This is a genomic window from Candidatus Binatia bacterium (assembly GCA_023150935.1).
Classification (GTDB): Bacteria; Desulfobacterota; Binatia; order HRBIN30; family HRBIN30; genus JAKLJW01.
Window position 1 is genome coordinate 1 of the sequence record JAKLJW010000017.1, and the last position, 57671, is coordinate 57671.

General features: G+C 66.3%; 48 protein-coding genes and 1 pseudogene (1 of these 49 running past the window's edge). 30 read left to right on the plus strand and 19 right to left on the minus strand.

Annotation, left to right across the window (positions count from 1 at the left end; all coding sequences use genetic code 11):
* Window positions 1-820: 820 nt before the first annotated feature.
* From L6Q96_11600 to L6Q96_11630, 7 genes and pseudogenes are all read left to right on the plus strand, one after another.
* Complete coding sequence (locus tag L6Q96_11600; GenBank protein ID MCK6555204.1) at window positions 821-1237, plus strand: peptide chain release factor-like protein; 417 nt, start codon at window positions 821-823, stop codon at window positions 1235-1237.
* A gap of 81 nt (window positions 1238-1318) precedes the next feature.
* The gene (locus tag L6Q96_11605) at window positions 1319-1981 is read left to right on the plus strand and encodes a DUF2760 domain-containing protein (protein ID MCK6555205.1); all 663 of its coding nucleotides are present in this window, start codon (window positions 1319-1321) and stop codon (window positions 1979-1981) included.
* Window positions 1978-3810, plus strand: a complete 1833-nt coding sequence (locus L6Q96_11610) for an Hsp70 family protein (GenBank protein MCK6555206.1) — start codon at window positions 1978-1980, stop codon at window positions 3808-3810. Before L6Q96_11605 ends, L6Q96_11610 begins: the two co-directional genes overlap by 4 nt.
* Before the next feature lie 7 nt (window positions 3811-3817).
* The gene (locus L6Q96_11615) at window positions 3818-6637 is read left to right on the plus strand and encodes a hsp70 family protein (GenBank protein ID MCK6555207.1); all 2820 of its coding nucleotides are present in this window, start codon (window positions 3818-3820) and stop codon (window positions 6635-6637) included.
* A 121-nt stretch (window positions 6638-6758) separates the two neighbouring features.
* A pseudogene (rsmD, locus tag L6Q96_11620) lies at window positions 6759-7244 on the plus strand (16S rRNA (guanine(966)-N(2))-methyltransferase RsmD).
* A gap of 72 nt (window positions 7245-7316) precedes the next feature.
* Window positions 7317-7838 carry a pantetheine-phosphate adenylyltransferase gene (gene coaD / locus L6Q96_11625; GenBank protein MCK6555208.1) on the plus strand — a complete coding sequence of 174 codons (522 nt, stop codon included), beginning with the start codon at window positions 7317-7319 and terminating at the stop codon, window positions 7836-7838.
* 74 nt (window positions 7839-7912) lie between these two features.
* Complete coding sequence (locus L6Q96_11630; GenBank protein MCK6555209.1) at window positions 7913-9106, plus strand: pyridoxal phosphate-dependent aminotransferase; 1194 nt, start codon at window positions 7913-7915, stop codon at window positions 9104-9106.
* Window positions 9107-9134: 28 nt separating this feature from the next.
* Here L6Q96_11630 and amrA read toward each other — a convergent pair whose 3' ends face one another.
* The gene (gene amrA, locus L6Q96_11635) at window positions 9135-9737 is read right to left on the minus strand and encodes an AmmeMemoRadiSam system protein A (GenBank protein ID MCK6555210.1); all 603 of its coding nucleotides are present in this window, start codon (window positions 9735-9737) and stop codon (window positions 9135-9137) included.
* Window positions 9738-10085: 348 nt separating this feature from the next.
* Here amrA and L6Q96_11640 point away from each other — a divergent pair, with 348 nt between their 5' ends.
* A complete protein-coding gene (locus L6Q96_11640) occupies window positions 10086-12521 on the plus strand; it encodes a sodium-translocating pyrophosphatase (GenBank protein MCK6555211.1) in 2436 nt (811 codons plus the stop codon).
* Between the two features lie 273 nt (window positions 12522-12794).
* Window positions 12795-14585, plus strand: a complete 1791-nt coding sequence (locus L6Q96_11645) for a hypothetical protein (protein MCK6555212.1) — start codon at window positions 12795-12797, stop codon at window positions 14583-14585.
* A 72-nt stretch (window positions 14586-14657) separates the two neighbouring features.
* Here the strand turns inward: L6Q96_11645 and L6Q96_11650 are convergent, their stop codons facing one another.
* Window positions 14658-15311 (minus strand): Uma2 family endonuclease, encoded by a 654-nt coding sequence (locus L6Q96_11650; protein ID MCK6555213.1) that lies wholly within the window; start codon window positions 15309-15311, stop codon window positions 14658-14660.
* 278 nt (window positions 15312-15589) lie between these two features.
* On the opposite strand from L6Q96_11650, the gene L6Q96_11655 reads away from it, so the two are divergent.
* From L6Q96_11655 to L6Q96_11690, 8 genes are all read left to right on the plus strand, one after another.
* Window positions 15590-16579 carry a MoxR family ATPase gene (locus L6Q96_11655; GenBank protein ID MCK6555214.1) on the plus strand — a complete coding sequence of 330 codons (990 nt, stop codon included), beginning with the start codon at window positions 15590-15592 and terminating at the stop codon, window positions 16577-16579.
* A gap of 141 nt (window positions 16580-16720) precedes the next feature.
* Entirely contained in the window at window positions 16721-17596 is an 876-nt protein-coding gene (locus L6Q96_11660) for a DUF58 domain-containing protein (GenBank protein ID MCK6555215.1), read from the plus strand.
* Window positions 17597-17614: 18 nt separating this feature from the next.
* On the plus strand, window positions 17615-18715 hold the full coding sequence (locus L6Q96_11665; GenBank protein ID MCK6555216.1) for a hypothetical protein: 1101 nt from the start codon (window positions 17615-17617) through the stop codon (window positions 18713-18715).
* The gene (locus tag L6Q96_11670) at window positions 18702-19697 is read left to right on the plus strand and encodes a VWA domain-containing protein (protein ID MCK6555217.1); all 996 of its coding nucleotides are present in this window, start codon (window positions 18702-18704) and stop codon (window positions 19695-19697) included. The genes L6Q96_11665 and L6Q96_11670 overlap by 14 nt, the downstream gene beginning before the upstream one ends.
* Window positions 19697-20752 (plus strand): VWA domain-containing protein, encoded by a 1056-nt coding sequence (locus tag L6Q96_11675; protein MCK6555218.1) that lies wholly within the window; start codon window positions 19697-19699, stop codon window positions 20750-20752. Before L6Q96_11670 ends, L6Q96_11675 begins: the two co-directional genes overlap by 1 nt.
* Complete coding sequence (locus L6Q96_11680; GenBank protein ID MCK6555219.1) at window positions 20749-21732, plus strand: tetratricopeptide repeat protein; 984 nt, start codon at window positions 20749-20751, stop codon at window positions 21730-21732. Before L6Q96_11675 ends, L6Q96_11680 begins: the two co-directional genes overlap by 4 nt.
* Window positions 21733-21737: 5 nt before the next feature.
* A complete protein-coding gene (locus L6Q96_11685; GenBank protein MCK6555220.1) occupies window positions 21738-24305 on the plus strand; it encodes a BatD family protein in 2568 nt (855 codons plus the stop codon).
* Window positions 24306-24486: 181 nt separating this feature from the next.
* The gene (locus L6Q96_11690; GenBank protein ID MCK6555221.1) at window positions 24487-25071 is read left to right on the plus strand and encodes a riboflavin synthase; all 585 of its coding nucleotides are present in this window, start codon (window positions 24487-24489) and stop codon (window positions 25069-25071) included.
* Window positions 25072-25657: 586 nt separating this feature from the next.
* On the opposite strand, the gene L6Q96_11695 is transcribed toward L6Q96_11690, so the two are convergent.
* Window positions 25658-26863 (minus strand): hypothetical protein, encoded by a 1206-nt coding sequence (locus tag L6Q96_11695; protein MCK6555222.1) that lies wholly within the window; start codon window positions 26861-26863, stop codon window positions 25658-25660.
* 226 nt (window positions 26864-27089) lie between these two features.
* On the opposite strand from L6Q96_11695, the gene L6Q96_11700 reads away from it, so the two are divergent.
* A complete protein-coding gene (locus tag L6Q96_11700; GenBank protein ID MCK6555223.1) occupies window positions 27090-28490 on the plus strand; it encodes an MATE family efflux transporter in 1401 nt (466 codons plus the stop codon).
* 26 nt (window positions 28491-28516) lie between these two features.
* Here L6Q96_11700 and mltG read toward each other — a convergent pair whose 3' ends face one another.
* Window positions 28517-29518, minus strand: a complete 1002-nt coding sequence (mltG, locus tag L6Q96_11705; GenBank protein MCK6555224.1) for an endolytic transglycosylase MltG — start codon at window positions 29516-29518, stop codon at window positions 28517-28519.
* 203 nt (window positions 29519-29721) lie between these two features.
* On the opposite strand from mltG, the gene L6Q96_11710 reads away from it, so the two are divergent.
* Window positions 29722-30528 carry a glycerophosphodiester phosphodiesterase gene (locus tag L6Q96_11710; protein ID MCK6555225.1) on the plus strand — a complete coding sequence of 269 codons (807 nt, stop codon included), beginning with the start codon at window positions 29722-29724 and terminating at the stop codon, window positions 30526-30528.
* A 189-nt stretch (window positions 30529-30717) separates the two neighbouring features.
* On the opposite strand, the gene L6Q96_11715 is transcribed toward L6Q96_11710, so the two are convergent.
* Entirely contained in the window at window positions 30718-31518 is an 801-nt protein-coding gene (locus L6Q96_11715) for a DUF4143 domain-containing protein (GenBank protein MCK6555226.1), read from the minus strand.
* Window positions 31519-32486: 968 nt separating this feature from the next.
* Complete coding sequence (locus L6Q96_11720) at window positions 32487-32852, minus strand: four helix bundle protein (GenBank protein MCK6555227.1); 366 nt, start codon at window positions 32850-32852, stop codon at window positions 32487-32489.
* 740 nt (window positions 32853-33592) lie between these two features.
* On the opposite strand from L6Q96_11720, the gene L6Q96_11725 reads away from it, so the two are divergent.
* Together L6Q96_11725 and L6Q96_11730 are read left to right on the plus strand one after the other, a co-directional pair.
* The gene (locus L6Q96_11725) at window positions 33593-33793 is read left to right on the plus strand and encodes a type II toxin-antitoxin system prevent-host-death family antitoxin (GenBank protein MCK6555228.1); all 201 of its coding nucleotides are present in this window, start codon (window positions 33593-33595) and stop codon (window positions 33791-33793) included.
* Window positions 33790-33969 carry a hypothetical protein gene (locus L6Q96_11730; protein MCK6555229.1) on the plus strand — a complete coding sequence of 60 codons (180 nt, stop codon included), beginning with the start codon at window positions 33790-33792 and terminating at the stop codon, window positions 33967-33969. Before L6Q96_11725 ends, L6Q96_11730 begins: the two co-directional genes overlap by 4 nt.
* Before the next feature lie 85 nt (window positions 33970-34054).
* Here L6Q96_11730 and L6Q96_11735 read toward each other — a convergent pair whose 3' ends face one another.
* Together L6Q96_11735 and L6Q96_11740 are read right to left on the minus strand one after the other, a co-directional pair.
* Window positions 34055-34402 (minus strand): acetyl-CoA carboxylase biotin carboxyl carrier protein subunit, encoded by a 348-nt coding sequence (locus L6Q96_11735; GenBank protein ID MCK6555230.1) that lies wholly within the window; start codon window positions 34400-34402, stop codon window positions 34055-34057.
* A 376-nt stretch (window positions 34403-34778) separates the two neighbouring features.
* Window positions 34779-35696 (minus strand): SMP-30/gluconolactonase/LRE family protein, encoded by a 918-nt coding sequence (locus L6Q96_11740; GenBank protein MCK6555231.1) that lies wholly within the window; start codon window positions 35694-35696, stop codon window positions 34779-34781.
* A gap of 572 nt (window positions 35697-36268) precedes the next feature.
* Here L6Q96_11740 and L6Q96_11745 point away from each other — a divergent pair.
* Window positions 36269-36838 (plus strand): Uma2 family endonuclease, encoded by a 570-nt coding sequence (locus L6Q96_11745; protein ID MCK6555232.1) that lies wholly within the window; start codon window positions 36269-36271, stop codon window positions 36836-36838.
* A gap of 1075 nt (window positions 36839-37913) precedes the next feature.
* On the opposite strand, the gene L6Q96_11750 is transcribed toward L6Q96_11745, so the two are convergent.
* From L6Q96_11750 to L6Q96_11765, 4 genes are read right to left on the minus strand one after another with little or no spacing between them, the layout of a single operon-like run.
* A complete protein-coding gene (locus tag L6Q96_11750; GenBank protein MCK6555233.1) occupies window positions 37914-38426 on the minus strand; it encodes a zinc ribbon domain-containing protein in 513 nt (170 codons plus the stop codon).
* Window positions 38401-38844, minus strand: coding sequence for a cytochrome c-type biogenesis protein CcmH (locus tag L6Q96_11755; protein MCK6555234.1), 444 nt, complete (start codon window positions 38842-38844; stop codon window positions 38401-38403). The genes L6Q96_11750 and L6Q96_11755 overlap by 26 nt, the downstream gene beginning before the upstream one ends.
* Window positions 38845-38891: 47 nt before the next feature.
* Complete coding sequence (locus L6Q96_11760; GenBank protein MCK6555235.1) at window positions 38892-40886, minus strand: heme lyase CcmF/NrfE family subunit; 1995 nt, start codon at window positions 40884-40886, stop codon at window positions 38892-38894.
* Between the two features lie 11 nt (window positions 40887-40897).
* Window positions 40898-41326 carry a cytochrome c maturation protein CcmE gene (locus L6Q96_11765; protein MCK6555236.1) on the minus strand — a complete coding sequence of 143 codons (429 nt, stop codon included), beginning with the start codon at window positions 41324-41326 and terminating at the stop codon, window positions 40898-40900.
* A 193-nt stretch (window positions 41327-41519) separates the two neighbouring features.
* On the opposite strand from L6Q96_11765, the gene L6Q96_11770 reads away from it, so the two are divergent.
* Window positions 41520-42278 carry an NlpC/P60 family protein gene (locus L6Q96_11770; GenBank protein MCK6555237.1) on the plus strand — a complete coding sequence of 253 codons (759 nt, stop codon included), beginning with the start codon at window positions 41520-41522 and terminating at the stop codon, window positions 42276-42278.
* Between the two features lie 53 nt (window positions 42279-42331).
* Here L6Q96_11770 and lpxA read toward each other — a convergent pair whose 3' ends face one another.
* From lpxA to ccmA, 5 genes are read right to left on the minus strand one after another with little or no spacing between them, the layout of a single operon-like run.
* A complete protein-coding gene (lpxA, locus tag L6Q96_11775) occupies window positions 42332-43126 on the minus strand; it encodes an acyl-ACP--UDP-N-acetylglucosamine O-acyltransferase (protein MCK6555238.1) in 795 nt (264 codons plus the stop codon).
* Window positions 43126-43275, minus strand: a complete 150-nt coding sequence (locus tag L6Q96_11780; GenBank protein ID MCK6555239.1) for a CcmD family protein — start codon at window positions 43273-43275, stop codon at window positions 43126-43128. The genes lpxA and L6Q96_11780 overlap by 1 nt, the downstream gene beginning before the upstream one ends.
* A gap of 16 nt (window positions 43276-43291) precedes the next feature.
* Window positions 43292-44005, minus strand: a complete 714-nt coding sequence (locus L6Q96_11785) for a cytochrome c biogenesis protein (protein MCK6555240.1) — start codon at window positions 44003-44005, stop codon at window positions 43292-43294.
* 4 nt (window positions 44006-44009) lie between these two features.
* Complete coding sequence (locus L6Q96_11790; GenBank protein ID MCK6555241.1) at window positions 44010-44669, minus strand: heme exporter protein CcmB; 660 nt, start codon at window positions 44667-44669, stop codon at window positions 44010-44012.
* A 4-nt stretch (window positions 44670-44673) separates the two neighbouring features.
* Window positions 44674-45399: a heme ABC exporter ATP-binding protein CcmA gene (ccmA, locus tag L6Q96_11795; GenBank protein ID MCK6555242.1), complete on the minus strand. Its 726-nt coding sequence runs from the start codon at window positions 45397-45399 to the stop codon at window positions 44674-44676.
* Window positions 45400-45526: 127 nt separating this feature from the next.
* Between ccmA and gloB the strand changes: the two genes are divergently transcribed.
* From gloB to L6Q96_11815, 4 genes are all read left to right on the plus strand, one after another.
* On the plus strand, window positions 45527-46300 hold the full coding sequence (gloB, locus tag L6Q96_11800; protein MCK6555243.1) for a hydroxyacylglutathione hydrolase: 774 nt from the start codon (window positions 45527-45529) through the stop codon (window positions 46298-46300).
* 39 nt (window positions 46301-46339) lie between these two features.
* A complete protein-coding gene (locus L6Q96_11805; GenBank protein ID MCK6555244.1) occupies window positions 46340-47260 on the plus strand; it encodes a serine O-acetyltransferase in 921 nt (306 codons plus the stop codon).
* A 72-nt stretch (window positions 47261-47332) separates the two neighbouring features.
* Entirely contained in the window at window positions 47333-50341 is a 3009-nt protein-coding gene (locus L6Q96_11810) for a dockerin type I domain-containing protein (protein ID MCK6555245.1), read from the plus strand.
* Between the two features lie 149 nt (window positions 50342-50490).
* Window positions 50491-50859, plus strand: coding sequence for a metallopeptidase family protein (locus L6Q96_11815; protein ID MCK6555246.1), 369 nt, complete (start codon window positions 50491-50493; stop codon window positions 50857-50859).
* Window positions 50860-50910: 51 nt separating this feature from the next.
* On the opposite strand, the gene L6Q96_11820 is transcribed toward L6Q96_11815, so the two are convergent.
* Complete coding sequence (locus L6Q96_11820) at window positions 50911-52272, minus strand: sigma-54 dependent transcriptional regulator (GenBank protein ID MCK6555247.1); 1362 nt, start codon at window positions 52270-52272, stop codon at window positions 50911-50913.
* Between the two features lie 32 nt (window positions 52273-52304).
* Complete coding sequence (locus tag L6Q96_11825; protein MCK6555248.1) at window positions 52305-53891, minus strand: ATP-binding protein; 1587 nt, start codon at window positions 53889-53891, stop codon at window positions 52305-52307.
* 533 nt (window positions 53892-54424) lie between these two features.
* On the opposite strand from L6Q96_11825, the gene uvrB reads away from it, so the two are divergent.
* The 3 genes in view from uvrB to argH are tightly spaced (at most 39 nt apart) and all read left to right on the plus strand, a layout consistent with a single transcriptional unit that may run on beyond the window.
* A complete protein-coding gene (gene uvrB / locus L6Q96_11830; GenBank protein MCK6555249.1) occupies window positions 54425-56491 on the plus strand; it encodes an excinuclease ABC subunit UvrB in 2067 nt (688 codons plus the stop codon).
* Window positions 56492-56530: 39 nt separating this feature from the next.
* Window positions 56531-56992 (plus strand): hypothetical protein, encoded by a 462-nt coding sequence (locus tag L6Q96_11835; GenBank protein MCK6555250.1) that lies wholly within the window; start codon window positions 56531-56533, stop codon window positions 56990-56992.
* A 29-nt stretch (window positions 56993-57021) separates the two neighbouring features.
* On the plus strand, window positions 57022-57671 hold the start of the coding sequence (gene argH / locus L6Q96_11840; protein MCK6555251.1) for an argininosuccinate lyase. Its footprint extends 691 nt past the window's final position; the window shows 650 of its 1341 coding nt (coding positions 1-650); the start codon lies at window positions 57022-57024; its stop codon lies beyond the right edge, outside the window.

Below are 57671 nucleotides of genomic sequence, written 5' to 3' on the forward strand. Positions count from 1 at the left end.
GACATAACGGCGCCACGGGGCCAGGCGAGCAGCGTTCCGGTCCGGCACCGGCTGGTTAGCTTCGGCGTTCGGCTTCCCCTCCGTACACATACTCAGCGAAGCGGTACACGTACTCGTACTCGTACACGGACCGATGGCACGCAGCGATGAAGTCGGACCACGAGCGGTTGGACGTCTACGAGGAAGCGGCCGTGTACGAGTACGTGAACGAGTACGAGTACGGACATAACGGCGCCACGGGGCCAGGCGAGCAGCGTTCCGGTCCGGCACCGGCTGGTCAGCTTCGGCGTTCGGCTTCCCCTCCGTACACATACTCAGCGAAGCGGTACACGTACTCGTACACGGACCGATGGCACGCAGCGATGAAGTTGGACCGCGAGCGGTTGGACGTCTACGGGGAAGCGGCCGTGCGTCGGCGACTTTTTCAACGGACTGTTCGCGCGCTCAGGGAGCCGACGATAAGTTTCTGCCGAAGGGGTGCTGGACTCCGCCCGGGTAAGGGATCACCCAAGCCCCTGCCCCTGCCCTTGCCCCCGCCCCTGCCCACACGTCAGGCCAAACCGGGCTGGGGGTCGGCATCGGAATCGAAGACGACGTGCGCTTCGCTCACGAGCGACTTGAGTTCTACCGAGCACCGTACGAGTACGTGTAACGAGTACGTGAACGAGTACGAGTACGTGAACGAGTACGAGTACGGAGGAGAGGCCGACCCGGCAGGAGCCTCGCCCTTTAAAGGCATGGCTGGTCAGGCCATGGGTTGCCGGCGGCAGCGACGGTCCCGACTTGCCACCGCGCCGTCCCCGCGCTCTATTCGCCCGCGATGTTCCCCGTCTCGCCCGCCAAGGCCCAAGAACTGGCCGATCGTTTCGCGCTCCTCGGGATTCGCGAAGCCGATCTCGACGAGTCGTTCGTGCGCTCCGGCGGGCGCGGCGGGCAGAACGTAAACAAGGTCGCCACCTGCGTCGTGCTCGTGCACCGACCGACCGGCATCACCGTCAAGTGTCAGCGCGAGCGCTCCCAGGCCATGAACCGCTTCCTGGCCCGCCGCCTGCTCGCCGACAAGCTCGAACGCCGCATCCGCGGGGAACGCAGCGCCGCCGCCGAGCGCGTGGCCAGAATCCAACGGCAGAAGCGGCGCCGGTCGAAGCGGGCCCAGGAGAAGATGCTGGCCGAGAAACACGAGCGCAGCGCCACCAAAGCCCTGCGCCGCAAGGTCGAACCGGACCGTGACGCCTGAGCGCCTCGACTGGAGACGGCAACCGCGCTCGGCTATACGAGTCGGTTCTGTGACCGGCCCTGTGGGGCCACGGAGGGTGCCATGCAGCAACGCACTAGCGGGACTACGCTGATCGTCATCATCCTGCTGTCGGGACTCGTCTTCGCCGGCTCTAACTTGCTCGTGCTCCTGCAGACCACGGCCGATCCCATGGGAATACCGGTTCTCGAGCAGTTCTACCGTGTCTGCCCGCCGTGCGTGGCCTACTTTGTCGCCGCCCCGTTCCTCGTGTCCATCCTCGTGGCCCTGATGGTACGCCGGCTGACCCGCGTCCCGGTAACGCCGGCAGCCGCGGAAGAGACGCCGGCGGCGACGCCGCCGCTTTCGCCCGAACTGGCGGTGCGCTTGCTCGGATTTCTGCAACAGGAAGGCCGGCTCGTCGACTTCCTCAAGGAAGACATCGGCGCGTACAACGATGCCCAGGTCGGCGCCGCCGTGCGCGCCATCCATGCCGGCTGCCGTAAGACACTGGACGAGCGCGTCGAGCTGGAGCGCATCCTCGACGCCGAGGAGGGCACAACCGTCACCGTCGAAACCGGCTTCGATCCGAGCGCGATCCGCCTGTCCGGCAACGTCACCGGCGCACCACCCTTCCGCGGCGTCCTGCAACACGCCGGCTGGCGGGCCACGCGAGTAACTCTGCCCCCGGCGCCCGAGGGCTCCAACCCCAACGTCGTCGCCCCGGCGGAGGTGGAGATCCCGTGAGTGCGTCGCCGTCGACCCGGTACGTCGTGGGCATCGACCTCGGCACCACCAACAGCGTGGTCGCCTACGCCGACACACAGGCGGGCGATCCCCCGCCCCTGGCGGTATTTCAGATCCCGCAACTGGTCGATGCCGGCGTGGTCGAGCCGCGTTCGATGCTACCGTCCTTTCTTTACCTCGCCGCGGAAGGGGAGCTTCCCGCCGGCGCACTGCATGTTCCGTGGAGCGACGACCACGACTTTGCCATCGGCGCCTACGCCCAACGTCGCGGCGCCGAAGTCCCTACCCGCCTGATCGCCTCGGCGAAGTCCTGGCTGTCGCACAGCGGCGCCGACCGCACCGCCCCGATCCTGCCGTGGGGCAGCCCCGACGACGTGCGCAAGTTGTCCCCGGTCGACGCTTCGGTACAGTACCTGCTGCACGTCCGCTCGGCATGGAACCAGGCTTTTCCGGACGCTCCGCTGGAAGCCCAGGACGTCCTGCTGACGGTCCCCGCGTCGTTCGATGCCGTCGCCCGGGAGCTTACGGTCAAGGCCGCGCACCAGGCCGGGCTCGATAGCGTCACCGTCATCGAGGAACCCCAGGCTGCGTTCTACGCGTGGATCGACGCCAACGGCGACGCCTGGCGGCAAGAGGTGAACGCCGGCGATGTCGTCCTCGTCTGCGACATCGGGGGCGGCACCACCGACTTCACGCTGATCGCCGTCAAGGACGACGGCGGCGAGCTGATCCTCGAGCGGGTCGCCGTCGGCGACCACATCTTGCTCGGCGGCGACAACATGGACCTCGCCCTCGCCTACGCCGTGCGCGAACGCCTGGCCGGCGAGGGCACCGCACTCGATGCGTGGCAGTTCCGCGGGTTGAGCCTGAGCTGCCGCGAGGCCAAGGAGCACCTTCTCGTCGACGGCGGCGCCGACAAGCACCCGGTTTCGATTCTCGGCCGCGGCCGCAAGGTCGTCGGCGGCACGCTGCGCACGGCGATCGGGCGTGGCGAGGTCGACGCCATACTCGTCGACGGGTTCTTTCCGCGCTGCGCGTCCACCGACCGCCCGCAGACCCAGCGCCGCACCGCACTCCAGGAGATCGGTCTCCCGTACGCCACCGACCCCGGCATCACGCGCCATCTGGCCCACTTCCTCACCCGCCACCGGCAGGCCGTCGAGTCGCACGCGGCGGCCCCTGCCGTGCGGCCCACCGCCCTGCTTTTCAACGGTGGCGTGATGCGCGCCCGCTCGCTGCGCCAGCGCCTGGTGGAAGTCCTCGACGGCTGGTTCGCCGCTCCCGATCCTGCGGGTCTGCGGGTCCTCGAACGCGGCGACCCGGAACACGCCGTGGCCCGCGGGGCCGCGTACTACGGACTGGCCCGGCGCGGGCGCGGTGTGCGCATCCGCGGCGGCGTCGCCCGCGCGTACTACGTCGGCATCGAGTCGGCGATGCCCGCCGTGCCCGGTGTCAGGCCGCCGCTGAAAGCCCTGTGCGTCGTGCCGCGCGGCACCGAGGAGGGGACCGAACTGGCCTTGCCCGAACAGGAGTTCGGCCTCGTCGTTGGCGAGCCGGCCGAGTTCCGCTTCCTCAGCTCGTCCACCCGCCATGACGACGAGGTCGGCACGCTGGTCGAATCGTGGGGCGAGGATATCGAGGAACTCGCGCCGCTCGAAACCGCGCTTCGCTGGTCGGGTCACGAGGGCACCGCCGTCCCCGTGCGTCTCCAGGCGCGGGTGACCGAGGTCGGCGTCCTCGAGTTGTACTGCGTCAGCCGCGACGGCGCGCAACGCTGGAAGCTCGAGTTCAACGTGCGTGGCCATGGACCCGAACCCGCCGCCGGATGATGCTTCGATGCCCGCTCCGTCCGCGACTCGCAGCCCCGCCCCACCGCAGTTCGTCGTCGGCATCGATCTCGGCACGACCAACTCGGCCCTCGCCTACGTCGCCCTGAACGATTCCGCCCGGCAGATCCATGCCTTCCCGGTGCCGCAACTGGTCAGCGCCGGGGCCGTCGCGGAGCGGCCGACCCTGCCGAGCTTTCTCTACATCGGAGGCGAGCACGACATCGGTCCAGGAAGCCTTGCCCTGCCATGGGACATGCGGCGGGATTATGCGGTCGGAGAGCTTGCGCGCAGCCAGGGCGCCCGCGTCCCCGGCCGCCTCGTGTCGTCGGCCAAGTCGTGGCTGTGCCACGGCGGCGTCGACCGCGAGGCCGCCATCCTGCCGTGGGGCGGCTCCCCCGACGTCCCGAAACTCTCTCCGGTCGAGGCCGCGGCACGGTATGTCCAGCACCTGCGCGAGGCATGGCAGCAGCGCTTTCCCGACGCCCCACTCGAAGCGCAGCACATCGTCCTCACCGTACCGGCATCGTTCGACGAAGTGGCCCGCGAGCTGACCGTCGCCGCCGCCGAGCGCGCCGGGCTCACGAAGTTCGTCCTCCTCGAAGAACCGCAAGCTGCCTTCTACGCGTGGATACACCGCCACGAGGAGACCTGGCAGGACGCGCTGGCGCAAGTCGCCCTGATCCTCGTCGTCGACATCGGCGGTGGAACGACCGACTTCAGCCTCATCGCCGTCAAGCGCGTCGATGACCGCCTCGGGTTCGAGCGTCTTGCCGTCGGCGATCACCTTCTCCTCGGGGGCGACAACATCGACGTGGCGCTGGCGCGCACGCTTGAACCGCGTCTGGGCACGCGTCTCGACAGTCAACGCTGGCACGCGCTGGCCAGCGTCTGCCGCGAGGCCAAGGAGACGTTGCTCGGTTCGACGCCGCCCGACGAGGTGCCGGTCAGCATCGTCGGCCGGGGCAGCGCCGTCGTCGGCGGCCTGCTGACCGCGGCGCTGGCGCGCTCCGACGTCGAACGTCTGGTCCTCGAGGGCTTCTTCCCCCTCGCCGATGCCGACGCCGAGGTCAGGCGCAGCGCTCGCGTCGGCCTCCAGGAATGGGGCCTGCCCTTCGCCAGCGACCCCGAGGTGCCGAGGCACCTCGCCCAGTTTCTGAGGCGACATCGCACGGCTGCGGCCGCGGCCTCCGGCACGGGCGCCGCGGAACCCGACGCCGTGCTGTTCAACGGCGGAGCGTTGAAGCCGGCGGTACTGCGCCAGCGGTTGCGGGACCAGCTCGCGCACTGGAGCGGCGGTCGCCCGCCCACCGTTCTGGAGAGCGTCGATCTCGACCTCGCGGTGGCGCGCGGCGCCGCCTATTACGGCCTGGTTCGCCGCGGTCGCGGCATCCGGATCGCCGGGGGCGCCGCCCGTTCGTACTACATCGGCTTGCGATCGGAGGTGGCGCCGGAGGCGGATACGGTGCGCGCCCTCTGCGTCGTGCACCGCGGCATGGAAGAAGGCGAGGAGATCGAGGTCGCCGAGCCGGCAATGGAAGTGATCGCCAATCGCGGCGTGAGCTTCCCGCTTTACGCGTCCAGCACGCGCCTCGGCGAACATGCCGGCCAGGTGGTCGAAGCGGAGCGCGACACCCTGACCGAGCTGCCGCCGATTCGCACCGTGCTGCGTTTCGGCAGAAAGCTGCACGAGCGGACCATACCGGTACACATTCAATCGCGGCTCACGGAGATCGGCACTCTGGAGGTCTGGTGCCGTTCGCTCGCCACCGACCATCGCTGGCGCCTGCAGTTCCAACTGCGCGACACCGCGGTCGGGACACCCGCCGCCGAATCGGTTGCGAACGAAGGGCAGCAGGCCGAAAGCGTCGTCAGTACGGAACGTCTCGCGGCGGCCGCAGCGGCACTGCGGGCCGTCTTTCCCGCCGCCGGCGCGACGGCCGCCACCGAGGATCCTGTAAGCCTCGTCCGCGTACTCGAAGAGCGCATTGGCGCCGGTAAGGACGCCTGGCCCCTGGCCGCGGTTCGCAAGCTCTGGGACGTCCTCTGGGAGGGTCAGGAGGCGCGAGGGGTCAGCCCGCAACACGAGGCGCGATGGTTGAACCTGAGCGGGTTCCTGTTGCGACCCGGCTTCGGCTCGGACACCGACGGGCTCCGTCTCCAGCAACTGTGGCGGCTGAAATCGCAGGGAATGAACTTCCCCAGGGGTGCGCAGTGTCGCGCCGAGTGGTGGAACATGTGGAAGCGGGTTGCGGGCGGGCTTACCCGTCAGCAGCAGCAACAGCTCTACACCGAGGTGGCGCCCTACCTGCTGCCCCGCCTGAAGACGAAGGCGCGGAACCTGCCTCGCGTCGGACCGCAGGAAGTGCGCGAGTACTGGCAGCTCGTCGCCAGTTGCGAGCGCTTGTCGGCCGAGACCAAGGCCGAGTTGGGGGCCGCGTTGCTGCCGGCGCTAAGCAAAGGAAAGGGAGCCGACACGGATCTCTGGGCTCTCGGGCGCCTCGGCGCGCGGGCACCGCTCTACGGCCCGCTCAACTGCGTGGTTGGCCGCTCGATCGCAGCCGCCTGGGTCGAGGCGCTGCTGGCCCCGCCGGCAAGCCGGGCCGACGGACTTGCCTTCGCCCTTGTGCAGCTCGCGCGCTGCGTCGGCGATCGCGAGCGCGACCTCGACGGCGACCTGCGCCGGCGGATTGCGGAGCGGTTACGCCCCCTGCGCCACGGGGAACGGGCCGCCCGTCTCGTTCTCGAACACGTGCCGCTCGAGGGCACCGAGCGCGCACAGATCCTCGACGAGTCGCTGCCCGTCGGCCTGCAACTGCGGGAAGAGTGATCGCGGTGGAAGGAAGCGACCGGGGCAGGCCGGCCGCCACAGTCACCGCCGGGTCGGTCTGCCCGCCGTCGCCGCACCTGACGATCGGGACTTTCTTCCGGCAAGCTGCTATCTCCCGCCGATGCGGGTCATCGCCGGTACGGCACGCGGGCGCCGTCTGCGAACCGTCGCCGGAACGGCGACGCGCCCGACCGCAGACAAGGTCAAGGGCGCCATGTTCAGCATCCTGCTGAGCCGCGTCGATCTCGCCGGGGCGCGGATTCTCGACCTGTTTTCCGGCAGTGGCGCGCTCGGCATCGAGGCCCTCAGCCGCGGCGCCGCGCAGGTAACATTCGTCGAGCAGGCAGCGGCGGCGGGGCGCGCACTCGAAGCGAATCTGCACGCGTGCGGCTTCACGGCGCAGGCCAGGATCCTCCGCCTGCCGGCCCACCGGGCCCTGACGCGGCTGGCTCGACAGGGCGAGCAGTTCGCGGGGGCGTTGCTCGATCCGCCGTACGGCGAGGGGCAAGTGGCGGCGACGGTGCGTTGGCTCGTCGAAAACGGGCTGATTCGCGCCGGCGGATGGATTATGATCGAGCACGGTCCCGGCGAAATGCCGGAACCGCCGAGCGGGACGCAATTGACCGTGCATCGCCGGTATGGAAAGACAGGCCTCGCCTTATTGCAGGTGCGTGACCCCATGCCACAACAGCAACCTGGGGGGACACGAGCGGTATACGCCGGCTCGTTCGACCCGATAACCAACGGCCACCTCGACGTCATACGTCGGGCGGTCGAGGTGTTTCCGGAAGTGCTGGTTGCCGTCGCGGGCAACACCAGCGACCCGAAAAAAAGCGGGGCGCTGTTTACGCCGCAGGAACGGGTGGATCTGATCGGTGAGTCGCTCGGCATCAACGGCTCGCAAGCGACGGTCACCACGTTTCGGGGCCTTCTGGTCGACTACTGCGACACCGTCGGCGCCCGCGTCATCATTCGTGGCTTACGGGCGGTCTCCGACTTCGAGTACGAGTTCCAGATGGCCATGATGAATCGTCATCTGCGGCCGCACATCGAAACCGTCTTCCTGACCGCCAGCGAGGCCAACTTCTACACCTCGTCGCGCCTGGTCAAGGAGGTGGTCGCCCTCGGGGGCGACGTGCGCGGCCTGGTGCCCGATCCCGTGTACCGGCTTCTCGTGGAGCGCCTGCGCCCACGAAGCTGAGAGCCCACGTCTGTGGCAAGGGCGGCGCCGCGTGGCGCTCGCGCTGTCACCCGTCTACCGCTAGGAATGAGCCCATGAAACTCAGCCCTCGACTCGATCTCATCAAGCCCTCGGCGACCATGATGGTCAACGAGAAGGCCACCGCCCTGCGCGCCCGTGGGGTTAACCTGATCGACTTCGGAGCCGGCGAACCCGACTTCGACACGCCGCAGCACATCAAGGACGCCGCCGCAGCAGCGATGCAGGCCGGCCAGACGAAATACACGCCGGTCGGGGGAACCGACGCTTTGCGGTCGGCGATCGTCGCCAAGCTCAAGCGCGACAACGGTATCGACTACGATAAGAAGGACGTTCTCGCGAGCTGCGGGGGCAAGCATTCTTTGTTCGTCGCCTTCCAGGCGCTTTTCGGCCCCGGCGACGAGGTCATCGTGCCGGCCCCGTTCTGGGTCAGCTATCCCGACATGCTGGTTCTGGCCGGAGCGACTCCGCGCATCGTGCGCACCGCGGAAGACACGGGGTTCAAGCTCACCCCGGAACTACTCGACGCCGCCGTGAATGCCCGGACGCGCGCGCTCATAATCAACAGCCCGAGCAACCCGACGGGTGCGGCGTACAACCCGCAGGAACTCGCCGCAATCCTCGAAGTCGTGGCCCGGCACCGTCTATTCGTTATCACCGACGACGTGTACGAGAAGATGGTCTACGGCGACCTCGCGACGAAGCACGCGCTGGCCGTACGGCCGGACCTGCGCGAGCGCACCCTGACCATCAATTCGGTATCGAAGACCTACGCCATGACCGGCTGGCGCATCGGGTACGCGGCCGGTCCGACCAGCGTGATCAAGGCCATGTCGACCCTGCAGGGGCAAATGACCTCGAACCCGTCCTCGATCGCGCAGGCCGGGGCGGCGGCGGCACTCGGCGGTCCGCAGGACGCGGTCGCGCCGATGATGGCGGAGTTCGGGCGGCGGGGGCGCTTCGTGGTCGATCGGCTGCGCGCCATTCCCGGCCTGCGCTGCACCGAACCCGAGGGGGCGTTTTACGCCTTTCCCAACGTGTCCGCCTACCTGAACCGTCATGCGGGTGGGCTGGAGTTGAAGACGGGGGACGACGTGGCCGCGTATCTGATCGAGAACGCGCACGTGGCAGTGGTGGGCGGCACGGACTTCGGTGCGCCGGAGCACGTCCGCCTGTCGTACGCCACGTCGATGCAGAACCTCGAAGAGGGCCTCGACCGCATCGACACGGCCCTGAGAAAGATCGGGTGAGGGGGCGGAGCGCTGACGATTGAGACGGTCACGGCGATGTCTCGACGGACTCCTGCCCATCTACTCGATCCGATAAGACCTCGGCGGTAAACACCGACAACTCGGCCTCGGGGCTGCGCCATGCGTCGGGGTCGAGCTGAGCCTTCAGGCAGAGTTCGGACAGCAGCGTCTCGCGATCCCAACCCTGCGTGGTTGCGACCCCGGGCAGGAACACGGCGCGGTGGCCGCGGCACTTGATCGATACCCCGTGCATGCCGGGGACCACCGCCTCCGGCGGCACCCCTTCGAGCGCGCTCAGGCGCGAGATTTCGATCTCCAGATCGGGCAGTTCCGCCGGCGTCAACGGCGCGAAGCGCGGGTCCTCGAAGGCGGCGCTGCGCGCCACGCGGGCCACGGTCTCGTGCAGCGGCGCATCGGGAAGAATGGAACCGATACAACCGCGCAACTGCCCTTCGGAGCGGAGAGTGACGAAAGCACCGCCAGCAACCTCGAGAGCCGGAGTCAACCCCTTCGTGGGCCGCGGTACCGGCTCATTGAACAACTCCGAGCGGATGCTCTGGCGGGCGATGTTCAGCAGCAAGTGGCGCTCGGCAGGCGTCAAAGGAACCAGTAGCGGCGGAGTCGTGGCCATCCTGGCCTCACTTGCGGAACCCTAACGTGCAGTAGCCTGCCGCCGCATACTGCGGCCCTGCGGGCGGCCCGGACGCTACCAGCCGTCCGCAGAGGGGTCAATGTGGAAGACCGCGTTCCCGCCGTCCGGAGAATGCGCGGCCCGTTGACTCCGGGGCTACGGCAAAGTGGCTGATTTTTTCGCAGCGCTGCCGTTGGCCCGCCCGGGCCTTTGATTCCAATTGGATTTCTGGCAATAGGTGTGGGTCGCGCCACCGGCGCGGTGGTGTGGCTATCACGCACAAGACGCGAGGCGGCCCGTGTGCGTTGGACGTGCGGGATCGCACGAAATCCGAGGAGACGATCGAAGATGAACAAGGTCGGGAAGAAGTGCACGTTTGTCGGTTGGCTTGCCCTGCTGGTCCTGAGCGCCCGCGCGGCGCTGGCGCAGAGCAGCGACGCCCACGGCGAGATGCATCTCGTCCTCCCGGATTTCTCGTCCGTGTACTTTCTCGGCATGACCGGACAGACGTTGCTGACCCTGGGCTTGCTGGTCTGCGCTCTCGGCTTCGCGTTCGGGCTGGTCATTTACCGGCAACTCAAGAATCTGCCGGTGCACCGCTCGATGCGCGAGATCTCGGAGCTCATCTACGAGACCTGCAAGACCTACCTGCTGACCCAGGGCAAGTTCATCTTGATCCTCGAGCTCTTCATCGGCGTCATCATGGCGGTGTACTTCTACCGGGCGTTCGAGGGCGACGTGATTAAGGTGCTCGTTGTTCTGTTCTTCAGCCTGGTGGGTATCGGCGGCAGCTACGGCGTCGCCTGGTTCGGCATCCGGGTCAACACCTTCGCCAATTCGCGCACAGCCTTCGCCGCGCTGCGCGGCAAGCCGTTCCCGACGTACGAGATCCCGCTCAAGGCGGGTATGAGCATCGGCATGGTGCTGATCTCCACCGAACTCCTGATCATGTTGATCATCTTGCTCTTCATGCCGGCGACCTGGGCCGGCCCCTGCTTCATCGGCTTCGCCATCGGCGAGTCGCTGGGTGCGTCGGCGCTGCGCATCGCCGGCGGTATCTTCACCAAGATCGCCGACATCGGATCGGACCTGATGAAAATCGTCTTCAACATCAAGGAAGACGATGCGCGCAACCCCGGCGTCATCGCCGACTGCACGGGCGACAACGCGGGCGACTCGGTGGGGCCCTCGGCCGACGGCTTCGAGACCTACGGCGTGACCGGGGTGGCCCTCATCACGTTCATTCTCCTCGTCCTCAAGGACAACGCCAACCTTCAGGTCACGCTACTCGTCTGGATCTTCGCCATGCGCATCATGATGATCGTCGCCAGCGGCATGTCGTACATCATCAACGAGGGCATTCAGCGCGGGCGTTACGCCGGCGCCGATCAAATGAACTTCGAGCGGCCCCTGACCTTTCTGGTCTGGCTCACCTCGATCGTCTCGATCGTGCTGACCTACATCGTCTCGTATCTGCTCATCGGCAACCTCGGCGCCGGCAATCTGTGGTGGCAGCTCTCGACCATCATCAGTTGCGGCACCATCGCCGGCGCCGTGATTCCGGAGGTGGTAAAGATCTTCACCTCGACGGAATCGGGACACGTGCGCGAAGTCGTCGAAGCTTCGCGTGAAGGCGGCGCCTCGCTCAACATTCTCGCCGGACTCACGGCCGGGAATTTCTCCGCCTACTGGATGGGTATTGTCTTCGTGGTGCTGATGGGGGTGGCCTGGATCGTCAGCACGGGCGAGCTGTCGAACGCGTTGCCGGCGGCCACCGCCACGATGACCGCCCCGGTGTTCGCGTTCGGCCTGGTCGCTTTCGGCTTTCTCGGCATGGGGCCGGTAACCATCGCCGTCGATTCGTATGGGCCGGTCACCGACAACGCCCAGTCCGTCTACGAGCTATCGGTGATCGAGGGCATTCCGAACATCAAACAAGAGGTCAAGAAAGACTTCGGCTTCGAGCCCAGCTTCGAAAAAGCCAAGCACTATTTGGAAGAGAACGACGGCGCGGGCAATACTTTCAAGGCCACCGCCAAGCCGGTGCTCATCGGCACCGCCGTCGTCGGTGCCACCACGATGATCTTCTCGATCATCGTGGCGCTTACCGACGGTCTACAGCCCCAGCACCTGGGGCAACTGTCGATCCTCAACCCGCTCTTTTTGCTCGGCCTGATCGCCGGCGGCGCGATGATCTACTGGTTCACCGGCGCCACCATTCAGGCCGTGTCGACCGGCGCCTACCGGGCGGTCGAGTTCATCAAAGCCAACATCAAGCTCGAAGGCGCGGAGAAGGCATCGATTACCGACTCAAAGCGCGTCGTCGCTATTTGCACCCAGTACGCGCAGAAAGGCATGTTCAACATCTTCCTCACGGTGTTCTTTTCGACGCTGGCCTTCGCCTGCCTCAATCCGTTCTTCTTCATCGGGTACCTTATATCGATCGCCCTGTTCGGCCTGTTCCAGGCGTTGTTCATGGCTAACGCCGGCGGTGCCTGGGATAACGCCAAGAAGGTCGTCGAAGTCGAGCTGAAGGAGAAGGGTTCGGACCTGCACGCCGCAACCGTGGTGGGCGACACGGTCGGCGACCCGTTCAAGGACACGTCGTCGGTAGCCATGAACCCGGTCATCAAGTTCACCACACTCTTCGGCCTACTCGCCGTCGAGTTGGCGGTGACCATGTCCGCCGGGGTTTCCGGTTTCTTCGCGGTGGTCTTCTTTGCCGCCGCGGCAGTGTTCGTCCGCCGTTCCTTCTACGGCATGCGCATCAAGTCGGTGGTCTGACGGCGGGGTCAACGGAACCGTCTTCCCGCTCGGCGCGGCGCCCGCGACACGTTACCGGACGCCCCTGAAGACTGGAGCGCCAGGAGCTGATCGAGCGGTCACACACCGAGCACCCAGGGTCGGTGCCACGAGCGTGCAACCCGTGGCCGCCGGTACCTGGACAGGCTTCTCACCTCGATTTTGCGTTGACAGGCACGCCTGGGACCGGATATCGTTCGGCCCCGTTTCGTGTCGCCGGGCAAATTTGGTGTCCGCGTGAAGGAGGAGGGGGTCATGAGACAAAACGTGGTCGTCTGCGTGTGCATGTCGATGCTGGCACTCGTTTCTGCCCGTGTCGCCACGGCTACGGAAGCGCCCGTCGCCGTGGAAGAAATGAATGCCGTGGTGCCCCGGGAGTTCGTTGGCGATCTGAGCCAGTTGCCTCCGGTGCCGGCGCCACCGCGGCCAGACTATGTACACCCGATGCTTCGGCCTCCATCGATGAAACAGCCGCCCGCCGAGGCGGCGATTACGGCCCCCGCCGAAGCCCTGCTCATGGGACCGATGCCAGGCCCGATCTTGAATTTCGCCGGCATGAGCAAACTGGAATTGTGCGGGGGCGTTCCGTGCGGCTCCGGATGGCCGCCCGACACGAACGGTATGGCCGGGGACGATCATTACATTCAGGCGGTGAACAGTTCTTTCGCGGTCTACTCCAAGACTGGCACGCTGCTGGCGTCATTCACCGAGAACCAGCTCTGGGCCGGGGCGGGGACACCCTGCGACGGCAATTCGGCCGGCGATCCGATCGTTATCTACGATCTATTCGCGAAACGGTGGATACTCACCAACTTCGCCTTCGGCAGGGACGAATACTCGGTGCCGATCACCCCGTTTTACCAGTGCATCGCCGTCTCCAAGACCAGCGATCCGGTTGCCGGCGGGTGGTGGCTGTATCCGATACAGGCGGATGCCGGACCGGTACCGGCTGGCTACCTGAACGATTACCCCAAGTTCGGCATCTGGAACGACTGCCTGTACATGGCGGCAAACGAGTTCACCTTGAATCCAGATACCTACCAGGGTGTCATGTTTGCCAGTTTCAGCCGCGCCGACCTCGTGAGCGGCGCCCCGCTGACCTACGCCTTCGGCCTTCTGCCGTACCCGGCTAACGACGTGTTCACGCTCATCCCGAGCACCGCGGCGAGCCGCTCGCCGGGCTCCGCGCCTCCCCCCGGCACGCCCAACTATTACGTTAACGAGTCCGGTTTCTCCTTCGACTTCCTCGTGCGGACGTTTACGCCGGGTCCCGACTGCGGCGCCGGCGGTGTCCTTTCCGCGCCGACCTTCGTCTCGCAGCAGCCTTACGATTACAACGTCAATAACGTCCCTCAGCCGAACACCGTCAATACGCTGGACGCGATCGACGATAGGTTGATGCAGAAGGTCCAGTATCGCCGCGTCGGCGATACCGAGTCTCTGTGGGTCGTCCACAATGTGCAGGACGCGAGCGAGCCCAGGGGCACCGTGCGCCCCCAGTGGGCACAACTCGACGTCACCGGCGGGGTTATCGCAACCGCTCCGGTGCAGCAGCAGATTTATGCCCCGGACACGACTCTCAGCCGCTGGATGGGCAGCATCGCCACCGACCGCAACGGCAACGCCGCGCTCGGCTACAGCACATCCAACGGCGTGGTCCCCAACTTCCCCAGCATCTCCTACGCCGGTCGCCTCGCCGGCGACCCCTTGAACCAACTACCTCGCACTGAGGAACAGCTGATCGCCGGGGGCGGCTCGCAAGCGAACACCTGCGGTGGGGGCCCGTGTCAACGCTGGGGCGACTATTCGGAGATGAGCATCGATCCCGCCGACGACTGCACGTTCTGGTACACGAACGAGTACTACGACACGCAGGACAACGGGAACGTCGGCAACTGGCAGACCCGCATTGGAACCTTCCGGTTCCCCGACTGCATCGTGGAGACGACCCAGCCCGTGCCGGCGCTCGGACCGGGAGCGTTTGCCGTGGCGGCGGTGCTCCTGGTCGGTGCGGGCATCGTTCGCACCCGCTGGAGACGCCAGTAGGAGCAAGCGGCTGGGTGTTAGCTGTTAGGCCCTGCCCCCGAACAGCTAGCAGCTAACCCCTGGCTCCGGCTGTTAGCCAACGATCTCCCTCAAGACGCGAAGGTTCTCGTCCTCTTCGAACACTGAGCGGACGGGAATCGTGAAGCCCGGGATGACGGTGGCGCCGACGTCGCCCTCGCCCCGGCGCCCCACGAGACGATAGTTGCCGCTCGAGTCGTTCAGGTACTGTTCGATCACCTCGGCATCGGAGTCGATGATCCAGTATTCGGCCACCCCGTGCGCGGCATAGTCCTCTAGTTTGACGCCACGGTCGATGTGTTCCGTCGTCGGCGAGAGAACCTCCACGACCAGGTCGGGCGCTGGAAATTTCATCTGATCCGGCGTGATCCCCGCAGCCTTCTCGGGGCCGAAGAACGCAATGTCCGGCTCGTAGTCGTTGCGCGTCAGGCAAACCAACGCCTTCTCGGAAAACACGCGGCCCGCACGGTGCACCGCCGTGAACGCCGCCAGAAGCCGCAGCAGTCGCCCGGTAACCTCGATGTGCCTGGCCCTCGCGGGTGACTGCACCACCACCTCCCCGTTGATGAACTCCATCTTACGGTCTTCGCGCATCTCGTCGTAAAAGCGCTGCCTGCGCGCGGCCTCCTCGGCGGCGTAGGACCGCAACTGATCGAGAAGGCGCGGCAACCGGGGCGACCGGATAAGCGGCTCGATAAGAGCGTCCATGGGATGTCGTATACCACCCGCTGCTCGCCTGGGCGAGGCAGTACCGCATTGGAAGCACGAAACCGCGCAAGACGGGTTCGCCGCAGGCCGCAGTCTTGAAAGTCCGGCTGCCCGTCGGTAGACAACTACGCTTGTCGAGCAGCGCACGAGTCACACGCCGCTGACCGCCCGGGGCGGCACGGGTACCCGCGGGGTTCGCCGCGAGCGTACCTTGGCCCCCGAAGCGAGGCGCGGAAGACCTCGGACTGCTACGACGCACCCAGAGGAGAACGAATCGTATGGATGGTGGAGTCGCCGCGATCAACGAACGTGTACGCGAAGAAAGCGCCGCCCTGTATCGCCTGCGGGAAGAGATCGGCCGCGTGATTGTCGGCCAACGCTATCTGGTGGACCGTCTCTTGATCGGTCTGCTGGCCAACGGACACGTTCTGCTCGAGGGCGTCCCCGGCCTCGCCAAGACCCTGTCGGTCAAGACACTCGCCCAGACTCTCGACGCCGCTTTCCAGCGCCTGCAGTTCACTCCCGATCTCCTTCCCGCCGACGTCATTGGCACGCTGGTCTACAACCCCCGGGACGGCGTCTTCACCACCAAGAAGGGACCCATCTTCGCCAACATCGTCCTTGCCGACGAGATCAACCGCGCCCCGGCCAAGGTGCAAAGCGCCCTGCTCGAAGCGATGCAGGAACACCAGGTTACGATCGGCGACGAAACCCACCAATTGCCCGATCCGTTCCTCGTGCTGGCAACACAGAACCCCATCGAGCAGGAAGGCACCTATCCCCTGCCGGAAGCGCAGGTCGACCGGTTCATGTTGAAGCTCGCCGTCGGTTATCCGTCCAAGGCCGAAGAGCGTCAGATCCTCGATCGCATGGCCACCACGAGCCCCCCCGCCGCCCTCCGCCCGGTTATCTCCACGCACGACGTGCAACGGCTGCGCACCGTCGTCGACGAGATATACGTCGACGATAAGCTCAAGGACTACCTGGTCGATCTCGTCTGCGCCACGCGCGACCCCGGGGCGTACGACCTCGACCTCGCGCGCTGGATTCAGTACGGCGCCTCGCCGCGCGCGACCCTCTACCTGACGCTGGCCGCCAAAGCCCACGCCTTCCTCAACGGGCGCGGCTACGTCACCCCGCAAGACGTCAAGTCGATAGGCCCCGACGTCCTCCGACATCGCATCATCGTAACCTACGAAGCCGAAGCCGAAGAAGTAACCCCGGAAACCGTGGTGAAATCCGTCCTCGAAGGAATCCCAGTCCCATAACCCCCAGAACCTCAAGACCCCAAGACCTCAAGACCCCAGGACCTCAAGACCTCAGGACCTCAAGACCCCAGGACCTCAAGACCTCAGGACCTCAAGACCCCAGGACCTCAAGACCCCAGGACCTCAAGACCCCAGGCCCCCATGCTCACCCCCGAGCAACTCAAGACCGTCCGCAAGATCCAGATCCGCACGAGCCATCTGGTCAGCGACGTCTTTGCCGGACAGTACCACAGCGTATTCAAGGGCCGCGGCATGGAGTTCGCCGAAGTACGCCACTACCTGCCCGGAGACGACGTCCGCACCATCGACTGGAATGTCACGGCCCGCACCGGCGTGCCGCACGTCAAGCGTTTCGTCGAGGAACGCGAACTCACCGTCATGCTGCTGGTGGACGCCAGTGCGTCGACCCACTTTGGAACCGTCAGGCAACTCAAGAGCGAAATGGCCGCCGAGCTCGCCGCCGTCTTCGCGTTCTCCGCAATTACCAACAACGACAAGGTCGGACTGGTGATGTTCAGCGACCACATCGAACTATCCCTGCGACCGAAGAAGGGTACACGTCACGTGCTGCGTGTGATCCGGGAGGTGCTGTCTTTCAAGCCGCGCGGTCGTGGCACGAACATCGCCGCCGCGCTCGAGCATCTCGGGCACGTCAGCAAGCGGCGCTGCGTGACGTTCGTGATCTCGGACTTCCTCGATCCGACGGCGCGTGCCGCACTTGCGCTTGCCAACCGCCGCCACGACGTCGTCGGCGTGGTGCTCGACGACCCGAGCGATTCGAGTTTGCCCGACGTGGGACTCATCGAGCTCGAGGACGCCGAGTCGGGCGATCGACTCATGGTCGACACCGGCAACGCGCGACTGCGACGCGAGTTCGAACGCCGCGCTACCGAGGCGCGCACCGAACGCGACCGTATGCTCCGCTCCGCCGACGTCGACGCCATCGCGCTCAGGACCGACCGGCCCTACGCCGAGGCTCTCCTCGGCTTTTTCCGAATGCGCGAACGCCGTCATTGAGTCGCGGCAACCGAGGCCATGGAACACCGATCGAGCAAGTCGCCGCGCCCTGCCCTCGTCATGTCTCCCGCCGGCTCGCGCCGGCGCCTGACGGTTGGCCGCGCTCCCCTGCCGGCAAGAGCAGTCCGTGCGCTTGCCGCGCCGCGCGCCCGAGGGGCGATCGTACCTTCTCCGCTTTCGCTCCTGTTTCTGACACTGCTCGCCGTTATTCCCGCGCATGCCTCCTCGGGGCAGACGCCCACTGTCGCCCCCGTATACGTCCGCGCCACGATTGACCGCGCCGAGGCCGCCATCGGCGATCTCTTGCGATACACCTTGACCGTCGACTTCGCGGCCGGCACGCAGGTGTCGATTCCGGCGCTCAGCGGCCGGCTCGGCGACTTCGAAATCGTCGACTTCGGGGACGTGCCGCCGCCAACCGGGGGACCGCGAGGAACCAGCTCGCACTGGTATGTGTTGCGGAGCTTCGACGTCGGAAGCCACACGATCGCCGCCCCGCCGGTTCGCTATCGCGGGCAAGGGGATCAGTGGCACGACGTCACCGCAAACGAAGTTCAGGTCACCGTCCGCAGCCTGCTCGGCGAGGACGGGGGCGCCGACATCCGCGACATCAAGGGACCCGAGGCGGTTCCGTTCGACTGGCGCCCGATGGCGCTCGTTGGCGGCACCGGCGTTGTTGTTCTCGCCATCGGCGCCGCGCTATTCCTGTTGCTCGGTCGGCCGCGCCGGGCCCGGGCGGTACCCCCGCTGCCGCCCGACGTAGTCGCACTTGCCGCCCTCACGCGGCTCCAGGCCGAATGCCTGCCCGACGCCGGACGGTTCGAAGTGTTCTACGTGGAGCTGTCGTCCATCGTGCGCCGCTACCTCGAAGATCGCTTCGCGGTTCACGCACCGGAGATGACCACAGAGGAGTTCCTCGCGGCGGCTGCCCGCGACAGCCGCCTCGGCGCACCGCAGAAGCGCCTGTTGGGCGAGTTCCTCGCCGAAGCGGACCTCGTCAAGTTCGCCCGACACGTGCCGACCCTGGCGGCCAGTGGCGCAGCCTTTGAAGCTGCCAGACGATTCGTCAACGATACGCGTCCCGCCATCCTACCGGAGTCTCGCCGTGCAGCTGCATGATCCCTGGGCACTGCTGCTGCTCGCCCTTCTGCCGCTGGTCGCCCGCGGGTGGCACCGCCCGGAACGGCAGGCCGCCGTGAGGTTTCCCACGCTCGGCACCCTGCGCAATGTCCAGATCGCCGGCCGCCGCCGCTGGTACTGGGTCCTGCCCGCCCTCCGGGTTATCGCCCTCGTCCTGCTGGTCGTGGGCCTTGCCCGGCCGCAGCGGGGCCGGGCGGAGAGTCGTTACACCGGCGAAGGCATCGACATCATGCTCGCCGTCGACATCTCCGGCAGCATGTTGGCGGAGGACTTCACCCTCAACGAGCGCCGGGTTAACCGCCTCGACGCCGTCAAGGACGTGGTGCGGCAGTTCGTCGAAGGGCGCCCGAACGACCGCATCGGCCTGGTGCTGTTCGGAGCCCGGGCCTACACGCAAAGCCCACTCACCCTCGACCATGGATGGCTGCTCGGCAACCTGGATCGCGCCCGGATCGGCATGATCGAGGACGGCACGGCCATCGGTTCGGCACTGGCCACCGCGGCGGCCCGTCTGCGCGACGCCGACGGCAAGAGCAAGGTGCTCGTCCTCCTCACCGACGGACAGAACAACGCCGGCAAGGTCTCCCCGTCGACGGCCGCCGATGCCGTCCGGGCCACGGGGATCAAGACGTACACCATTGGTGCGGGAACCCGCGGCCTGGCGCCGTATCCGGCACGCGACCTTTTCGGCAACACCGTCTACCAGCGGGTCCAGGTCGACATCGACGAAACCACCCTGCAGGCAGTCGCGGAAAAGACCGGCGGCAAGTACTTCCGGGCTACCGACACCGCGAGCCTGAAGGCGATCTACGACGAGATCGATCGCATGGAACGGACAACGTTCACTGCGCCGCGCTACCTCGACTACGACGAGCTTTACCCCTGGCTGGCGATTCCGGCGTTGCTGCTCTTCGCGGTCGAGATCGGGCTGGGGAACACCTTATTGAGGAAGCTGCCGTGATGCTCTGGCGTGCCGCCGACTGGTTGTGGCTGTTGTTGCTCGCGCCGGTATTCGCGGGGTTCCTGTGGTGGGCCCTGCGCCGCCGCCGGCTCGCACTGCAACGCTTCGCGGAGGCGCGATTGCTCCCTGCCCTCGTGCCCGAACTCGACCTGCGCCGCTACCGCTGGCGCGCCGCGCTTGGCGTTCTCGCCGTGGCCCTGATCGCGCTTGCCCTGGCCGGCCCGCAGTGGGGCTTCCATTGGCAGGAGGTCCGTCGCGAGGGCGTCGACGTCATCGTCGCCCTCGACACTTCGCGCAGCATGCAGGCAACCGACGTAAAACCCAATCGCCTGGCCCGCGCCAAGCTTGCCATCACCGACCTCGTACGGGAACTGCAGGGCGACCGCATCGGCCTGGTCGCCTTCGCCGGCACCGCCTTCGTCCAATGTCCGCTGACCGTTGACTACGGCGCGTTCGACGCGAGCCTGCGCGCGGTCCACACCGGCATAATCCCCAGGGGAGGCACCGCCCTGGCCGCCGCGATCGACACGGCTCTCGAAGCCTTCGAGGCCCGCCAGAGCAAACACGAGGCCCTCGTGCTCATCACCGACGGCGAGGATCATGAGGGAGACGTCGCCGCCGCGGCCAAGCGCGCGGCCGAACGCGGTGTGAAGATCTACACCGTCGGCATCGGCACGACGGCCGGCGAACTGATTCCCGGCGGCACCGGAGAGGGCGACGGTTTCCTCAAGGATCGCCAGGGAAACGTCGTCAAGTCGCGCCTCGACGAGAACACCTTGCAGCAGATCGCCACCGACACCGGTGGCGCCTACGTACACGGCGAGGGCCCCGATCTTGGCCTCGCCATTCTCTATCGCGACTACATCGCGCGCATGGACAAACGCGAGCTGCACACCGCCATGCAACGCCGCTACGAAGAACGGTTCCAGTGGCCGCTGCTGCTCGCCGTGCTGTTACTTCTGGTGGAACCTCTGATCGGGGACCGCCGGCGCCGTAAGACCCACTCCGCCGCCCGGGTCCGGCGCTGGCGGGGCCGCCGCCGTGAGGCTCGATGAAACGCGGAACTCACCTTATTGCCGCCGCGCTCGCACTGCTGTCACTCGGCTGGCTCAACTCCGAGCGGGATCGCGTCGCCGAAGGCAATCGCCTCTACGCCGCCGGCAAGTATGACGAAGCCACGCAGCGTTATGGCGAGGCGCTAGTCGACGATCCCGAGTCGCCACGGCTCAACTTCAACATGGGAACGGCACGGTACAAGTCCGGCAAGTTCGACGAAGCCCTGGCCGCGTTCGAACGCGTCCGCCCTGCCGGCGACGATCCGAAACGCGAAGCCCGCACCGCCTACAATGCCGGCAACAGCCATTACCGTCGCGGCGCCGACCTCGCCGCCACACAGCCGCAGGAGGCTCTCGCTGCTTATGCCCTCGCGTTGGCCAGTTACCGTCGCGCCCTCGGCATAGACCCCGCGGACGCGGACGCCAAGTTCAATTACGAGTTCGTCACCCGCAAACTCGCCGAACTGCGCAAGCAGATCGAAGAGCAGAAAAAGAAACAACAGGAACAGCAAGATCAGGAGCAACAACAGGAACAACAGCCGCAGGAACAGGCGGCTCCGGATGAGCAACAACAGTCAGACGGGCAACCGCCCGAGCGGCAACCGGGGGAGCCGCCGAACCAGACCCCGCAGGAGCAGACCGGCGACCAACAGGCGGCCGACAATCCGGAATCCGCGCCGCCGCAGGACGGGGAATCCGCACAGGAACCGGGCGAGGAATCGGCAGCGCCCGAGCCCCAACCCGTCGAGGAGTCGAGCCGAGGCGAGGACGCCGCCGCCCAGGGCGAGGCCGAAGCCGCGGAGTCGGATGGGTCCTCCCAGAACGGCGGTGCCGCCACGGCCGCCGGCGACGGTCAGGAAATCTCTCGGGCGGAGGCGGCGGCTCTGCTCGACGCAGCTCGAAGCGACGAGCTCAGGCCCGAAGACATCGCCCGCCGCATGCAAGGAGCGGCAGTCGCCGAGCCGCGCCAGGACTGGTAGACCTCATGCTCCGCCCTGCGCTCGCGACGATCGTTCTCGCGCTCGTTGTCGCCCGGCCGGTAGCCGCCGTGTCGGTCAGCGTCGACGTCAGTCCGCGCGACCTCGACGTGGGTGACACGGCAACGTTGACGCTCACCATCGAGGGGGTACAGGACACCACACCGCCAGATCTCGGAACCCTGGACGGATTCGACGTCAGCTACGTGGGTCCGTCGACTCAGGTGTCGATCGTCAACGGCGAGGTCACGGCACGCGTCCAGCACCGTTTTGCGCTGGTTCCTCGGCGCCCCGGGCAGTTCAACATCGGGCCTTTTACCGTTTCTTACGGGAACACCCCGGCAACCACCGAGACGGTCGCCGTCCAGGTCCGCGCCCCGGGGCCTGCCGCTCCCCCGCGCGGCGGCGGCACCGCTCCCCAGGCACCGGGCAACGACCCCGACACGCAGGCCTTACGCCTCGAAGCGGCCACACTTAAACCGCAGGTTTACGTGAACGAACCTTTCCCCGTCGACGTCACCCTGTACGTCGGCGCGGTTCGTGTGACCGACGTGCAATACCCGACGTTGCCCGACGGCGGCCTTGCGATCGAGAAGTTCGCCGAGCCGAGCCAGCGACAGCAGGCGATCGACGGCCGGACGTATCAGGTGGTCCGTTTCCGGACGACGGTGGTGCCGCTGCGCCCCGGGGCGCAGACCATCGGGCCCGCCTCGATGCGCATGAGCCTGCTCGAAAGGCGGCGCGGCCGCGGTCAGAACGATCCCTTCTTCGGCGGCTTCTTCGACGACGCCTTCTTCTCGCAGAAGCGACCCACCGAATTGCACTCCAATGCCGTGCCGGTCACCGTTCTACCGTTGCCCGAGGCCGGGCGCCCGACGGACTTCTCCGGGGCGGTTGGCCAGTTTACCCTCGCAGTCACCGCAAACCCGCCGGAGGTCGCCGCCGGCGACCCCGTCACCGTGCGCATGACCGTCTCCGGTAGCGGCTACCTGGGAGAAGCCGTGCCGCATTTCGTCGACACCGCCGGCTTCAAGGCCTACGACCCCAGCACAACCGCATCCGAGCGCGCTCCCCCCAACGCTTCGAAGTCTCTGGAACAGGTATTGGTTCCGACCGGCCCGACCGTCAACGCCGTTCCGGCAGTACGGTTCAGTTTCTTCGACCCGGAGACGCGCCAGTACCGGACCGCCCGGAGCGAACCCATCGCTCTGACCGTCCGGCCGTCAATCGGCGCGGCCACGCCACAGGTAATCGCCGGCGCTCCGTCGGCGCGACCGCGCGCGGTCGAAGAGCTTGGCCGCGACATCGTGTACATCAAGGACGCTCCCGGCGACCTGCTCCCGACGACCTCGCCGGGGCCGGATGCGTGGCTACTGCTCTGGCTCCCGGTGCCGGTCGCGATCTTCGGCGCAGCCGCTTACTACGACCGCCACCGCCGGCTGATGCACGGCGATCCGCGCTACGCACGCTTTTCTCGCGCCGGCCGCGAGGCGCGCGCCGGCCTGGCGGCAGCCGCCGCCGCTGCGGCCGCGCAGAACCGCGCCGAGTTCTACGACACGACGTTCCGCACCGTACAGAGCTTCCTGGCCGCCAAGCTGGAGCTGCCTCCCGGCGCGGTCGATCTCGAGGCGATAGCCGCCCGGGGGGTCGATACCGAAACCATCGAGCGGCTGCGAGTCTTGTTCGCAAGCTGCGAACAGGCCCGCTTCGCCGCGGCCGCCGGCGCGGCCGACATGCAAAGTTTACTGTCCACGGCGCAGGATATCGTCAGGCGCCTCGAACGCGCGCGCACGTACGGCGGCGCGTCCCGCCTCGGCGCGATCGTCCTTGCCGCCGGCCTTGGCACCGCCCTGCCGGGCGCGGTCGCGGCAGGTTCCGACCCGGCAACGCCGCAAACCGCCTTCTTCGAGGGCAACAGTGCCTACCGCACTGGCGACTACCACCGTGCGATCGCCGCCTATGAGCAGGTGCAAGGCAGCGGGCATGCGAGCAGCGCCCTCTACTTCAATCTCGGCAACGCCTACTTCAAGAGCGGCGATCTTGGCCGCGCCATTCTCAACTATCGGCGCGCCCGCAACCTCGCTCCCCGCGACCCCGACGTACTCGCCAACCTCGCCTATGCCGAGTCACTGGCCGGCGTGGAGCCCTGCACCCCGCCGCTCTGGGAACGCCTCGCGGTTCCTCTCGTCGACCGCGCGACGCGCAACGCGCTGATCTATGCCGCACTCGGGGCCTATACCGGCGCCTTTCTCCTGCTCGCTCTCCGGCGCCTGTTGCCGTGGAGTCCCAACTGGATCGCATGGTGCGGGGGCGGGCTCGGCCTCCTGGCCGTGTGGATAGGCGCTAATGCCGTCTATCGTGAGGTGGCGAGAGGAGGCCCGGCGGCGGTGGTCGTCGCTCAGGGCGAGACTCCCGTGCGCTTCGAGCCGACAACGACCGGAACCGTCCACTTCTCCGTTCGCGAAGGCACGCTGCTGCGCATAGACGGCGAGCGCGACGGTTGGCTGCAGGTAACTCGCTGCGACGGCCGTCGCGGCTGGATGGAAAGCGGCAAGGTGGCCGGGGCGGGGGCGTGAGGGCGTGCGGGCTTGAGGGCCTTTGGGGGCATAGGCGCTAACACTACAGTGCCGGCATGGTTCCCCGGCGGGCACCTGCCCGCCTGTTAGCGCCCAAGCCCCCAGACACTCACGCCCTCGCGCGCTCCTCCATTGCCCACCCTACCGAAATCTGCCATCAGGAAATCCGACGAGGGTCTACATGTTTACCGGAATCATCGAAGAAGTTGGTGAAGTAGTAGATGCGCGGGACGGCGTGCTGCGGATTCGCGGTCCGCTGGTGCTTGCAGATGCCAGACTGGGCGACTCGATCGCCATCAACGGCGTCGACCTGACCGTAGCCGCGGTGGATGAGAATACGTTCACGGCCAACGTCATGCCCGAGACCTACCGGAGGTCGAACCTCGGTGACCTGAAGGCCGGGGATGGGGTCAACCTCGAACGGTCCGTACGGCCGATGGACCGTCTCAGCGGGCACATCGTACGCGGCGTCGTAGAGGGACGCGCAACGGTCGTGTCGTTCACGCCCGAGGCCGATGCGATTGTCGCCCGTTTTCGAACCCCGCCCGAACTCCTGCGTTACATGGTCGTCAAGGGGCCGGTTGCCATCGACGGCGCCAGCCTGACGATCATCGACAAGACCGCCGACAGCTTCGCCGTGTCGCTGGTGCAGTACACGCAAGAACACACCAACCTGAACCGCAAGCGTCCCGGGGACACAGTAAACATCGAGACCGATATCATCGCGCGCTACGTTGAGCAGTTGGTGCGCGAACGCGACACCTGAGCGCAGACCATCGGCGCTGCCCCGAACGCGGCAGCTCCGCCACGTCAGCTTGCGGCGGCGGCAGGCGTGCGGCAAGAACTCGCCCTTCGAGACACCGTCAACGCGGGACGGCTCGTCACGGCGAGTCTCGCCCGCAAGTCACGCGGACCGGACGGGATTGTCACCTCGGCGAAAGAGTCCGTCGATAAACGGCCAAACCCGGCTTCGACAAGCTCAGCCTGAGCGGTGGTGAAATTGATTTCATTGCGTTTTTCCACGCTCACCCTGAACTACTATCGCCGAAAGTCTTGCCGTGGTGCGCAGAATTCAGATGGGGAGGGCGAGGCTCCAGCCCAGCCGTCGTCAGACCGTTGCGGCTCGGCTGGAGCCTCGCCCTCCCATAGGCATTGCTGGTCAGGCGATGGGTTGCGGGCGCCAGCCCGCGCTAGGCTCGTCGAAGGGTGAACGGGAGTTTATCGACAGACTCGAAAGCCGGGGTCCAGCATCAGACGAAGTGCTGGAGGCCGACTTTCGCGGGCATGACGTACGGAATCGTCCTGCCGCGCAACGAAGTCCGGAAGACGTGAGTCCCGGCATCGAGGCGTCGTCACTCGTGCGGTACGCCCGCCACCAGATTGTTGGTCAGCACGACGTCACCCAGCGCCGATGCGCACGACGTGAACGACGCCGCCAGGTTGGCGCCGGCGGCACTCGGCGGCGACTGCGTCAGTGCGGCGCACTGGAACACTCCGCCCGTCGCTCCCTGCGGCCCCAGTTGCGGCCCGCCAACGGCGCCGGCGTGGAACACCGTCGCCGACGTGCTACCGGTCACGTAGGGCAGCGTCACCGGCGTCCCGCGCACCTCCACCGGATCGCTGTCGCTGCAGAACGTCGGCGTGCACAAACCGCTCTGCGTGCCGATGCGGATCGTGTTCATGAGTCGAGCCGAGCCCGACGGACCCGCGCCCGAGAGCGCGATCTCCCGCGGCTCGGCCGGCCCGCCCCCGTCGGGATGACAGTCCTGCGTAATGACCGAATCGATCGCATCGAGTCCCCCACAGCCGATCACACCGGCCGCGCTGTTCCCCGGTCCGTTGACGAAAGTGCAGGGCCTGGCCGCCGGGCACACGGTCGGACTGACGATACCGTCCCCGCACAACGGCGACGGCGTACCGTCAGCCTCGAAAATCGTGCCACCGCAGGTCTTCGCCGCGAAGCCGCGCACGCATGCGCATGCGAGCGTCGCCACCTGAACCTTCGGAAAGACGACGCTGTCGGCCTTGATGACGGCCGGAATCTCCCCGTCGCGTTCCTTACCGATCGTCAGCGTTTGATCGCCGGAGAGTGGGATGGGCAGGCGCGCAACGATTTGCCCGTAGGTGATCACCCCGCTGGTTCCGGGCTGAATACCGCCCGGAATGGCGACTCCGGGCACCAGAGGAAAGGCCACTTCCGTCTCGAAGGTGCAGTTGGCGGCGCACCCGTCGCCGCCGAAGGTCACGCAGCGGTCGCACATGCTGCCCGGGCAGTCGCCGTCGTCGTCGCAAGCGGTTCCGACTTTGGTTCCCGCCAGACACACACCCGGCTGGGCGTCGCCGCCGCAGGCGCCGTTCGACGTACATCCGCTACCGGCCAGATTGCCGCCGATACAGATGCCGCCGTCGTCGCAGTCCTCGCCGGGCTCGACAACGCCGTTGCCGCAGGCCCCCGGCTCCGGCGGGACCGGTACGCCGTCGTCGTCCCCACAGCCGGATAACGTGAAAAGTCCGGCCGCTACCACCACAAACAGGATGTTCCTGAACGCTGGTTGCATGGCCTTCTCCCTTCTCGTCCTGCCTTACTTTGCAGCTTACGCCCAGCAGAAGGATGAGCAAGCGGGATTTTGGGGCACCCTTAACGGACAGGTTGTTAGGTTGTCAGGCTGGTGCGCGGTCAGGAATCAGCCGGCCCTCAGGCCCCGACGCGCCCGGGCCCCCACGCATTGACACAACCTCGCCATTACGGTTCGTTGCCCGGATGTTGAGTGGCCGGATGGCACTGTGGACCCCGACGTCGTCGACATAGATCAACTTCCCAGCGCTGGAATAGGTGCGGTCGAGGCGGTCCGGATCGACCGCCCGCAAAGGCTACGGACGATCTGGGCTTTGGCCTGGCCGGTGATCGTGACGATGTCGCTCGAATCGGTTGTGGGGCTCGTCGACATGCTCATGGTCGGCCGTCTGGGGGCGGCGGCGGTAGCCGGGGTTGGCGTTGGCGTGCAGATATTGAACGCCATCACCACGGTTATGTTTGCGGTCGGCACCGGCACCCTGGCAGTAGTGGCGCGCCACATCGGAGCCGGCGAGGAGCGCGACGCAGAGGACGCGCTCATGCAGTCCTTGCTGGCAGCCGCCGGGCTCGCCGTGCTGGCGACGGTCCCGGTAATGCTCTGGGCTCCGGAACTCGTTTCCATCTTCGGCGTTCGGGACGACGTTGCGGCGCAGTGTACTCCGTACGTGCGCATAATCATGCTGGGCCTGCCGGCGGACGCGCTTCTGTTCACTATCGCCATGGGTCTGCGGGGGGCAGGAGACACGCGTACTCCGTTGATGGTCGGAGCGGTGACCGGGTTAACCAAGCTGGCATTCAATTACTTGCTGATCTTCGGCTCGCTCGGAGCACCGGCGCTGGGCGTACCGGGAGCCGCACTGGCGACGGCGATTGCTTTCACGACCGGCGCCGGGGCGGCGCTGGCACTGCTGGCGAGCGGGCGGCTGGCGCTGCGTCTCGAGTGGCACCGCATGCGGCCGCACCTCCCCGTCATGGGACGCGTGCTTCGCATCGGCTACCCGGCGGCGATCGAGCACGCGTTGATGCAGATCGGCTTTTTCCTCTACATCATTTTCGCGGCCCGCTACGGCACGGCGGCGGTGGCTGCGTACTTCATCGGCGTACGCATTCTGGCGCTGTCGTTTCTCCCCGGCTTCGGTTTCACCGCGGCGGCGGGAGCATTGGTCGGCCAGAACCTCGGGGCCCAGCAGCCGTTGGAGGCGGAGCGCAGCGGTTGGGAATCGACGCGGCTGGCCCTCTACCTGATGACCGCCGCCGGCATCGTCATATATCTCGCTGCCGAGCCGATTGCGCGCCTGTTCGTCGACGACCCGGCGGTGATTGCCAACGCGGTGCCGTTCATTCACGTGCTCGCGGCGGCGCAGCCGCTGATGGCGATCGACTTCACGCTCGGCGGCGCACTACGTGGCGCCGGAGACACGCGCTTCCCGCTGGTTGCGGTCTTCGTCGCCTTCTACGGCTGCCGCCTCGGCCTGGCGTCGCTGGTCACTTTCTGGTGGCACCTCGACGTGTTCTGGCTGTGGTTCGCCCTGATCGGCGACTATGTGGCGCGCTGCGTCTTGAAGGGATGGCGGTTCCGGTCCGGCAAGTGGAAGGAAGCCGCAGTGTAAGAGGCCCCCCAGGCCCTCAGGCCCCCTCAAGCCCCCCCTCCCCGCTCGCGCCTCCTCTGGCGGGCCACGGCCCGGTTGTGCTCTTCGAGGGTGCGCGAGAACTCGTGCATGCCGTCCTGGCGGGCGACGAAGTACAGGTAGGGAACGTCGGCCGGGGACACCGCGGCTTCGAGGGCAGCCAGGCCGGGATTGCAGATCGGTCCGGGGGGGAGGCCGCGATGGAGATACGTGTTGTACGGTGACGGACGATCCACGTCGGCCGCCGTCGGCACCGGCCGCCCGACCCGACCGTAGACGACGGTCGGGTCAGCCTGCAGCGGCATACCGATGCGCAACCGGTTGCGAAACACCCCCGCGACAATGGCTCGCTCGCCGTCCACGCCGGTCTCCTTCTCGACTATGGAGGCCAACGTGACCGCCTCGGCCTCGGTCAGGTCGGCCGCTATGCGCGGGCCGTGCCATGCCGCCGTCACCGCACGGAAGCGCCCCACCATGGTCGTCAGGATGTCCTCCGGTGACGCCCCCGGCTCGAAGGCGTACGTATCCGGAAACAGGTACCCTTCGAGCCCGGTGACGGGGAGGTCCAGGCGAGCCAAGAACGCGGGATCGCTGGCCGCGCACCAGAAGCGGTCGGCACCGCCAAGACCGGCGGCGGCCAGGACGGCGATCGTCTCCGCCACCGTACTGCCTTCCGGGACGGTCACGCTGCGCAAGGCCGAGGTTGGAGATCGCAGCATGTCGAGCACCTGCCGGATCGATACCGGCGCGCTGAAGCGATACGTGCCCGCTCGCGCGGCACGATCGGCCTGCGTGGCCCGCGCCCACAGTCGCGCCAGCCAGGCCGACCGGACAACGCCCGCGGCGGCGAGCCGTTCGGCCGTGATTCGGAAGGGCTCGCCCGATTGCACCGTGACCACCGCCCCGCCCTCGGCCAGCGGCACCGGTGCGTTGAGCGCCCACCGCCCACCCGCAGCTACCGCCAGCGCAACCAGGCCGAGCAAACCCCCGCCGAAGAAGACACGTCGCATCTGTGTACCTCAGCGCGGGCTTCGCCCGCAACCCATTGCGGATTGCGGAATGCGGATTGCGGAACTCATGAATCCGTCGTCCGCAATCCGAAATCCGCATTCCGAAATTCTTCGCACCATGCGACGAACTCGCGAACTAGTGGCTCAGACGCTCAGGGGCGCTCCGCCTTTGCTACCTCGCCGCCGTATGCCAGAGTAGACCGATGCGTCCACCCTTCCTAGTCGATCGCAAGCCCCGCGTCTTCGGCCATCGTGGCGCCGCCGGCCTGGCGCCGGAGAACACCCTGCCCTCCTTCGCTCTCGGGCTGACCCTTGGCGCCGACATCCTCGAACTCGATGTCCACGCCAGCCGCGACGGGATCATTGTCGTCATTCACGACCCAACCCTAGAACGTACCACGAACGGCAGTGGCGAGGTGCGCGATCATACCTTCCACGAACTCAGGCAGCTCGACGCCGGGTATCATTTCACGCGCGACGGTCGCGACTTCCCGTTTCGGGGCCAGGGAGTTCGACTCTGCACGCTGGAAGAGGTCCTGCGCGAATTCCCGCTGGCCCCCTGCAACATCGAGCTCAAGCAAGGCGAGCCCTCCATCGTCGCCGACGTGGTCCAGTTGATAACGCGTCTCGATGCGCACCGGCGCGTCCTACTGGCGGCCGAGCACGACGAGATCATGCGGGAGATCCGCGCTTGCTCCGGCGAGATCGCCACCAGTTTCTCGGCCGCCGAAGTCGCGGACTTCGTACGCCGTTGCGCCAGCGGCGACCTGGCAGGATTTCGTCCCGCGGGTTGCGCCTTACAGATTCCGCCGCGCTTCGGAGATTTCGACCTCGTGACCACGGCCAGCGTCGAGGCCGCGCACGCCGCCGGCCTCGATGTACACGTGTGGACCATCAACCACCGGGACGAAATGGACGCCCTGCTGGCACTCGGCGTCGACGGCATCATCTCCGACCTTCCGGGCGTCGCGCGCCTCGCCGTCGACGCCGCACCGCCGCGCCAGCGCTAGTCCTAAGGCAGGGAACGATGACGACACAACGAGGTAGGATACCTCGATGACCACGACTGCCAGGACCGTACAGACCCATCTCTTCTCTGGATGGAAAGAACACGAGAGGGATCCGATCGTCGCCAAGACGAAGCAGAAGGCAGCGAACTGACCTCGGCAGAGGAGGAACTGCGGAGCCGATAGCCCGTACTATCCGCGCCGAGGGTGTTCTTCCTCCGCAAACCAGCTGTCGAAGTCGTAGCCGTTGATCACTCGCAACGCCGGCAGAGCCGGCAGGGTGTGCGCACGCGGGGTGCGACATGCGACCCAGTGTTCCGCGGTCGCGCGCTTGCCTAGTAGGGCGAGCACTTTGAGCATCGGCCGCAGGGTCCTGGTATCGGTCAGGTTCTCCGACCACTTCGCCTCTACAAGCCGCAGCCGCCCCTCGTGCTCGATGACGAAGTCCACCTCGGTGCCGTGCGCATCACGCCAGAAGAAGAGCCCCGCGGCCGACCCGGTCGCCATCTTGGCGCGCAGAATCTGACCCAGGACGAAAGTCTCCCAGATGGAACCGATGAAGGGCGAACGTTCCATGCCCGCCGGTGAATCAAGCCCCAGAAGAAAGCAGAGCAAGCCGGTGTCGCGGAAGTAAAGCTTCGGCGTCTTGATCAAACGCTTGCCGAGGTTGCGGAAATAGGGCTCGAGCAGGACGATCTGATTCGATGCCTCCAAGACCGATAGCCAATCTCGCGCGGTCGTGGCGGCGATGCCCACGTCGCGCGCAAGCTCGACCAGATTCAGCAGTTGCCCCGAACGTGCCGCGCAGGCCCGTAGAAAGCGCTCGAAGTCGCGCAGGCTCCCGACGCGGACCAGCTGACGCACGTCACGTTCGAGATACGTCGCCACGTAGCTGGTATAGAAATCACGCGCATCGAGGTCGCGAACTCGATACAGCGAGGTCGTCGGCGCTCTCCTGCTGGAGGTGCGTGCATACGGTCGGCGGGCGGCCACGCACCGCGTGAATCATGACGTTGGTGTCGAGCAGCCAGATCACACGTCGTCCGCGGCGAGATCGAGGAGGTGCCCGCCGATCGGAACGACGCGACCCAGCCGCCTGTCGGAGAAAGGCCCGCTGGTGCTTCGACAAGCTCAGCACGAGCGGGCTCTGCCTTGATTTCACGGCATTGTCCGCTCGCCCTGAACTACTATCGCCGAAAGTCTTGCCGTGGTGCGCAGACTTTTCCGGTCATTGAGCGGCAGTGGCCCACCGATCGTCCCGAGTAGCCGTCGTCTTCTCAGACGGCGTATCGAGGGAGGCGGGTAACCACGACGGCGGCCCCTCGATACGCGCCCTGAGAAGACGGGCGCTACTCGGGGCGAACGGGTTCCGGTCGCCAGGTTGGGATGCGGGCGCCAGCCCGCGCTAAGCCCGTCGAAGGGCGAGGGGCCGCTTTCTGCGACCGGCTCCTAGATCAAGGTCCTTCGCGCGCCGGGCCACACGCTGACAGTAGCCAATCGGCCATTTTCGCCACCGGCTCCAGGATCACGACATCACCTTCCTTGCGGATGGCCACTTCCTTGCCCTGCGGACAGCCGGCATAAACACCGTGTTCGACATAAGATCGATTCTCGGACGTTGCCCGCCATCCCCCTCGTCTTTACGATCGCCCCTCCACAGCCCGTGCGCAGCGCGGACAAAGCGCGTGTCAACAAAAGATTGCGCCCGCAGGCCGGCCGCACCGGGGCGCCGGCAGGACGGGTGCCGGCGCCGGGCGCACCTCGGCGCCGCCCGTCACTCCACGAACTGCTCGGACACGCTCTCGCAACCCGGGAGCTGCGGCGGCAACCGCGCCGGGGCCGCGACCGCCGGTGCCGTCGGCAGGCCGAGATGGCGGAGGATCTTCTCGATCACCGCGGGGGCGGATTGGGGATTTCGGATTGCGGATTTCGGATTGCGGATTGCGGAGTGAGATGGTCGCTTACCTGGTCCGGTCCCTTGCTGTGCGGGCGGTTTTGATGGACGAGACCGTGATCGCCAGCAGTTCGTTCGCTTCTTGCCGCAGGGCTGCGACTGCGTCGGCGGTCGTACCGCCGCTCTCCATGAGCAGTTCCATCCAGTACATCGACTCATCCGCCTCTTCCTCGACGATCCCCATCTTGGAGACGAAGTCGGCCAACGACCGGGCACGGCAGGCGGCCCGGTAGTTGGCCCCGACGGACGTCGCCGACCGCAGCAATTGCCGCCCGATTACCTCTGCGGTTCTGGCGCGCGGCGACGACTCAACCAGATGGATCACGCCCAACGCGAACCGGCGCGTTCGCCGCTTCAGCTCATCCTTCGTCATGGCCCGTGGCACCTCTGCCCGTGTAACCCGCACCCCGTCGACATGGCAGACTGTCCGGAATCCGCAATCCGCAATCGGCAATCAGCAAGTGGTGTCCGGTTTCCTGTTTCCGGTTTTCTGTTCCTGACTTCGGGTCAAACCCAGCCGGGGCAACACGGTGCCCTCGGGCTGGCGGCGGACGTACGTGCATTGCCCACGCCCCAGCCCCGCGCCGTGCTCACATTCGGCCCGTAGCGATCGCTCCGAACGCAAGCTCGCCGGCATTGAATCGCCCGGCACCGAATCCACGTCCACGAGTCAGCACCGCGAATGCCAGCCCGTGCGGCACGGACGTCCGCACACACCGCCCCGGTGTGCCCGTGTCGAGAGCACGCCCCTGCGGCGTTCATGTACTCAGTCGGAGGACGCGCGATCTGGGGTTTGGAGACTTCGGCTGCCACTCCGTACACGTACTCAGCGAAGCGGTACGCGTACTCGTACACGGACTGAGGGCACGCAGCGATGAAGTTGGACCACAGGCGTGCGGGAATTGTGGAGAGTACTATCTCGACGAGACGGTTGCGGACCGAGTCTTTGCGCAGGCCGAAGACGCGGTACGCCGGCAGGCTGAGATCGAAGTACTGCGTTATGCGGCCTAGTGCCCTGCAAGGTGTCGGCTGGGAAGGAAGCCGGGCTCGCTAGCTCTGCGAATCGCGTGCGGAACTTTACGCAGAGCCGTGAACCCTGATACTCTGTGACCGATGAAGGCAACATTGACCGAACCTGAAATCGTGACGCGCAAGGGAAAGCCCGTCTCCGTCATCATCCCCATCAAAGACTACGAAGAGCTCTTGGAGCGCCTGGAGGATTCTGACGACGTGGCTTGGCTCAAACGCGCCCGCCGCAAGCCAATGCAATATCGTCCGCTGGAAGACTACGTCGCCGGGCGCAACCGCAAGTGACCGTGTATCGCGTCCTGCTTGAGCGCGGCGCGGAAAAGGAACTCGCCCGACTTCCGTCCGAGACTCACGACCACATCGTCGCGGCGATCCAGGCGCTGGCATCCAACCCACGCCCGCCGGGCTGTCGCAAATTGGCGGGCAGCAAACACGACTATCGCATCCGCGCCGGCGACTAACGTGTGGTCCACGAGATCGCCGACGAGATTCGCGTCGTGCGCGTCAACCGAGTGCGCCATCGGCGCGAGGTCTATCGCTGAGGCTTCAGCTGTCGAACTGCATCACCACCAGCACCTGGCCGCCGTCTACCGTGTCGCCGGCGGCGACTCGGACCTCGGCAACGGAGCCGGCCGCCTCGGCATTGAGACGGGTCTCGATCTTCATCGCTTCCAGGATCACTAGGCCGTCGCCGGCTTCGACGCGATCGCCGGCGTTGACGAGGACGTGGAGGATCTTCCCCGGCATCGGTGCCACGACTTCGGGTGCCGCGAAGCTGCCGACGGCGTGCGTCGTGTGCGACGGGGATTCGGGAACGAAGGAGTACACGCCGCCGTCGATGCTGTATACGGGCTGTGGAGGGGCGATCGTAAAGACGAGGGGGATGGCGGGCAACGTCCGAGAATCGATCTTATGTCGAATACGGCGTTTATACCGGCTATCCGCTCGCCGCGCCACCAAGCGCACCGCCAACGGCCTCGAGAAACGTCCGGCGGTTCGTGTGTGGTGCGGCAGTCATCGTGCCCCCTTTGACAGGTCGGTCGCTGCGGCACCGTTGCCGACAGTGGAGACCCAGTCAAGCGGGGCCGACAGGATCTGCATTGCCGCGAGGTGCAGCAAGGCCGACCTGCAAGTCTACGCAACCTTCCGTCGCGGCCCGGTGCGGGCCCTTCGACCGGGCCTAGCGCGGGCCGCCGCCCGCAACCAAAGAATGCCTGACAGAATCCGTCACCCTGGCGAAAGCCGGGAGCCCGGGACCAGTGATCGCCGATCACTTGCGACCGGTCTGCAACATCTCCCATTCCCGGCCGGGATGTTTCACCCGGAAAGATTCCAGGCATCCGCGGTCCTGCATGGTAACGTAGGCAGTGCGACCGTCCGGACCGCCGAACGCGATGTTCGACGGCACTTTGCCGGTCAGCTCAATATCACGCAGCACTTCTCCCGTCCGGGACACCATGGCTACCGTCCCCTTGCCGGGTCGGGTGATGTAGAGATTTCCCCGGTTGTCGCAACGCATGCCGTCCACGTAGAAATCGGGAAACTGCAGCAGCAGGCGCTTGTTGCCAATATTTCCCTCGGGCGACAGGTCGTAAGCCCAGACGTTGCGCTGCACACTTTCGTTCACGTAAAGCGTCCGTTCATCCGGGCTGATCTCGATGCCATTGGTGGTGCCCATGTCGGCTTCCAGCAGCTCGACATCACCGGTCGTGTCAATGCGCCAGAGCTGGCCGGTAGAGGCCTGCCAGTTCGGATCACTGGCGTAGAGCATGTCATCGCTGCGGATGGCCAGGTCGTTGGGTTGATTCATGGCCGGTTCGTGGGCGTAGGTTGAGACGTCCTTGGTGTCGATGGCGACTCGCAGAACGTTGTGCCCGAGCACGTCGGCAACCATCAGGTCACCCCGACTGTTCAGGCGGATACCGTTTCCGGCACTGCCGCTCGGCAACCTGACGAACAGGCTGCTTTCCCTACTCGGCGTTACGATGCCGATCGTGCCCCATCTCGCGAAATTGACTGCGTAAACGTTGCCGGCGGCATCCGTCGCCGGCCCCTCGATGAGGGAGGTGAATGACCCCGGCGGCGTGAAATCAGTGCTTTGGAAAAGCGGTTCTTGTCTTTGTTCCGCATCCCCGCAAGCAAAAAGGAACGCCAGGATAGCCAGGAGGACGACACGCGGCAGTGTCATCGGTCGTGTGCGACTCCACCGGGGAGCACCTCCAGCCGAGTGCCGGCTGGCGTGGGTCGTTTCAGCGGGTTGACGATATCGTGCGAAGCGGTTCATCGGCCTCCCCTCCGTTCTGCGAGCGCGGCGGAGTCCAGTGCCAATGGCGAACCTTTCGGAATGCAGATTCGAGAAGGGCGCTGGCGCTCGGGCGGGTAACCTGCCCGGTGGGGTGGAGCAGCGGACCCTGTCGGCCCGAAACGTGCCGATCCATGATACCCCCCTTCCCGAGGGTGATCTCACCCTGATCGCGTGCAAACGCTAAGCCGGCGAGGAGACAGTCTCCAATGCTGGGAGTTGCCAGGGGGGCTGGTCGGCCCCTCCGAATCCCGCGAAGGGGTTTCACGCCGGTGATATCGTTCGCGCCTTTCCGCGGCGGCGCGGTCCTTCGGTCGCGTCACGTAACTACTGCCCTGTACAGTAGTGCTAAGTGTGCGTCATTGGGTTGATGGGACTCGGCGGAGCGGGCGCTTGCCCGCGTCAGGTCGTCCGGAATTTGGTGGAGGGAACGAATCGCGCGTGCTACAGCCGGCGGTATGGAACCCGCGCGGCACCGCGCTACGTACGAAGATGTACTCGCTCTGCCGGAACACCTCGTGGGCGAGATCGTCGACGGCGAGCTGTACGCCTCGCCGCGGCCCGCGTCGCCGCATGCGCTGGCCGCTTCCGGAATCGGCAGTGACGTGTTCGGCCGCTTCAACCGCCCGCCGAACGGCCCCGATGCGCCCGGCGGGTGGTGGATTCTGTACGAGCCGGAACTCCATCTCGGTCCCGACGTGATGGTTCCCGACGTCGCCGGCTGGCGCCGCGAGCGCATGCGGGCGATCCCGAACGTCGCCTACTTCGAGGTCGCGCCGGACTGGGTCTGCGAGGTGGTGTCCCCGAAGACCGCGATTCTCGACCGCCGCCGCAAGATGCCGATCTACGCCCGCGAAGGCGTGTCGCACCTGTGGATCGTCGACCCGCTCCTGAAGACGCTCGAGGTGTATCGCCACGAGAACGGGCGCTGGATCGTCGCCAGCACCCACGGCGGCGACGAACAAATCCGCGCTGAGCCCTTCGACGCCATCGAGCTAGACATCGCGCGCTGGTGGTTGGAACCTTGACGGGGCTTCGCACCCAACGGTGCCGGCGAGCGCCGTCCTCTCTTTCGAAAATTGGGGCAGGGACGGGGCTGGGTTAGCGCAATGGCGGGCAGCCCTCGGGGTCAGCATCGGTATCGATCCGAGTCCCTCGATCCCGATAGCGATTGCGACCCCGACCCCGCAGGGCGGACCACATTTTCATCGCCTTCAGACGACCGCCAGGTCATGGGCAACAGCCGGAACAAGACACCCATGTTCATTGACCGCCGACGATTCGACCAGGTCGGACGGCAGCCACCCCGAGTAGAACGGCTTGCGGCTCGGGCACGGAGCGGATCGCAGTGCGGTGGGAAGCGCGGAGAGAAAGGCGGAATGGGGAGCTGGAGCGGTGGAAGCTGTCGCTCAGGCGCAGTTGCGAAACACGCGGGCAGCCCAGCGAGTGCCTTTGGCCTGGTCGCTGTCGGTGCGGGCGCAGTGGAGCTCGACGCTCGCAGCCGGCGGCTCGGCTCGGAATGCGTGATGCGTCACTTTCTCACTTTGTCGCTGTCGATAATCGCGCTGGCGCCGAGCCGGATTGCGCCGACCTTCGAAAGTCCCCTGATAGACTCTGCCCGCCGCACGCATGCTCTCGCGCCGCGCCTCAAAGCGGCATGGTTCACGGCAATAGCGCTGCCCATGGTCGCAGCACTGGCAGAAACGCAGCTGCCGGTGGCAGCGGGCGCAACTGAAGACTCGATCCCTGGCCTCGACGATGGGAGCACCTCCAGCTCCCAAAAGGCTGGCCAGCGCCCCCCAATTGCGTCATTGTCCCGCCGGGACAAAAACACATCCTGACGATAGATGGGCACTTCCCAGAAGGCTCGAGGCGGCCACCTCGGGCCTTCACCTCTTTCAGAGCCCGGCTTCCCGATCGTGTCCCACACCCACGCGAAAGCCACGCCGCCGCGATGCCCCGTGCGCCCCGTCCACCGCCGCCCAGAAGTACAAGAAGAATTGCAATCAGATCCGCGAAGAAGATGGATCTCAAACCTGGCTCAACGCTGGCGACCGATTCTGGCTGCGCCTGATGCTCTTCACCAGATTCAGGCGCTTTCTCTCAGCCGTCCACACCTGGTGTCAGGGACTCGCCGCAACTGCCGCAGTAGCGGGCGTCGCGCGCAGTACCCGTGCCGCACTGCGGACAGAACGCGACGGCCGTCGCGGCCGCCGCGCCCCCACCTTCCTCCGCGGTCCCCGTGTCCAGCGCGGCCAGTGCGGCCATGGCTTCCCGGGCGTACTTCTCGCGGACGATCTGGAAATCCACCTCGGTGAGCTTACCCATGCGGTAATCCAGCTCGGCGTCTTTGATCGCCGCGTAAGCTTCCACCTTGCGGGACTCGATCGCGCGGCGCGATTGGTCGCCACCCTCGCCCCCCGCAGCCGACTCGGCCAGACCAAAGAACGGTAGTGCCACGAAGGCAACGGCGGCAAGAACGAGAACCGCGCCGATCACGAGTGTCACGCCCACCGAGGTTTCTCCTCTTGCCGGCGCCTGCGCGTCCCGTTCGCGGTTGGCCGCCGCAGCGACCGGGTCGGGGCGCAGGTCATCCTTCGAACCGCCGGAGTTCACGCTCCAGCACCTCTCGGTATGCACCATTGTCCCCGGGCGCCGGGGCTGCCGGCGGCGGCCCCTGTCCCCGACGGCTCCAGCGGACCGCCACGAGAACGACGATACCGCCGGCAAGTGCGAGCAGCACAAAGGGGGTCACCCAGGCGAGCAAGTTGAAACCCTGCGCGGTCGGCGAGGAGAGGATCTTTTCTCCGTATTTCTGTACGAAGTAGGCAAGAATCTTCGGCTTGTCGTGCCCGCTCGCCATCTGGGCACGGATCTCCTCTCGCAGCGGAAGAGCGGACGGGCAGTTCACGTGGTTGCAACTGTGAACGGTCAGCCCGCAGCCGCACTGGCAGGTCAGCGATTCCTCGATCTCCTGAAACGACGGCGTCGACCCGGCACGCCCGACGGCGGCCGCCGCGAGCAAGACCGCCACGAGGCCAATGCCCGCTCTGAGCCTATGCGTTGGTCGGGCCGAGCGTCTCACCGGACCGTCGCTCCATCCGTGGCACCCGCCGGCGCCGTATGGGTGGCCGGCACCGCCACCCGGGCCGGCCAGATCGTAATGACCGTACCGAGCGCAGCGACGATGCCGCCCCACCAGAGAAAGCCGATCAATGGGTTGATGTACGCCAGGATCGTCGCGGTCCTCGTCGCCTGATCGTAACTGCCGAGCACCAGGTAAAGGTCCCCGCCGAGGGTCGATCGGAAGGCGACCTCGGTCGTCGGCTGCTCGGGCTTCTTGTAGAAGCGCTTCTCCGGGTGCAGCGTGTCGATGACGCGACCGTTGCGCAAGACCGCCACCGCGGCGGTCAGGTACGCAATATGCGGCGTGTCGCGCTCCTGCACGCCGTCGAAGCGCAGCGTGTAGTCTCCGATCGCGAGCGTCTGCCCCGGCGCGACGGCAACCTGCTGTTCCTGCCGGAAGGCGGCGGTACCCGTAATGGCCACGAAAATCATGACCACGCCGACATGAATGATATAGCCGCCGTAACGCCGCCGGTTCTTGGCTACCAGGCGCACGAGTGCCTGGCCGACGTGCTCGCCGACCATGGCTTGCCGGGCGCGCACGCCGCGCCAGAACTCCAGGACGATGGTCGCCATGACGAACGCACAGAGCGAAAACGACAGCAGCGCGTAGAACTCGCGGACACCGCCCAACACCAGGGCGAGGCCTGCACCGAGCCCGATCAGTCCGGGCAACAGGAAGTTCCGCCGCAGGTTGCGCGCCGAGGCGCGCCGCCACGCGATCAGCGGTCCCACACCCATCAGGAACAGCAGCAGCAGGCCGAGCGGCGCGTTGACACGATTGAAGAACGGCGGGCCTACGGTGATCTTGACGCCGCGCACGGCTTCCGAGATCACCGGGAAAATCGTGCCCCAGAAGACCGCAAAGGCAATGCCGACCAGCACCAGGTTGTTGAGCAGGAAAGCCGCTTCGCGCGACAGAATCGAATCCAGCGTGTTCTCGCTTCGCAGCAGCGGCAAGCGCCACAGCAGCAGCGCAACCGAAACCGCGAGGGTGGCCAGGAGAAAACCGATGAAGAAGGGCCCCAGGCCGGATTGCGTGAAGGAATGCACGGACGAAATCACACCGCTGCGCGTCAGGAACGTTCCGAAGATGGTCAAAGCGAAGGTGAGGATCACCAGCACCATGTTCCACACCTTCAGCATGTTCTTCTTTTCCTGAATCATCACCGAGTGCAGAAACGCCGTGCATGTCAGCCACGGCATGAAAGCGGCGTTCTCGACCGGGTCCCACGCCCAGTAGCCGCCCCAGCCGAGCACCGTATACGCCCACTCGGCGCCGAACAGGTTGCCCAGACTCAGGAAGAACCAGGCCAGCAGCGTCCAGCGTCGCGTCGTGCGGATCCACACATCGTCGAGGCGTCCGGTGATCAGCGCGGCCATGGCAAAGGCAAAGGGGATCGCACAGCCCACATAGCCGATGTACAGCGCCGGCGGGTGGATCATCATCCAGTAGTTCTGCAGCAGGGGGTTGAGGTCGCGTCCTTCGGGCGGCACGAAGGCAAGGCGCTGAAACGGCGGCGTGACGAAGACGAGCATCGACAAGAAGAAGAGGCTAACCACCATCAGCACGGCGACCACGGACGGCATCAGGGCGCGATTGCTCTGCCGGTTCTGCAGCACGACCACGGTGGACATCGACGTCAGCACGAGCAGCCAGAACAGCAGCGAGCCCGCCTGCCCACCCCAAAGGGCGGCGACGGTGTACGCCAGCGGCAGGGTTGTACTCGAGTAATGCGCTACATACTCGATGGCGAAGTCATGAGCGGCAAGCGCGTGCAGCAAGGCGCCAACAGCAATGAGAATGAAGCCCCAGACCCCGATGGCAGCGTGTTCGGCGCTGGCCACGAACTCGCGCTGGCGCCACGCCTCGCCGGCGAGCGCCATGACGATGGCGTAAGCCGACAGAACCCACGCCGCGATCAGCGCAAACGCACCCAGCTCAGCCATCGCTCCTCCGCTCAGCGCCCGGACGCCGGCTCCGCTTCGTACTTCGACGGGCAAGAGGTCATGACCGTTTGCGCCATCAGCGTGCCGTCGCGATACGTGCCCTCCACGATGACGTCACTGCCCCCGTCATCCCTGAACATGTCGGGTGTGACCCCGACAAAGAAAACCGGGACGCTGTCGGTCGGCTGCGCTTCGCCCTTGAAGTCCCCGAGGCGGAAGCGCAGCTCCTCGCCGCGCGGTGTCATGCGTCGCTCGACGCTGCCGTGTTGCACTCGTCCCGCGACGCGCACGCCCTCGTCCGCAAGGGCCGCACGTCTGGCCAGAAACTCGTCGATCGTGAGGTAGTACACGGAGGTCTGCTGGACGCCGGTGTACATAAGGTAAGCGACCGCACCCACCAGCAGCGCGGCGCCGATGCCGAACTTAAGTCGTTGATTCATGGGGGTTCTACACGCTCCAATTTTCACTAAAGAATTCGTCCGGGGGTTGCAAGCAAGGGGGAGTGCGTTGGCGGCGCCCGGCTTGCACTGGCCCGGCGCCGTTGCTATGCGGGCGGTCCCGCGTGGCTGTACGACGGCCGCGCGAGATCGCGGAAGGCCACCCTACCGGCTGGGTTGGCGGGGAGGAGTCACGATGAGCAAGCGCATCCGGCGCTTACTCGGCGTGTGCGGGAGCCGACTCCGCGGGGCCGCCTCGGGCTCCGTGGCCGGTGCGGTTGTCGCCGCCGTGGTACTCACGCAACCGACGGTCGCCACCGCGCGCCAGCAGTCCCGCCGCCCCCCCGCACCGAAAGCGCGGCTCGCACCGGCGGCGGATACCGGCATACCCCAACGAACTAAAGCGGCGGCCACCGAAGACGACGCCTGGAGTCGCGTGCTCGTCGATCCGCCCAGTGTGGCGGCGTGGGATGCGGCCGCAGAGCGCGATACGCGTCTGGCCGCCTGGTCGACCGCCGCGACCAGTCGGTCTTTCCGTCTGCCCGCACGCCGCTCGACCCACTACAGCCTTGCGATCTCCGACGGCGAGACAGCGCCGCTGCTGCACTTCGCCGTGAGCCTGCTCGGACGGCCTTACCGTTTCGGCTCGGACGAGGGGGAGTTCGACTGCTCGGGATTCGTCCGTCATGTGTTCGGCGAGTTTGGCGTCGAACTGCCGCATTCGTCGCGGGCCCAGTTCACGCTCGGCGACACGGTGGCCCGCTACGAACTCGCGCCCGGCGATCTGGTGTTCTTTCGCAGCGCCCGAGGTCGCCGCGTGAACCACGTCGGCATTTACGTGGGCGGAGACCAGTTCGTCCACGCCGCTCGGCACGAGGGGCGGGTCATGGTCAGCTCGCTGACCGAGACGTACTACGACCGCACCTTCGTTGGCGCGCGGCGCATCGATCTGTAATCGCAACGCCTTTCCGTTCGCCGCTCGCGGTCGGTGGTCAGGCTACCCGGCTTTCAGTCGCCGTCGGCGCCGCCCTGGCGCGACCCGCGGCAGACTCCGCGCGTTGAGGTACGGATGAAGTCGAGCAGTTCTCGCACTTCATCCGTGCACGGTGTCGCTTCGACCGCCGCGATGGCGTGCTGGAGGTTGCGAGCGCGGCGGAACAGGGTGCGAAACGCCGCGTGTAGGGCGCGTACCTGGGCGGACGAAAACCCGGCCCGGCGGAGCCCGACCCGGTTGACGGCACGCACCGTGTGCGTGCCGTCCATGATGCAAAACGGCGGTACGTCGCGGCTCGCTCGGCTCAGACCGCGCAGAAGAGCGAGACGCCCGATACGAACGAACTGGTGCACCACGCAGTTGCCCGAAATGAAGACGTGATCCTCCACGCGTACGTGTCCGCCAAGCGTGGCTCCGGTGGCCATGATTACGTGGTTGCCGAGCCGGCAGTTATGGCCGATGTGCGCGTTGGTCATGAAGAAATTGTCGTCGCCCACCAGCGTCTCCGAACCCGGCCCCGTACCGCGATGCAACTGCGCTCCCTCCCGGATGACGTTCCGGTCTCCCACGCGCAGAAAGCTCTCGCCCCCGCCGTAAGCCAGGTCCTGCGGCGCGTCACCCAACCGGGCCCCCGCATGGACGATGTTGTCGGCACCCAACGTTGTCCAACCGGTCACCGTCACATGCGGCCCCAGGCGAGTCCCCGGACCAATACGCGCGGGTCCCTCGACGACCACAAAAGGGCCGATCACGGCACTGGGATCGATCGTCGCCAGCGGATCGACCACTGCCGTCGGGTGAATGGGCATCAGCGGTGGTCGGATTGTTCGAGCAGCGCGCGAAGCTCCTCGATTTCACGTTCGAGGGCGCGATTGCGGCGTGCCAGGACGTGCAGGTACGCGAACAGCATCACCCACACGGCAGTGTACGCGGCGAAGAGAAAGTCCAGGTTTTCCATCGGCGATCCGGTTCCTTCAGTGCGTTGCCGCCGCCGGCGGCCCGATGTCGAGAACCCGCCGGCGCACCGCCTCCACGCGGTCGTGCAGCCGCATGCTCTCGTAGCGCAACCACACCAGCCACACGTACAGCAGCGCCACGGCCACGAACGACACGCTCAACGTCGCCTGCATCTGCGGGTCGATCAGACCAGACCCGCCTTCGCGCATCGTCAGCACGGCCGGGTGGATGGTCCGCCACCAGTAGACGGAGCGATTGATGATCGGGATATCGAGCGCCCCGACGATACCAAGGATCGCCGCGTACCGCGCCCCCTGATCGCCAACCCCGACCGATCCGCGCAGCATCAGATACGCGGCGTAAATGAGCCACAGAATCAGCGTCGTCGTCAGACGAGCGTCCCAGGTCCACCAGACGTTCCAGCGCGGGCGCGCCCACATCATGCCGGTGAACAGCACCAGCGTGCAGAACACCATTCCGACCTCGGCGCTGGCGTGCGCCAGCCGGTCCCAACCGCGCGACCCGCGCCAGAGGAACATCGCGCTGGCCACCGCAACGATACCGAAGGCCACGAACGTGAGCACCGCGAGCGGCACGTGGAAATAGAAGATCCGCTGCACGTCGCCTTCCCCGCGTGCCGTTGGTGCATAGAGAAACACCATATAGATCGCCACCGCCACGGTAACGCCGGCGAGCGGCGGCAGCACGTTGTCTGCCGTTCGGCGCAGCATCGAATTACTCCTCGACAACATATTCGAACACCAACCACCCCACAACCAGGAAGACCACGTCGAAACCGATCATCAGGTGAATCCAGTGCGCAACCTCGGCAAGCGGTCGCGCCGCCAGGGCCCGCGTCGTAACCTTCACCCCGGCGATGAACACCGGCACCACCAGCGGCAGGAGCAACAGAGGCAACATCACCTCGCGCGCCCGCGTGCGGACGGAAATCGCCGCGAAAAGCGTGCCGGCCGCGGCGAGGCCGAGCAGCCCCAGAAAGAGGCTTACGATCACCCCCGAAAACTGCGGCGACAACGACGGATTGAAGAAGAACACGAACAACGGCACGAGAACGACCTGGGCGGCAAGCATGAAGAGGAAGTTGGCGGCGGTCTTTGCAAGGTAGATCGTGCCGCGGTCGACCGGACACAGCAGCAGCCCCTGCAAGCAGTCGTTGTCGCGCTCGCTGACAAACGATCGGTTCAAACCGAGAACGCCGGCGAAGATCACCGCGGTCCACAAGACACCGGGCGCCGCTTCGGCGCGGATGGCGCTGGTCGGGTCGAACGCAAAGCTGAGCACCAGCAAGGTCAACAGCCCGAGCAGCAGCAGCGAGGCCATGGTCTCGCGGGTACGCCACTCGAGCTGCAGCTCCTTACGGATCAAGGCCAGCACGGTCTCAGCCCTCTCGCGGCGCTCCGCTCGACCCGGCGTGAATCATCTCCCGGTAGCGGTCCGCAAACGCCCGGCCCGCCTCGCCGGCGAGCGCGCCGGTCCAGACCAGTGCGCCGCGGCGCAGGACGATCGCCCGGGTCGAGAACTCGGGGGCACGCGCGACATCGTGGGTCGCCATCACGATCGTGGCACCCCGCCCCCGCGCCTGCGCCAACTGCGCGGCGAGCATCGCCGTGGCATCGACGTCGAGACCGGCGAACGGCTCGTCGAGCAGCAGCAGGTCGGGGTCGTGCAACAGGGCGCGAGCCACGCCACAGCGCTGTTCGAGACCACGCGACAGAGTGCGCACCGGCCGGTGCGCCCAGCCGCGCACCCCGACGGTATCGAGCAGGGCACGCACGCGCGCCGGCGCATCGCGCACCCCGTACATGCGGGCGTAGAATTCAAGGTTCTCCGTCGGCGTGAGGTCGGGGTAGAGGAAGCTGCGGTGCGACAACACGCCCGTGCGCCGCCGCGCCCCCATGGCGCCGCTCCCGGCCGGCTCGCCGAACAGCTCCAAGACTCCGGTAGTCGGCCGCAGCAGCGTCGCCAGCAACCGCAGCAGCGTCGTCTTGCCGGCACCGTTGGGGCCGAATACAGCAACCGACTCACCCGCCTGCACCTCGAAGTCGATGCCGGCCAGAGCCGTCACGCCGGCAAATCGCCGGCCCAGTCCTCGCGCGGCAATCACCGGCCCGGCCATAAGGGCCGGATATCGAAAGGCCGGGAAAAAGGGAAGCTGCTGGCGTCAACTCCGGTGTAGGTATAGAAGAAACGGCATCCGCTACCTGCCTGCATCGGGAGGTGCCACGACGGACATGGAAGTGATCGTCATCCCGCAACTTGCCGACAACTACGCTTATCTCGTAGTCGATCCGGCCACCCGGGCCGCCGCGGTGGTCGACTGCGCCGAGGCACAATCCGTGGCGGCGGCGCTCCGTACCCACAAGGTCGATCTCGTTGCCATCCTGCCGACCCACCACCACTACGATCACGTCGGCGGCCACGAAGACCTGCTGCGGCAATTCCGTGTCGAGGTGTACGGGTTCAAGGGCGACGGACACCGGATCCCGGGGTGCACCCGAGAAGTTGGCGACGGCGAGACCATAGGAGTGGGTAACCTGGCCGCGCAGGTCCTGTACATCCCCGCTCACACCAGCAGCCACGTCGCCTACTACTTCCCGGCCGAGGCGGCAGTGTTCACCGGCGACACCCTGTTCGCCGGCGGTTGCGGGCGCCTGTTCGAGGGCGAACCAGCCATGATGATCCGTTCCCTTTCCAAACTCATGGCCCTGCCCGACGATACCGCCGTGTACTTCGGTCACGAATACACGGAGAAGAACCTGCGCTTTGCGCTGACCCTCGAGCCCGGCAACGAGGCCCTGCGCGCCAGGCATGCCTGGGCGTGCGAGCAGCAAGCCCTGCACCACCCGACGACACCGACGACCATCGGAGCGGAGAAAGCCACCAACCCGTTTCTTCGCTGGACGAGCCCCGAGCTGCGGCAGCACATCGCCGACCGTTTCCCCGGCCTCGCCCTCGACGACGTCACGGTTTTCGCACAGACCCGCGCCCTCAAGGACGCGTTCTAGAGCCGTCTCCCGGTCGGCCACTCCATCCGCGAGGGAATCATGACCAAGGGCCTCCGTCACTTCGACGAACTCGAAGCCGCCATCGACAGAGTGGCGGCGAGCTACAACGGCCAGCACGAGATCGACAGCCTGCAAAGTGCGGCGTTACCGAACCGTCGCGCCGTCATTGAAGCGCTCGACCACCTGAAGCCGGCGATCTACCTCGGCTTCTACGCGACGCGCCCGCTGGCACGCGGCAATCTGCGCTATGCCCTGAGCGAGCATCTCTACCCGGCGCACGAGATCCTCACCGAGCAGATCGGACGTGCCGTGCGCTTCGAGGCGATGACCGGACGGGCAGAAGTGGTCCGGGAGCCCGACTGGAGCGAAGGTGTTGTCCTGCGCCTGTTCGACCGTCTGCCGGCGTTGCGCGACCTGCTCGACCGTGACGTGCGGGCGGCTTACGACGGCGATCCGGCCGCCAAGAGCGTCGAGGAGGTGATCTTCAGCTACCCGGCCATCGAGGCAATCACGACCTACCGGATCGCCCACGAGCTCGGCAAGGAACACGTCCCGATGATTCCGCGGATCATGACCGAGAACGCGCATAGCCGCACGGGCATCGACATCCATCCCGGCGCCACCATCGGCCACAGTTTCTTCATCGATCACGGTACCGGCGTCGTCATCGGCGAAACCTCGGTCATTGGCAACAACGTCAAGCTCTATCAGGGCGTTACCCTCGGGGCTCTGAGCTTCCAGCGCGACGCCGACGGCGCGCTCATTCGCCATCGGAAGCGTCATCCGACGATTGAGGACGACGTCACCATCTACTCGGGGGCCACGATTCTGGGTGGCGACACGGTCATCGGTGCCGGGTCCGTAATCGGCGGCAACGTCTGGCTGGTCGGTTCCGTGCCGCCGCACAGCAAAGTCACCTTCGATTCCAACGCCCGCATCCGCAGCCAGGGTGCGCGCTGAAGCGCAATAATTGCGTGACAAACGCCCGGCGCTTGCATACTTGTGTAAGGTCCGAGACCCTCGAATCGCCGTATGCTTTCCCGCGCCAGAACCGCTTTCGCCTCGATCGCCGTAGCTGCCCTCGCCGCCGGAGTCCCGGTCCGTGCCGGCGCCCTGACTGCGTGTACGGCAGCAGACATCGTCGCGCAGGACGCGGCCAACTGCCCGCCGGGTCCGGGAAGCTGCACCATCAAGAAGAGCTTCGACATTCCTACCGGCTGCGTCCTCGACTTCGGCAACCGGAATGTCACGGTTGCCAACCTCGCCACCCTGGATATCAAGTCGGGAACCGTCAGCATCAAGGCCGGTGAGTTCACGGTCGCCGCAGGCGGTTCGGTCGAGGGCAGGGGGACCGGAACGACATCGCCAGGCGATACCGGCGGAACCCTGACCATTACGGCAACTGGCTCCGTCGCCGTGCAAAGGGCATCGAGTGCAGGCCGGATAGACGTTTCCGGAACGCAAACGAGCGGTAGCGTCACGATCAACGCCGATGGCAACGTCACCATCAACGGCCGCGTCATCGCCGAAAGCCTGACGGCCGCCGAGGGCGGCTTGATCGATATCACCGCCGGGGGAGACATCGTCAGTACCGCCGCGAGCAGGTTGTCGGTGGCCGGCAGCGGCGGGGGCAGCGGCGGGTCAGTGTACATCACCGCCGGCGGAAAGGCCGACCTCGGCGGGCCCATAGATCTCACCGGCTACGATGGTGGCGGACTCGACATCGTCGCCGATGCGCATGCGATCATCGGCGACGTCGAGGCGAAGGGCACCGGCTGGGGCTCCGGCATCAACATGGAAGAGGGTGCCGGCGGGACCGTCGATGCCGTTGCCGGCACGTACCTCAGGGTCGATGGCGTTATCCGCGCAGCCGGCTCCAACGGCGGCGCGGGGGGAGCCGTCGCCCTGACGGCAGATCGCGGCGACATAACGATCAACGCTCACCTCCTCGCCGAAGCTGGCCTACCGGAACCGACCGACTCGGGCGCCGACGGCGGCGAAGTCGCACTCGACGCGGCAGGCTCGGTAATCGTAACGAGCACCGGCAGAGTGTCCGCGCGCAGCGACGGCAACCTGGGGGATGGCGGCGAGATATACGTGGAAGCAGACCTGTCGCTCACCGTCGGTGGACTCATCGACGCATCCGGCGGCCTCGGTGGCGGCACCATAGACATCTACGCGACAGGCGGCATCACCACGACTGCGACCATCGACGCCAGCGGCCGAAATACCGGCAGCGCCGGCGGCTGGGTGACGCTGGCCGCAGCGGATACAGGTCTCGGGCCGGCGATTATCGGTGGACTCGTAACCGTAGGCGGCGGCGCTTGTTCGACCGAGAACGGCTGCGGCACCGCGGGCGCGGCCTATGTCGAAGGTTGCGATATCGTCGTTCAGAGTACCGGCAGTATCGACGCCCGCGCGGCTGACGGCGACGGTGGCATCTACCTGAGCGCTAACGAGCAGATTGATGTCGCCGGCTCCCTGCAGGCAACGGCAGCCAACAGCCCCAACCTGGACGGCAAGATCGAGTTCGAGTTCCCGAGCCGGAAATCGCCGATCATCGCCCCTGGCAAGGTCAACCCGGCGCCAGATCTCGTCGCGCGTGCCACATGCACGGCGCCGGGTACTCCGTTACTGTGCCTCGACCCCTGCCCGACCTGTGGAAACGGGGTCGTCGAATACCCTGAGACGTGCGACAACGACCCGGTTAGCTGCGACGGCTGCTCAAGGTACTGCAGTTACGAGAACTGTGACGACTCGGATCATTGCACGGTCGACTCGTGCGATCTGCTACTCGGATGCCATCACATCCGGCAGCTTGGCTGTAACACTGCCACTCCCACCGTGACACCGACGTCCACCCCGACACCGACACGGACGCAAACCCCCTCGCTTACCCCCACACCACCCCCTTCGCCGTCCCCGACCATCACGGCAACCGACACGCCGGTTCCGACGGGGACCCCGACGGCCCCACCGACGTTGACCGCGACCCTAACGGCAACGCCGACAGCAACCGAACCTCAGCCTCCCACGCCCACCTCGACGCCCACGCCGACGCCCGCCCCTTCGTCTACCCCGACACCGGCGCCGGGAACCTTTTCGCTCGACGGCGTCGTCCGTTACAACGCCAGCAGTCGCCCCGTCCCGGGTGCGTCCGTCAGCATTACCGGCACCCTCTCCGGGGCAACCGACACCAACTCGACCGGCGCCTTCGGTTTTACGTCCGTACCGCCCGGCACCGTTCAGATGGAGCCCCACAAGCTCGGCGATCAGCGCAACGGCATCAGTGCGCTGGACGCGTCGTACGTGCTGCAACGAGTCGTCGGTTCTCGCACATTCACGACCGAACAGACCGTAGCCTGCGACGTCACCGGCAACGGCTCGGTCAGCGCCCTGGACGCATCGCGCATCCTCCAGTACGTAGTGGGCCTGATCTCGCGCTTCGATGTTGCCAACAACTGCGCCTCGGACTGGGTTTTCTTCCCGAATCCGGCGCCCGAAGCGAATCAGTCGGTGAGCGCTGCGATCATCTCGCCCGGAACCTGCCAGCGCAGCCGTATCGTTTTCGATCCGCTCGCCACAAGCGCCGGTGGGCAGGATTTCGTCGCGGCACTGTTCGGCGACTGCACGATGAACTGGCAGCCCCCTGCGGGCGCCAGCAGCGGCGGTGCCGGTGAAGTTGCAGCGGATTCGGTCAGCGTCGGCTCGCCACAGCAGGGCCGAGGACGGGAGCTGCGGGTGCCCGTCGTGCTACGCCACGGACTCAGCTTCAAGGGCCTCGATCTGACCCTGAGCTACGATTCGACGGCATTGCGCGTCCTCGGCGTACACGCCACGGGCAGCGCCCGCCATGCACTGCTTGCCGTCAACTCGCAGGAAGCCGGAGTCATCCGTATAGCCATCGCCAGCGCGGAACCGGTATTGAGCGGCGGCCGGCCGATGCTCGCGTTGCGATTCGAGGGACGCGACCCCTACGCCGCGCGCCGACGCGTGCGCCTGCTCGGCACTCGCCTCGACGAAGGCCGCCCTGGGCGCTGACGTAATCACGGGCCGCCGGATTCCCGGAGCCGGAACCCCCGGAGCCGAAATCGCCGTCCCCGGAACCCGCGGGTGTAACCACGCGCCGGACCCTGACCTCTCGACCCGGAACTTGAGGCCTCCCCCCCACTCTCGGCTACACTGAGGCCATGGATCGCGCCCGGTTCGAAGCTCTGGTGCAGGAGGCGATCGACGCGCTACCTGAGGAATTCGCGCGCGAACTCGATAATGTTGCCATCGTTATCGAGGACGAGCCTGACGCGGAGGTCTTGCGCTCGGTCGGCCTCGACCCGCACGTCGACACCCTGTTTGGGCTCTACCAGGGGATCCCCCTACCCGAGCGCGGCATTTCGTACAGCGGTGCACTCCCCGACAAGATCAGTATCTACTACCGCCCGTTGCGGACAGCATGCCTGACCCCTGACCAGCTCCGCCGCGAGATCCGGACGACGTTGATTCACGAAATCGGGCACTACTTCGGCATGGACGACGACGAGATCGAGCGCCTGGGGTATTGACGGGACGTCGGCCAGCTCGCAGCTCACGGCACACCACGAACCACAACTGCCTCAGGTCGTCAGCCCGTACTTCTCCATCTTGCGATACAACCGCTGGCGGTCGATGCGGAGCAGGCGCGCCGCCTCGTTCTTGTTGCCACCGCTCCGTTCCAGGGCAGCAACGATATTGTCCCGTTCCAACTGCTCGAGCGGTACCGGCTCACGAATCGTCTCCCCGGATGTCGCGGCCTCCCCCCCACGCACGATCGCGGGGGGGAGATCCGCGAGCGTGATCTCGGGCTCGGCAGACAGCGCAAAGGCACGTTCGATGGCGTTCTGCAGCTCCCGGATGTTCCCGGGCCAGTAGTAGTCGACCAGCCTGGCCATGGCCGGAGCGGTGACGTGTTTGGCGCCGACTCCATAAACGCGGCTGAACTCCGCAATGAAGTGCTCTACCAGCAGCGGGATGTCTTCGCGTCGCTGGCGCAAAGGCGGAAGGTGAATCGGCACGACGTTCAGTCGGTAAAAAAGGTCGCTGCGGAATCGCCCCTCCCGAACCGCCTCCTCGACATTGCGGTTAGTCGCCGCGACGATACGAACATCGACCTGGACCGGTCTTGTCGACCCCAGGGGCGTCACCTCCTTCTCCTGAATGGCCCGCAGGAACTTGACCTGCAGCGGCAACGGGATCTCCGAGATCTCGTCGAGAAAGAGCGTCCCACCCTGAGCCGCCTGGAAGACCCCGGCGTGGTCATCGACGGCGCCGGTGAAGGCTCCCCTGCGGTGTCCGAACAGTTGACTCTCGAGCAGCGTCTCCGACAGGGCCCCGCAATTGATGGCGAGAAACGGGCGCTCCGCAAGCGGACCGTTGTTGTGAATCGTGCGCGCCACCAGCTCTTTGCCGGTGCCGTGCTCGCCCGTGATCAACACGTTGCTCTTGTTCTGCGCTACGGCATCGATGACACCGTAAATCTGTCGCATGCTAGAACTATTACCGATGATCTCCCCGAACCGGCCGATCGTGATGAGCTGTCGCTGCAGCGTGCTCACTTCCGCCCGCAGGCGCCGCAGCTCGAGAAGCCGCCCGGCGACCAGCAGCAACTCGTCCGGGTTGCACGGCTTGATCAGGTAGTCGCCTGCCCCGAGCTTCATCGCCTCGACCGCCGATTGGATCGTCCCGTGCCCGGTGAGCACGATCGTGGCCGCCTCGATGCCGCGGGCATGCATCTCCCGCAGGAGCTGCATTCCGTCCATAACCGGCATGTTGAGATCGGTGACGACGAGGTCGTAAGTCTGGACTTCGAGCAGCCGCAACGCTTCCTCGCCCGTGGACGCCGCGTCCACCTGATGCCCCTTGCGCGACAGGATCTTGGCCAACGTGCGCACCATGTTGGCCTCGTCCTCGACGAGCAACGTCCGCAACGGCGGGCTCATCGTGCTCCCCTGCCCTACTCCGCCACCGGGACTCACCTAAAAGACGGCTCCGCGCAGTTGCACGGGAACTCGATGGTGAAGGTGCTGCCGCGGTTTACCTGACTGCGCACCTGAATGTCGCCGTTGTAGCGCTTGACCACGGAGTGCACGACCGAAAGGCCGAGACCCGTCCCCTGGCCGGGGGCCTTGGTCGTAAAGAACGGATTGAAGATGTCGCGCAGGTGCTCGACGGGAATGCCGACACCGGTGTCGGAGAACTCGAGCTGCACCCATCCGCCGACCAGCGGTGCGGTGCGCAGGCGCAGCTCGCCGCCGTTCGGCATGGCCTGCACCGCATTGGTGATCAGGTTCAGGAAGATCTGCCGCAAAGCGTTCTGGTTGGCGCGGCACGTACGCAGCGGCGCGAAGTCGGTGATCACCCGAACGTCGCTGTTTTGCAGGCTCTTGTTCATCAACTGCAACGTGCGCCGTAGCAGGTCGTTGACGTCGACCTCCTCGAGCTCGGCGCGCGACTCGCGCGAAAACTCCAGGAGGTTGTTGATGATCTCCTGAACCCGATCCATCTCCTCGGTAGCGATGCGCAGGTCTTCCTTCACGTCGGGGTTGCCGCCGTCGACGATTTCCCCGAGGTCGTAGAGCGCGTTGGTGATGATACCGAGCGGATTGCGGATCTCATGCGCGATGCCGGCGGCGAGCTGACCGATGGCGGCCATCTTCTCCGACTGAATGAGCTGCGTCTCCAGGCGGCGCCGGTCCGAAACATCGACGCAGATCACCTGGAAGAAATGGTTGTGGCCGTATTCGATGAGACCGACGTTGAAGAACACCGGCACCAGTTCGCCGTCCGCCCCCCGCAGCAGCAGGTCCTCGCGGCTGGCGTGGCCCCGGGAACGGGCTTCGGCCAGAAGCCGCACGGCCCGCTCGCGCTGGCCGGACGGTAGGAGTTCGGTCATCTCGACGCCGATCAGGTGCTGTCGTCCGGTCTTCAGAATGCGCTCGGCCACGAGATTGGCGTCCAGGACCACTCCGGTTTCGTTATCGACCCTGAAGATCGCCGCCGGAGCGTTATCGATCGACTTCCGGTAGCTGGCCTCCTGCTCGCGCAACTCGCGCTCGCGCGCTTCCACGAAGAAGTCGGAGATGTGCAGCATGCGCTCCTCGAACTCCTGCTGGAAGAGCGCGTGTAGCGCGTGGAGAATCTCCGGCTGTTCGCGATACTCGGCCTGGAGATACTCGACGAGGATCTGCCGCATCTTCATCTGGCCGCTGAGAAACCGCGACGGCGGGAACTGCGATATGAAGGCCCGGTGTGCATGGCTGCGCAAATACACGTAAGTCTCCACATCGTCCGGGTTCGCGATATGGCGCACCCAGCGCACCATGGCCTCGCGCATGGCCCCGCGCAAATCCGCCCAGTCCGACGGCGGTATGCCGAGCGCCGGGCCGATCAGTCCCACCCAGTCGTCAACGGCCCGATCGACACGCGCAGCCAGGAATTCCGCCAGCGCGGCTCGCAACGCTCCCGGCCGCCGCGGCACGGTGAGCAGACCACAGCCGCGCATGTACCCCTCTATGCGCTTGAGGTGCACGTCCAGCGAAGAATCGTATACGGGGTCCATCTCCTCGAGGTCCTCCGGCGAACCGTCCGCAAATTCGCTGATATACCTTGCTTGTACCAAGGCCGCCGCCGACACACCAGCCACTCGACGTTCCACGATCCGGCGCTGGCAGCGGTCCACATGCGTGTAGGCCGTCCCCCCCGCAAAGCTTGTCCCGGCGAAAGCCGGGAGCGGGATTCCAGAAAACCCCCACCCACCTGGATTCCAGCTTGCGAGTCTGACGATAAACGGCCAAACACGGCTTCGACAAGCTCAGCCTGAACGCTGGTGCTCGCGCCGAGGGCGCGCGGCGCAGCGGTCGCGCAAACCCGGCTTCGACAAGCTCAGCCCGAACGGTGGCGGAATTGATTTCATTGGGTTTCCCCCGCTCACCCCGATTTACTGCCGCCGAATTTCTGCGCGGGGCGCGCAGAAATCGGCTGGGGAGGGCGAGGCTCCCGCCGAGCCGTCGTCAGACCCTTGCCGCGCCGCCACGGGCCGACCTCTGCCGCGCACCCTGACGGCGGCTCCGCATGTGCTATACAGCAATGTCGATGCCCTCGAACCTGCGACCGCGCGAGAGCGCGCCGTTCCGTCTGGTCGCAGACTTCGCGCCCTGCGGCGACCAGCAAAAGGCCATCGACGAGCTGGTTGCCGGCATCGGCCGCGGCACCCGCCAGCAGGTCCTCCTCGGCGTAACGGGCTCGGGCAAGACCTTCACGATGGCCAACGTGATCGCTCGCCTCGGCAAGCCGGCCCTGATCATGGCTCCGAACAAGACCCTTGCCGCGCAACTCTATAACGAACTCAAGGCGCTGTTCCCCGACAACGCCGTCCGTTACTTCGTCAGCTACTACGACTATTACCAGCCCGAGGCGTACGTCCCGAGCACCGACACTTACATCGAGAAGGACGCGTCGATAAACGACGAGATCGACAAGATGCGCCATTCGGCCACCAAGGCCCTGCTCGAACGCACCGACGTCCTGATCGTCGCCAGCGTCTCGTGCATCTACGGCCTCGGATCGCCGGAAGCGTACTTCGACATGCTGTTGTTCGTGGAGCGCGACAGCCGGCTCGACCGCGATTGCATCCTGCGCAAGCTGGTCGACATGCAGTACGAGCGCAACGACTTCGACTTCCACCGCGGCACCTTCCGCGTCCGCGGCGACGTCGTCGAGGTATTTCCCGCCTACGAGGAGGCCCGCGCCATACGACTGGAGCTCTTCGGCGACACCATCGATGCCATCGCGGAGGTTGACCCGCTGCGTGGCCAGGTGCTCCGCCGTCTCGATCGGGTCGCCATCTACCCCGCCAGCCACTACGTAACCAGCCGCGACCACCTGGAACGTGCCGTGGGCGCCATTCGGCGCGAACTGGCCGACCGCCTGCGCGCCTTGAAGGCGGCGGACAAGCTGCTCGAGGCCCAGCGCCTGGAACAGCGAACCATGTACGATCTCGAGCTGCTCAACGAGATGGGCTTTTGCCCCGGCATCGAGAACTACTCGCGTCACCTGACCGGCCGCGCCGCCGGCGACGCGCCACCCACCTTGTTGAACTACTTCCCTGACGACTGGCTCCTGTTCCTCGACGAGAGCCATGTGACCGTCCCGCAGATCGGCGGCATGTATCGCGGCGATCGCGCGCGCAAGGAGACGCTGGTGGAATACGGCTTCCGCCTGCCCTCGGCGCTCGACAACCGCCCCCTCAATTTCGAGGAATTCGAGGCCCTGACTCGCGAGGTGATCTACGTCTCCGCGACCCCGGGCGACTACGAGCTGCGGCGCACCGCGGGCGTCGTTGTCGAGCAGCTCATCCGACCCACCGGGCTGATGGACCCCGAAATAGCGGTGCGCTCGGCGCGCGATCAGGTCGACAACCTGCTGGAAGAGATCCGCGTGCGCGTCGCCCGCAACGAGCGCGTGCTGGTCACCACGCTGACGAAAAAGATGGCCGAAGACCTCACCGACTACTATCGCGAACTCGGCCTGCGTGTTCGCTACCTGCACGCCGACGTCGAAACGCTCGAACGAGTCGAACTCATCCGCGACCTGCGGCGCGGCGTGTTCGACGTCCTCGTCGGCATCAACCTGCTCCGCGAGGGACTGGACCTGCCCGAGGTTTCCCTGGTCGCCATCCTCGACGCCGACAAGGAAGGCTACCTGCGCTCGACGCGCTCTCTGATCCAGACCATCGGCCGGGCCGCGCGCAACGTCAACGGGACGGTGATCATGTATGCTGACAAGATCACCGAATCGATGCGCCGCGCCATCGACGAAACCGACCGCCGGCGCGCGGTCCAGGCGGCCTACAACGCCGAGCACGGGATCACGCCGCAGACCATACGGAAGGCGATCGCCGGTTCCTGGACCGAAACGGCCGAGGCCGACTACGTGGACCTAGCCACGATCGCCGAAGCCGAAGACGAGTACGTACCCCTGGCCGAGATCCCCGGCCGGGTCGCGGCCCTGCAGAAAGAGATGCGCGCCGCAGCGGCCGAACTCGATTTCGAGCGCGCCGCCGAGCTGCGCGACGAGATCCATCGTCTTCGCCAGCACGAACTGGCGGCCCGCGGCACGGCCCCCGCCGCTTCCCTTGACGCTTCCGAAGGCGGGCCGTAGAAAGCGCAGACAACAGAACCGCACGCTGAGAGGTGGGGCATGAAGTTCCGACGAATTAACGGCACGCTGGCACTGACGTTGCTGTCGACCGTGGCAATGCCCGTTCCGGGCCGGGCGGACCCCGGCGTCGCCCCGGCAGGTGCGTCAAAGGTGCTGGCCGAACCCGGCGTCGCTGCCGACGTGACGGCCAAGTTCGAGACCTTCTGCAAGGAATGGATGGGTAAACTCGCCGCCCGCGAACGCGACAACGTCGCCAACATTAAATGGGACAAGCAGGCCGTCGGCGTGGTCGGAGCGTACACCGGCTACAGTCAGGAACACACCTGCCTGCTGAAGTCGGGCACCGGCGCGGTCCCCATCGGCAAGATCGTGTACGTCGAAACCCGCTACGAAAAGAGCGGCAACACCCCCACGGAAGCCCGGGGCAGTGCGCCGAAGCCGATCGAGGCCGTCGAAGTCACGGAGATCTTCCGATACAAGAGCGGCAAGTGGGAATTCTGAAGCCGCCACGCAAGGCCTGGGCGGGTCGCATGACCGAGCCCACGGACCGTCGCGTCGAGGCCTTTACTACATCATATCCGATCGACTGCCGGCTGTACCCGTACGACATCGCCGGCAGCGTCGCCCATTGCCGGATGCTCGCCCGCCAGCGCATCATTCCGCCACGCGAGGCCAGGCGCATTGTCGCCGCCCTGCAAGAGATCTTGCGTGAACTCGACGGTGGCTCCTTCCCAACCGATCCGGCGGACGAGGACATTCATATGGCCATCGAGCGCCGCCTGATCGAGAAGGTCGGGCCCGTCGGTGGCAAGCTCCACACGGCGCGCAGCCGCAATGACCAGGTTGCCCTCGATCTGCGTTTGTTCATGCGCGCCGCCCTGAGCGAAATCGACCAGCGGCTCGTCGCCCTGCGGCGCGCCTTTGCCGCCCTCGCCACTCGCCATGCGGCTCTGGTCATGCCCGGGTACACGCACCTGCAGCCGGCACAACCGGTTCTGCTGGCGCACCATCTCCTCGCCTATGCCACGATGCTGGAACGCGACCGCGAGCGGTTCCGGGACTGCGGCAACCGACTCAACGAGCTGCCGCTCGGTTCGGGGGCCCTTGCCGGCACCACCTTTCCGATCGACCGCGAGTTCGTGGCGCGCGAACTCGGCTTCGCGCGCCTCAGCACTAACAG

Bases quoted from the DNA above. Each gene is read 5' to 3' on its own strand.
- L6Q96_11600 (MCK6555204.1), top strand. From the start codon at position 821: ATGTTCCCCGTCTCGCCCGCCAAGGCCCAAGAACTGGCCGATCGTTTC.
- L6Q96_11605 (MCK6555205.1), top strand. From the start codon at position 1,319: ATGCAGCAACGCACTAGCGGGACTACGCTGATCGTCATCATCCTGCTG.
- L6Q96_11615 (MCK6555207.1), top strand. From the start codon at position 3,818: ATGCCCGCTCCGTCCGCGACTCGCAGCCCCGCCCCACCGCAGTTCGTC.
- coaD (MCK6555208.1), top strand. From the start codon at position 7,317: ATGCCACAACAGCAACCTGGGGGGACACGAGCGGTATACGCCGGCTCG.
- L6Q96_11630 (MCK6555209.1), top strand. From the start codon at position 7,913: ATGAAACTCAGCCCTCGACTCGATCTCATCAAGCCCTCGGCGACCATG.
- amrA (MCK6555210.1), bottom strand. From the start codon at position 9,737: ATGGCCACGACTCCGCCGCTACTGGTTCCTTTGACGCCTGCCGAGCGC.
- L6Q96_11640 (MCK6555211.1), top strand. From the start codon at position 10,086: ATGAACAAGGTCGGGAAGAAGTGCACGTTTGTCGGTTGGCTTGCCCTG.
- L6Q96_11645 (MCK6555212.1), top strand. From the start codon at position 12,795: ATGAGACAAAACGTGGTCGTCTGCGTGTGCATGTCGATGCTGGCACTC.
- L6Q96_11650 (MCK6555213.1), bottom strand. From the start codon at position 15,311: ATGGACGCTCTTATCGAGCCGCTTATCCGGTCGCCCCGGTTGCCGCGC.
- L6Q96_11655 (MCK6555214.1), top strand. From the start codon at position 15,590: ATGGATGGTGGAGTCGCCGCGATCAACGAACGTGTACGCGAAGAAAGC.
- L6Q96_11660 (MCK6555215.1), top strand. From the start codon at position 16,721: ATGCTCACCCCCGAGCAACTCAAGACCGTCCGCAAGATCCAGATCCGC.
- L6Q96_11665 (MCK6555216.1), top strand. From the start codon at position 17,615: ATGGAACACCGATCGAGCAAGTCGCCGCGCCCTGCCCTCGTCATGTCT.
- L6Q96_11675 (MCK6555218.1), top strand. From the start codon at position 19,697: ATGCTCTGGCGTGCCGCCGACTGGTTGTGGCTGTTGTTGCTCGCGCCG.
- L6Q96_11680 (MCK6555219.1), top strand. From the start codon at position 20,749: ATGAAACGCGGAACTCACCTTATTGCCGCCGCGCTCGCACTGCTGTCA.
- L6Q96_11685 (MCK6555220.1), top strand. From the start codon at position 21,738: ATGCTCCGCCCTGCGCTCGCGACGATCGTTCTCGCGCTCGTTGTCGCC.
- L6Q96_11690 (MCK6555221.1), top strand. From the start codon at position 24,487: ATGTTTACCGGAATCATCGAAGAAGTTGGTGAAGTAGTAGATGCGCGG.
- L6Q96_11695 (MCK6555222.1), bottom strand. From the start codon at position 26,863: ATGCAACCAGCGTTCAGGAACATCCTGTTTGTGGTGGTAGCGGCCGGA.
- mltG (MCK6555224.1), bottom strand. From the start codon at position 29,518: ATGCGACGTGTCTTCTTCGGCGGGGGTTTGCTCGGCCTGGTTGCGCTG.
- L6Q96_11710 (MCK6555225.1), top strand. From the start codon at position 29,722: ATGCGTCCACCCTTCCTAGTCGATCGCAAGCCCCGCGTCTTCGGCCAT.
- L6Q96_11720 (MCK6555227.1), bottom strand. From the start codon at position 32,852: ATGACGAAGGATGAGCTGAAGCGGCGAACGCGCCGGTTCGCGTTGGGC.
- L6Q96_11725 (MCK6555228.1), top strand. From the start codon at position 33,593: ATGAAGGCAACATTGACCGAACCTGAAATCGTGACGCGCAAGGGAAAG.
- L6Q96_11740 (MCK6555231.1), bottom strand. From the start codon at position 35,696: ATGACACTGCCGCGTGTCGTCCTCCTGGCTATCCTGGCGTTCCTTTTT.
- L6Q96_11745 (MCK6555232.1), top strand. From the start codon at position 36,269: ATGGAACCCGCGCGGCACCGCGCTACGTACGAAGATGTACTCGCTCTG.
- L6Q96_11760 (MCK6555235.1), bottom strand. From the start codon at position 40,886: ATGGCTGAGCTGGGTGCGTTTGCGCTGATCGCGGCGTGGGTTCTGTCG.
- L6Q96_11765 (MCK6555236.1), bottom strand. From the start codon at position 41,326: ATGAATCAACGACTTAAGTTCGGCATCGGCGCCGCGCTGCTGGTGGGT.
- L6Q96_11770 (MCK6555237.1), top strand. From the start codon at position 41,520: ATGAGCAAGCGCATCCGGCGCTTACTCGGCGTGTGCGGGAGCCGACTC.
- lpxA (MCK6555238.1), bottom strand. From the start codon at position 43,126: ATGCCCATTCACCCGACGGCAGTGGTCGATCCGCTGGCGACGATCGAT.
- L6Q96_11780 (MCK6555239.1), bottom strand. From the start codon at position 43,275: ATGGAAAACCTGGACTTTCTCTTCGCCGCGTACACTGCCGTGTGGGTG.
- L6Q96_11785 (MCK6555240.1), bottom strand. From the start codon at position 44,005: ATGCTGCGCCGAACGGCAGACAACGTGCTGCCGCCGCTCGCCGGCGTT.
- gloB (MCK6555243.1), top strand. From the start codon at position 45,527: ATGGAAGTGATCGTCATCCCGCAACTTGCCGACAACTACGCTTATCTC.
- L6Q96_11805 (MCK6555244.1), top strand. From the start codon at position 46,340: ATGACCAAGGGCCTCCGTCACTTCGACGAACTCGAAGCCGCCATCGAC.
- L6Q96_11810 (MCK6555245.1), top strand. From the start codon at position 47,333: ATGCTTTCCCGCGCCAGAACCGCTTTCGCCTCGATCGCCGTAGCTGCC.
- L6Q96_11815 (MCK6555246.1), top strand. From the start codon at position 50,491: ATGGATCGCGCCCGGTTCGAAGCTCTGGTGCAGGAGGCGATCGACGCG.
- L6Q96_11820 (MCK6555247.1), bottom strand. From the start codon at position 52,272: ATGAGCCCGCCGTTGCGGACGTTGCTCGTCGAGGACGAGGCCAACATG.
- L6Q96_11825 (MCK6555248.1), bottom strand. From the start codon at position 53,891: ATGGACCCCGTATACGATTCTTCGCTGGACGTGCACCTCAAGCGCATA.
- uvrB (MCK6555249.1), top strand. From the start codon at position 54,425: ATGCCCTCGAACCTGCGACCGCGCGAGAGCGCGCCGTTCCGTCTGGTC.
- L6Q96_11835 (MCK6555250.1), top strand. From the start codon at position 56,531: ATGAAGTTCCGACGAATTAACGGCACGCTGGCACTGACGTTGCTGTCG.